This window comes from Lentimonas sp. CC4 (assembly GCF_902728235.1).
Lineage (GTDB): Bacteria > Verrucomicrobiota > Verrucomicrobiia > Opitutales > Coraliomargaritaceae > Lentimonas.
Genome location: NZ_CACVBO010000001.1, coordinates 980415 through 1038085 on the forward strand (window position 1 = coordinate 980415; position 57671 = coordinate 1038085).

Consider the following 57671-nt stretch of genomic DNA (forward strand, 5'->3'; position numbering starts at 1 on the left):
GATACGGCGGCGATTCCCGGCCGTATTACTAAAAGTTGGCCGAGGTTCACCAGTGCCACCAAAATAGTCACCACAAACACATCGATCATCGACCACTTACCAATCAACTCAGTGATTCGATACGCCACAGTCAATTGCTTGGGTGTCGCCGCACGGCCCTTGTGCATCGTCCAGCACAAGTAAAACATCATAAAGATCTTCCCCAAGGGCACCATCACACTTGCAATAAAAATAATCGCCGCAACTGGATACGACTTCATCTGGATCAACAACACCACACCGCCCAAAATCGTGCTCTCCAACGAGCTCCCCAACTGATCCGTAATCATAATCGGATAAATATTCGCAGGGATATACAATAAACTCGCCGTGCACAAAAGCGCCACTGTGCGTGGCAAAGTATTCGGCTTACGCAGGTGCATCGACGACCCACAGCGTGGACAGTGATGCACGTCGCTCGGCGCCAACTTCAAACATAGGTGGCATGAGGACAGACCCTTCGAGGCTGCGGACTGGCGGCTCATGCTTCCAACTCCTCCAAGCGTTTCCATGTTTGATAACGATCCAAACTAGCAATCGTCATTGTAAAGGTAATCGTAAAAATGGCATAGGCCCAAAACGAGATACCGATCACAACCGTGGCCATGTGCACGATCTTCACATAGCTCACGAGCACCCCAATAAAGAAGACCTCCACCATACTCCAGTTCTTCAGGTGAAAAATAATTTTCGCACAGTCCTTTGCCCAGTGATTACGCCAACCACAACCCAGCGATAAACTAACAGCAAAACTCAACACCAACAGCACTGCCGGAATCACTAAAATAAAACATACCACTAATAGCGCCAAGTCTGTCATCCCCTCATCATGTAGCCTTTGAATCGCCTGCGGCAAAGTCATCACACTCTCCAACCCGCTCGCCTTAAACGCCAAAAAAGGAAAACTGCAGGACATGACCATCAAAATGAGCGAACAGAGTGAAAACGCCTGGACTCGCGAAAAGATGTCAGTCCGATGCGCACTCAAAGCCGCATTACAACCGGAGCAATACGCCTTCTCCTCATGCTGCATCTCTGACATATCAAATAGCTGATCGCAGGAAGGGCAGGCCAGCCAGTCGTCGTTATATTTAGGAGCGCACATGCAAGGTTAGGAGAAGTGACGCCAATAAGTAATGAATCTATAAGAAAGGCAAGGATTCGATGGCGTTAGAGAGAACTTCAGAAGTAGAGCCCCAAGGACCAGCTGCTTTCCTGACCTGAGCGTTCCGAAGCATCGCTGACGCCGAAGCCACGCTCACACCCCAGCCAACCGTTTTCCAATTGCCGCCTCTCTCAACACTCGATTCCCTTTCCAAGCATGACAATCTGGGAACAACTCAAAGCGTATTTTATCAAATCGGTTCAAACCGACTACACTTTTAAAGACGAATGGCTCCCCATGCTTGAGGCCAACCTGCCGCTCTACCGCAAGCTCCCCGACGACCTCAAACAGCGCCTGCACCAAAAGATCGGCCAATTTATCGCCACCACTTATTTCGAAGGCTGCGGCGAGCTCGAACTCACCGAAGAAATGATTCTCACCGTCGCCGGCCAAGCCTGCCTGCTCGTCGTCAACCACCAGGGCGCACCTTACCCGCGGCTCAACTCCGTCCTCCTCTACCCCAGCACCTTTAAATCCATCGTCAAAGACACTGGATCCTTCGGCATCACCACCGAGCAAACAATCTCTCGACTCGGAGAGTCGTGGAGCAATGGCACCGTCGTGCTCGCATGGGACTCCGTCAAACACGGCGCGCGTAATATTCATGACGGCCACAACGTCACCCTGCACGAATTTGCCCACCAGCTCGATTCCGAAAGCGGCAGCACCAATGGCACCCCCCGCCTATCCGACCGCGAAGCCTTCCAAACCTGGGCCACCGTGCTTGGCCCCGCCTACGAGACCCTAGTCGACAACGCCGAACACGGGCGTAAAACCGTCCTCGACTACTACGGCGCGACCAACATCGCCGAATATTTTGCCGTCGCCACCGAAGCCTTCTTTGAAAAGCCGCGCCAACTAAAAAAGAAACGCCCCGAACTCTACGCCGAACTACAAAGCTACTATCAAGTCGACCCGCTTGCATGGATGCATCCAAAGCACACAGCGACAACCGACTAAGTATTCAACATGGCGATACAACTCCAAGAATTTGCCAAACAGGTGCTCTTCGGCACCACCATCGAAGAAAAACTCAGCTTCCCACGCGAGGCGATCATCGATACTCAACCAGGCAGCGCATTCACCACGCCTCGCGAACTCACCCGCCCCAAGCACCTCATGTTACGCGACGACGGCGTAAGCGCGAAACACCCCAGCCAAGCCAAACTCGTCGACGAGCGCGAACGCGGCAAACTGCTACATTTCTTCGGTAACCACGAGTTGCTCGCCACCGAGCTCATGGCGCTCGCCATCCTCAAATTCCCCGACGCGCCCGCCAGCTTTCGGCGCGGCTTACTCGAAACCCTAAAAGACGAGCAAATCCACACCCGCCTCTACATGCACCGCATGCAACAGTGCGGTGTCGAATTTGGAGAGTTACCACTTAGTGACTATTTTTGGAAAAGTGTCTCCTCGATGGAAGATCCACTGGACTACGTCACCCGCCTCTCGCTCACCTTCGAGCAGGCCAACCTCGATTACTCCCGTGAATATGCCAAAGTCTTCAACACCGTCGGCGACCTCGCGACCGCCAAGATCCTCGATAAGATCTACCACGACGAAATCGACCACGTCGGCTTCGGCCTCAAATGGTTTCGAAAATGGAAAGCATCCGGCAAGACCGACTGGGAGGCCTATCGCGAGCGCCTCGTATTTCCCCTCTCTCCTGCCCGCGCCAAGGGCAACGACTTCAATAGCACTGGACGCCTCGAAGCGGGGCTAGACTCGGACTTCATTCAAGACCTAGAAATCTTTCAGCAGTCCCGTGGTCGCACCCCCTCTGTCCACTGGTTCAACCCGCAGGCCGAGCAAACCGCCGCCGCAAATGCCTCAACGCACGCCGAGACGCCACTGCAAAGCGACCTCGCCTATCTGCCCGCCTACCTTTCACGCCAAGACGACCTGCTCATCATGTCAGCGCAGCCGACGCCCGAGTTTCTACGTCAAATCCAAAGCTACGGCTTTCACCTACCCGAGATCTTACTCACTCGAAAGAACCACGCGCCCGTCATCACCCGTAAAATCAACGATCTACGCCCCTGGGCCTGGACGCCCGATAGCGTCGCTTTCTTTCAACCACACCTCGATACCGTCACCCAACCCCGTCCAGCCGATGCACTCTGGAACGACGGCATCCGCGAACTTTTTTCCAAGAGCTGGAGTGCCAACTGGGCATCCAAATTCACCGACGACTCGCCAGCCGATTGGCTCGCCCCCTGCGAAGTTTACGGCAAGCCAGCCAACAACCTCGACGAACTGCTCTCCCTGCGCGCTCACTACGCCGCACTCGGCTACGCCAACATCGTCTGCAAAGCCCCCTTTGGCACCGCCGCCAATGGCATCCGTTGCCTACTCGAAGGCGAATCCATCGGTGCTGCCCTAGACAAATGGCTCCACACAATCTGGGCCGAGCAAGGCTCCGTCCTCATCGAGCCATGGCTCGAGCGCGTCTATGATTTCTCCGTGCAATTCGAGCAACGCGACGCCGGGCTCAAACCGCTCGCCTTCACCCGCATGGTCAACAACCGGCGCGGCCAGTTCAGCGGCATCATCACCAACGGCTTCACTAAAGGCCTCGCGCCTGAGCTCACCCGCTTCCTGATGACCCGCGCCGCCAACGGACGTCCCCGCACCTTTGAGCACTACGAAAGCCAAATCGCGCCCGCACTCGCAGCCGAACTCTCAACTAAACAATTCCAAGGCCCGCTCGGAATCGACGCCTTCATCTATCGCGACGCCGAGCAGCAGCTACGACTCAAGCCCGTCGTCGAGATCAACCCACGCACCACCATGGGGCGCATCGCCCACGCACTCGAGCAGCACAACGCCGCAGGCACCGTCGGCTTCTTCCAAATCATCACCCGCGCTCAACTCAAGAAAAGCACTGCCAGCAACTTCGCCGAATGGGCAAAGCAACTCACCGCGACACATCCCATCCAGCTCACCGACGAACCGAAACCGCGCATTCGCAGCGGCTCCTTCCCGCTGACCGACCCACTGCAGGCCAAACAATTCCTTGCAGTCTATCACGTGCGTGAATCCGTTGATCGCCTGCCGCTGTAGAGGAATACTTGGCTATGGACCACGTTAGGCCAGAGCCCTACAACATGGAGCGTGGGCGTCTCGCCCAACGCAGCGGACCGAAGCCCCGCCCTCCCTACCCCGAGAAGCACGTAGCCATTCACTCCAGCAACGAAGCCCCGACGACGATCGCGGTAAAATTTCAATATTAGTTTGATTTGATCGCCATCTGCACTTACTTCGGCGCGCTTTGAATCACCGGAGATTTCGTGCACCTACCACTTTGGCACCTCCCGTGCTCTGAAAGCGACACCCACATACGATCCAATGACCACACGCACCGTTCGCCCTTCCACGGGCCCAATTCTTGAGAATCCTGACATCGTCTTAATCGGCGGAGGCATCATGAGCGCCACACTCGGCATCATGCTCAAGAAGCTGAACCCAGACTTCACGATTCAAATCGTCGAATCCCTGCCACGTGTCGCACTCGAAAGCTCGCACGCATGGAACAACGCCGGCACCGGACACGCCGCACTCTGCGAGCTCAACTATACGCCACAACGTTCCGATGGCAGCGTCGATGTGTCCAAAGCGATCGAGATCAACGAGCAGTTCGAGCACTCCAAGCACTTCTGGGCTCACCTGGTCGAGCAAGGCGTGATCGCAGACCCGAGCGTCTTCATCAAACGCGTGCCACACATGAGCTTCGTCCACGGCGAAGCCGACATCGAATTCCTACGTAAGCGCTACGAAGCGCTCAGCGCACAGCACTTGTTCGGTGAAATGACTTTCTCCGATGATCCCGCAACCGTGGCAGAGTGGGCACCGCTCCTCGGGCAAGGACGCTCGGCAGACGAGCCCGTCGCCGTCACTCGCGTAGAGTCTGGCACCGACATCAACTTCGGTGCGCTCACTCAGCAACTTATCGACTACCTGATCTCACTTGAGGGCGTGGAACTCGCAATGCAGGCACGCGTCACGGATATTGATCAGAAAACCGACGGTCGCTGGCGCTTAAAAATCGACAGCGAAACCGAAGGCAAGCGGAAGCTTCGTGCCCAATTCGCCTTCATCGGCGCAGGTGGTGGCTCGCTACACCTCTTACAAAAGTCCGGTATTCCCGAGGGCAAAGGCTTCGGTGGCTTCCCCGTCAGTGGACAATTCCTCGTCTGCAAGAATCACGACGTCATCGAGCAGCACGCCGCGAAGATTTACGGCAAAGCCGCCGTTGGCGCACCACCGATGTCCGTGCCACACCTCGACACTCGCGTGATCGATGGCAAAAAGGCACTCCTCTTCGGCCCGTATGCAGGCTTCTCGCCCAAGTTCCTCAAAGAAGGCTCGATGCTCGACCTGATCAAATCTGTGAAGCTCGACAACATCTTGCCACTACTTGCAGTCGGCCGTGATAACATGTCGCTCACTCAGTATTTGATCAACGAATGCCGCAAATCACACAGTGACCGTGTTGAAGGTCTGCGTGAATTCTTCCCCGATGCCAAAGAAGAGGATTGGATGCTAGTCACCGCCGGCCAACGCGTGCAGATAATCAAGAAGAGCGCTGACAGCACCGGTAAGCTAGAATTCGGCACCGAAGTCGTCGCCGCCCAAGACGGCAGCATCGCCGCGCTACTAGGCGCCTCACCTGGGGCCTCCACCTCGGTATCGATCATCGTCGAAGTGCTCAAAAAATGCTTCCCCGATGACATGCAAACTGTCGACTGGCAGAGCAAGCTCACAGAGATGCTACCCGCACATGGTAAATCATTGGCCACATGCGAAGCGACCTACCGCACACTTCGCGAGCGCGCCGACGCCGCACTGGCCATTACAGCGTCACCTAACTGCGAGACATACACAGAATGCACCCCCAAGGACAGACCGCTGCAGCGGCCTGTCCTTGGAGTATAGCTCAAAGTTGCATTAAGTTAACAGCGATAACGCGGTCTCAATGCTACATCTCTAAATCACGATCCGATGGGTGGACGACTCCCTTATAGGCCACTTTGTGCACCCGCATCGTCGATGGCTTCGGAAGATGGCTCAGGCGATGCAATGCTTCAGCTGCGTCGTCAGTCGCATCAACGCTGACTTGAAGAATATTTCGGTCAAAATCTTCAAAACGTTCAGCCTCCAGCGTGACGAATTGCATCTTATTCAAATAATTGAGCAAGATATGATGCGCACTTTCCACAGTCTTATAGTAGAGTTGCTCACGCTCTCGGGTGGCCGCTTCAAGCTTACGAGAGTGCCTTCGAACCAGAACCCAAATCAATGCAGTGGTGGTGGTGATAAAAAAACACCCTTTCAAAGTTTGAAACTGAGTGGCGTGGCTGAGTGTCGGTGCAATGAAATGAACGACTCTGTCAGACAGTGCTACCCAGCACGATCCAACAATAAAATAAATTAGCGGTATTTTTTTGTAAGTGCTCATTTCTTAATGAATTTACGCAAGAAAACATACTATACATTACTTCGCTATTTTTCAACATTCGAGAATACTAATACCGTAGAATAAATCTACATATATATATATATACAAGTTACTTAATCGAATTCAACCACTTCTAACATGACCACTGCTGATGCAGCTCGCGAAAGCAAGGGCACTGAGCGCGAGCACCGCCGAGGCTGGAGTTACGCACTTCTGTCGTTTAGAAGTTCAAGTGATGAATCGCAATATAGAAACTCCGTAAAGGAACCTGCGCTTCGAAGGTTGAATTTCAGACAACAATCCGCTTCTCTGTCCCGCATGGAAGCTTATCCGAACAACCACCGATCACATCTGTGGTCATTGCTTATTGGATTAGCGACTGGCATCAGTGCCTGTTGGGTATGGCAAAAGTGCCAAACGACCGATCAAGAACCGCCAAGCATCAGTCATAACACCACGGAGAGGCCGGATGCTTCCATTCAGTCCACTTATCAGGAGCACATCACTCTCCAAGATGTCGAGCAGGCAAACACTCCACTACAAAGAGGATTATCCATCTTAAAACTCATCGCAAACTGCGAACCCTCAGAGTATCCCGAACTCTGGGACAATGCCAATCAACTGGGAAAATACAGACGACGTGATTTGAGATCAGCACTCCTCCAAGAGTGGGCGAGTCAAACTCCGCATTCAGCACTAGACTTCCTAATGCGCCAGTCGAATGGCTTCAATCCAGAGTCCATGCTCGTTTATCAACTCTACGAAGGATGGGCACTCAAAGATGCCAATGAGGCATTTGAAAACGTATCCAGCCAACTTTCAAAGAGTAACCAGAAAACAGCCTATCAGGCGATTCTAGATATCACAGCACGGCATGACCCTTATCGCGCCGCAGAGCTCTACCAACAATTAGCCAGAGACGATTACAAAGTCATGTGCCAAGTAATCGGCCAAGAAATGGCAGCTCGGTCTCCTTCCGACGCGATTCAATTCGTCGAAGAAATGCCAAACGGGCACCATCGAAATTCAATGCTACTTCGAATCGCTCAAGCCATCAGCATCGATGATCCGAATAAAGCCGTCGACCTTACCAGCCAAATTTCCCACCTAGGCGAACGTAATAAAGCCCTCTCGATCATTCTCGGCCGAGTCGCAGTCAATAACCCTCAACAGGCCTTTCAAGTCTATCAAAACCTCGCCCCGGAACTACAGGATGATAGCCACCTTTACCCGATCATCGGCGAGTGGGCCAAACAAGACATTCACGCAACACTCGATTATTTTGATAATCGCGATTTAAGTTCAGCTGAATGGCTCCTCTTACGACACGCTTACAACACATGGAGCAATACGCGAGGTAGCGACCGCCAGATCATTTTACAATCAGCCCTCGAACTGGGAAACTCTACCAAAGCCATCGACATCCAAGTCAGGTGTATCCATGCGCAAATCGGATCCGACATCAATCAAGCTAAATATCTAATAGAATCTCTAGATCCTGGGCCGCTTCAAGAACAAGCACGTCGCAAACTCATCCTCTACCTACCAAGAAAGCACGGAAACGACGCGACAATCGAATATGCCCAGAGCACTGAAGATCCAACCCTGCTGAAAGATGCCGTGACTGCCATTGCCAATTCCATGATGTATGAGAATCCCGAAGCAGGGGCAGAATATTTTAAAACCAAGGACCTGAACGACCCAAACCTAAATACCCAAGGGCTAACCAGAATCATGGACCACTGGACCAAGGAGGCTCCACAAGCAGCCATTCCATGGATCGCGAATCAAGAGGATCTAGCAAATTACGATGCCATATTGAACCGAAGCCTGCGAGTTAGCTCAGGAATTGATCCACGCTGGACTGCTGAAGTCCTAGAAACACTGAACACCTCCGAAGAAACTGAAAAACTGATCCACGCCCAAATTGCTCATCAATGGGCACTCAACAACCCTCAGGCAGCGCTCGACTGGGCAGTGCAACAAGAGCGCAATCGAGAGGACAGCATACGCGCGATTGCCAGAATATGGTCAGAAAACGATCCAGAAGCTGCAACTGCTGCACTGGAGAAAGCGAATGTTAAACCGTAGCATCTATAGTTGAATTCCACGCAGGAATCCGCTTCTCTGTCCCACATGGAAGCAAATGCGAACAACGCCGTCGTCGGAATCATCATGGGCAGTCACTCAGACTGGTCCACTATGGGTGAGGCTGCCGCCCTACTCAAACAGCTCGAAATTCCTTTCGAAACCAAAATCGTCAGCGCGCACCGCACACCAGGGCTGCTCTACTCCTACGCAGAAACCGCAGAGGCGCGCGGTATTCAAATCATCATCGCAGGTGCAGGCGGCGCAGCGCATCTTCCTGGTATGACTGCGGCCATGACCCACCTGCCCGTGCTCGGCGTGCCGGTGCAATCCAAAGCGCTCAGCGGCCAAGACTCCCTCCTTTCCATCGTGCAAATGCCAGCGGGCATCCCTGTGATGACCCTCGCCATCGGCGTCGCAGGTGCGAAAAACGCGGCACTCTCGGCCGCATCTATCCTTTCGCTCAACGACGCGGACGTCCGCGATCGCCTCAAAGCCTTCCGCGAAAACCAAACCAACACCGTGCTCTCCATGGAGCTCCCAGAAGCTTAATTCAACTTTCCTACGGAAGTGACGGCCTTCGCGTCGTCCGCAACAAACCCGTTACGATGAAACGGACGAGGCAGAGCTCGTCCCTCCTAATTTTTCAAAATGATCACTCCAGGTAGCACTATTGGTATTCTAGGCGGCGGCCAACTCGGCCGTATGCTCATTCTCGCAGGCCGTGCGCTCGGCTATCGCTTCCACGTGTTCGAGCCATCCGGCCCATGCCCGGCTGGCCATGTAGCTGACAAAGAGGTGAATGCGCCCTACTCCGACGAAGCCGCGCTGCGTGCCTTTGCTGAAGGCGTCGACGTCATCACGCTAGAATTCGAAAACATCCCCGCCGAGGTGCTCGACATGCTCAGCGCCATCAAGCCCGTGCTCCCTGGCCGTCAAGTGCTGCACATTTGCCAACACCGTCAGCGCGAAAAGGACTTTCTCAAAGAAAGCGGCTTACCCTGTGTGCCCTTTGAGTATGCCGACTCCGCCGAAAGCCTGAAAGTCGCAATCGACGCCATCGGCTTCCCATGTGTGATCAAAACCGCAGCCTTCGGCTACGACGGCAAGGGGCAGATAAAGCTCAACAACGCCAGCGAAGCCGAAGACACTGAATATCTTTGGAATTTCCTCGAGCGCCCACCACGTGTCGTCGTAGAGAAATGGATCCATCACATCGGTGAGTTCTCCGTGATCTGCGCCCGTCAGGCAGACGGCACTAAAAGCACCTTCCCGATGTCCGAGAACGTGCATGTGAACCATATTTTACACGCGTCTATCGTGCCTGCACGCATCACTGATGCCACCCGCCAAGCGGGTAAAGCCCTCGCTTGCGAAATTGCAGACAAACTCGACGTCGTCGGATTGATCGCAGTGGAGCTCTTTCTACACGAAGACGGCCACCTGATCATCAACGAGATGGCACCACGCCCGCACAATTCTGGACACTACACCATCGACGGCTGCCTGACCTCTCAATTCGAGCAACACATCCGCGCCGTCACCGACCTACCTTTCGGCTCGACCGAGCTACACAACGCCACGGTGATGATCAATCTCCTCGGCGACGTATGGAACAACGGCGAGCCTGATTGGGCAGGACTGCTCAGCGACCCACGAGTGAAACTACACCTTTACGACAAAGGCGAACCACGCCCTGGCCGCAAGATGGGACACTTCACCATCGTCGGCAGCGAGGTCGAAGCGGTCTTAGCCGACGCTGAGGCACACTTTGCGCGCCTTACAGGCGCTTGAACGTCGAACGCTCAACTTCGAACGTTGAACTTCGAATGTTCAGAGCATCATCAAGGACCGGCTGCTTTCCTGACCTGAGCGCGCCGAAGCGTAGCTGCCGCCGAGACTAAGAGCCCTGATCGAACGTAAGGCAGCTAACGACAGCCGGTCCCAAGCAGAGCAAAGCCCATTCAAAAATCCGCACTTCCAAAAGTTAGTCACTGAAAATTTATTCGACGTTCAGCGTTCGAAGTTCAACGTTCGGCGTTCAACGTTTTCCTATCATGAATATCCAACCTTCCAGATCCGTATTCGAAGCCCTCGCTAAGCAAGGAAACACCGTGCCGGTGTATCTTGACCTGACCGCAGACTGCGAGACGCCCTTGGGAGCGTATTCAAAGATCCGCGAAGACGGCCCGGCTTTTTTATTCGAATCCATCGTCGGTGGTGAGCGCATCAGCCGCTTCTCCTTTCTTGGTAGCAATCCGCGCAAAGTCATTCGCGTGTTTGAGGACGAAGTCACCATCACCCACAAAAGCGGCCAAGTCGAAACCCTCCCGACTCCGGAAGATCCACTTAAGATCATCGAAGCCGAGATGGCACGCTATGAGCCAGTGCGCCTGCCCGGAATGCCACCGTTTACCGGTGGAGCCGTCGGATTTGTCGGCCATGAGTATGTCCACTACGTCGAGCCGACGATTCCGAAGCCGGAAGAAAATCCGCTCGAAGTGCCGATCCTTTACTACCTGATCACCGACTCAGTCGTCATCTTCGACCACGTGCGCCAAGTGCTGCGTGTCTGTGTCAATGCCCACATCGAAGGTGATGCCGGTGCTGCTTATGACCAAGCTGTCGCAGAAATTGTGAATATCTGTGAACAACTCGAAAAGCCCCAACCGCTGAGCCACCGCGAGCTCTCAGAACCGGGCGAAATCACCGTGCCTGATGGCAACTTCACAAAAGACCGATTTGAGGCTGCAGTGGACAGCGTCAAAGAATACGTTCGCTCCGGAGATGTCATCCAAACCGTTCTATCTCAAAGATTTAAGAAGGCTTTCAAACCAAGCCCCGTCGACCTCTACCGGGCCCTCCGCACAGTGAACCCTTCTCCCTATATGTTTTTAATGGAAGATCCCGATTTTGCAGTGGTCGGTGCTTCCCCAGAGGTGCATGTTCGCCTCACTGAAGATAAGGTAGAAATCCGCCCGATCGCAGGCACAAGACACCGTGGAAAAGATGAAGCGGAAGATCTAGCGTTAGAAAAAGACCTCCTCGACGACGAAAAGGAACGCGCTGAACACCTGATGTTGGTCGATTTAGCGCGAAATGACATTGGACGCGTCTGTGAATACGGCTCCATCCACGTTCCGGATTACATGACGATCGAACGTTATTCACACGTTATGCACATCGTCTCACAGGTGGTGGGAACTATAGCGAAAGATAAGACTGCATACGATCTCATGCGCGCCACATTTCCAGCAGGCACTCTCAGCGGGGCGCCAAAGGTCAGAGCGCTGCAAATCATCGCCGAACTCGAACAAAGCCAGCGCGGCGTCTATGGCGGTGCACTTGGTTATTTCGGCTACGAAGGTAATCACGACTCCTGCATCGGCATCCGCACCGCCGTGATTAAGGATGGTAACATCTACATCCAGTCTGGCGCTGGGATTGTCGCCGATTCAGTTCCAGAAAGCGAGTTCATGGAGACTGTGAACAAGGCGAAAGGCATGTTGAAAGCCGTCAAAGTAGCCGAAGAGATGCAAAATAATTAGAATAATTGTAATTATTTTGTAAGGCAGTCCGGATAAAACCGATCTTTCTGTTGTAAACGGGGAATAACTCACCCGAGCTCGGCTCTTAACAAAGTCGCGCAGACAGAAATATTAACCTATCCTAACTACCCTACTATGCACAAGAAACTGGTAAAATCGAGCTCTCGTAACCGTTTAACTCAAACCAGCTCACGAGTCCCAAGGGCTCAAACAGAGGAAGTAGAAGCAGTTACCGATGTGCGCGCACTGCCTTCCAATGATCGAAACGTCATGCGCACTTACATGCAGGAGATCGGCAAAACACCGCTCCTGACTGCGAAAGAAGAAGTCACTCTTGCTGGTCGCATTCAAAAAGGCGACAAATCTGCCCGCGATCACATGATCTCGGCAAACCTACGACTCGTCGTAAAAATCGCCCACGACTACAATAATTTTGGCCTGCCACTGCTCGATTTAATCAGCGAAGGCAACATCGGCTTGATCAAGGCAGTCGAACGCTTTGACCCTGCAAAGGGAGGCAAACTCAGCACTTACGCCGCATGGTGGATCAAACAGTCCATCAAACGCGCCCTCGCGAATCAAAGTAAGACCATCCGCCTGCCGGTGCACTTGGTCGACAAGATCGCTAAAATGCGCCGCATCACCGCAGCCTTAGCAGACGAACTCGACCGCGAGCCCTCAGACGAAGAGATCGGCTACGAAATGGGCATGCCAGTCAACAAAGTGGCACACCTGAAGTCAGTCAGCGTCCGCCCCTCCTCGCTCGATGCACCCGTCGGCGAAGACGGCGATACCAGCTTCGGCGAACTCGTAGGCGACGAAAACCAGACGACTCCGCTGGAAAACCTCCAGCAGAAGTCCATTCACAACGACATTCAATCCGTCATCAGCCTACTCGATAAGCGCGAAGGTGAAATCATCCGCCTGCGCTTCGGCCTTGATGGCAACCTCCCGCTCACCCTCGAAGAAGTGGGTGAGGTATTCGACATCACTCGCGAGCGCGTGCGCCAGATTCAGACAATCGCCATCCACAAGATGCGTCGCATCATGACGGAGAATGAACGTCAACGCAGTAAAACTGAAGTGCATCAAGAGCACATCCAGCAAAAGCGTATGGAAGTCCTACAGGAGTTCTTCGCCGAGCAAGCCGCAAGCAACTAGTTTTTTTCAGTTAGGTAAGTTGTTGTTAAATGAAGCCTCTCGGTCCTTTTTCAGCCGAGGGGCTTTTTTGTGGGCGCATGAGCCGAACTTCCGGCGGCAGCTTATCCCAGTGCTAGTAAAGGATCGGCTGCTTTAGCTGCCGTTTTTCTTAAGCAACAATCCAAGCGCCATCGCAGCCAAGACAAATCCACCGCTCAGCGCGACAAACCAATCGCCATGTCGCGTGTAGAAGCTCTGCTGCCGCATCCACTGCTCGTAGTGCACCACTGTATAAGCGCCGCCGCCGCGAAAATAGACGCTATTATTCTCATCAACCAGCACATCGCGGATCGTGCCGAAACAGTCAATCCAACCACTCCAGCCTCCATTGCCACAACGCATCACTGGTCGACGATTCTCCACCGCGCGCAATACAGAGTGCGCCGCATGTTGAGGCGCCCCCCCCTCTTCACCATACCACGCATTATTCGTTGCAACGAAAAATACCTGCGCGCCCGCTTGCGCACTTTCCCGAGCCAACGAAGGAAATACATCTTCATAGCAGACTAATGAGCCTATCTTGACTGTATTCTCACCAAAAGTCATCTCGATCAGCCCAGGCTCAGTGCCTGGCACAAAGCTGCCACCGACTGGCACCACCTTTTGGATAAAGCTCAAATACGACGGCACAAACTCACCAAATGGCACCAGTTCACGCTTCACGTAAAATACATCTGAGAGTCCCGTCTCTGGCTCGACCAAAAACGCCCCATTATACCAGAGCTCGGTCTCGCGATCGACCGCCAGATTCCCCATCAAAATCGGCTTATCTATATCATTTACCAGCGCTTCGACACGCCGTTGTAGGTGAGCATTCCCCATGACTGGCCACGGTGTCGCCGCCTCTGGCCACAGCACTAGATCACTCTCAAGGCTGGCAACAAATTGAGTCTGCCGCTCCAGAATCTCCAGATTCTCAACCTCTCGATCCTCATCCCACTTTAGCTCTGGCGTAATATAAGGCTGCACCACTGCGGCGGTGAATAAAGTAACATCAGAGCCCCGCTGCGGCAGCGACTTGAGAAACACAAAGATACACAAACCCAGCAGCGCCATCGCCACATACAAATCCAGACTAAACCAGCCCGACCACAGCTTACGCTTCTTAACCACCACCCGATTGCGCAAGGTCTGAGCGATGCAGAAATTGAAATAGACTAGCAAAAACGATAGACCATATGCTCCCGTCCATGCTGCGATCTGCAGCACCACCGGACGCTCCCACTGACTGAGCGACAGCGGCGCCCACGGAAATCCCCACAAAAGCCACGTGCGTGACCACTCCAGCACGACCCAAGCGCCCGCCATCCCAGCAAATGCCAAAGCTCGAACCAGGAACGAACGGTCAGCAATCAACGGCAATAGCCAGTGCACCAGCAAGACCCATAGTGTGAAAATAGCAGCAAGAATCGCAGAAAGCCCCACGGTGCCAAAGAACGTAACATGACGCAGCCAAACCAAGATCGCGAACCAAGCCACCCAGCCAGTGCCCATCGCCACCACCACGCACAACCGCCGTGAAGGGTGCGTGTAGAGCCACAAGATCAGCGGGATAAACGCGATATACGCCGCCTCCGCGAATTCAAACGGTGGTATTGAGAGCACCCATAGCACAACGGATAGCAAGCCGGCCAATAGGCCCCAAAGTGGTGAACGCTGAACGACAGGGATCTCATCCAATTCCTCAACGGGGGATTCATCGGTTTGCTCTGGAAATTTAATCATACGGTCTAACCTCAATTATGCGTAACGCCTTGATTGAGCAGGATTCTAAATCTGCCCGAGATGACAACACTCATAAAAAATCACTGTTAGAAAATTGTTTTCAATTCATGCATTCTACGCATCGTTGCAGCTTCATACACTCAACCTCCCCACCCAAAAAAACTCATGATGCGTTTCGTCTCACTCATTCTCTTCTTAGCCACTGCCGCGCTCTGCTTTTTTGCCGGCTATAAATTAGGCAAGGAGTCTCAACCTTCAGCACCTGCAGTGAGCGAAGCCATTGCAGAAGAAGCACCGATCGCCACTCTCTCCGATACCACTAACCCGCCACAAGTCATCGTAGAGCAAGCGCCACAGCCAGAATCAATCGAAGACCCGCTCGCACTGCGCGCGAAGGAGACCGTCCAAACATTTTTCGACAACAATGACCGTAAGCTCGTGGCCGAAGTCCTAGAGGTAAAGGCAGATTCACTAAAAGTCCGGCGCCAAGCAGACGGCGTAGAGCTCAACGTGCCCGTCAGTATGCTCTCGGCAGAGGATCAAGCCTTTGCCGCCTACCTCTATGAGCAGCAGCCAGCTATTAGTGCACCAGCACCAAGCAAAGCGCCTGGAAAAACCAGCGGCTCAATGGAAGACATGGTCTGGGATGAGCTCTTTAAGTAGACTGCACCTGCTCGGGTAGAAGCGCCTTCTAGGCGCTTGCGCAACATCGCTCAAAGCGGCGATACTGCCGCGCATGATAAATTGTGATTGGTGAAATTGAAGAATCTAGCGTAGGGGTGCTGCTTGCCGTTTCGACAGGCTCAAGGCCCAGAGCTTGTCGAAGGGCGGCACCCGCGAAGGCAGCTAAAGTTTTACAACTTCCTATGTGTGTGGCCTTTGCGCGGTCTTCGCAAGCAAAGCCCCTACAGCAAGATAGCGAAATAGCATGAAGGCGCTTTTCACAAATCATGCTGCGCGTGAGTATAGAAGCCGCTTCTACGGCACAACACAGGCTCTCTTCGAGAAGCCCGTGCCACAACACAGTTGGGCTTCGTTCCATCTCAGTGATTCACTGCCCAACGAGTCCGCTCCCGGTCTTCGACGATGAGCCCAAAAAAAGCCACCAAGGTGAAATCACCTCGGTGGCTTTTTGATAAAACAATACGAATACTTCGTGCGCTTACTTCTGCACGAGATCCCAACCGTCGTTGAGGATCATCGCCTCGGCCTTCTTGAATTTCAGCTCCTTCGTCTCGCCGTTCTTACGGATAGTGACGGTGTCATTACGACCAAGCTTTGGCAATTCACGGCGAACCGGCTGCACCTTGGGCAGCTCGACTTGCTTACGCGGCGCGGGTTGAGCGGGTTGAGCGGCCTGTGCTTGTGCAGCAGCGCCTGCGAGTGCACCAACCTGCGGTTGCCCGGTTCCTGGACCCGCGACTTGAGCGGTTTGCGACATACGAGCGAGCATGTTTTGGAACGCATCTTGATTGGTCGCAGTGCGGAACACGGCATTACAAATCTCAGTGCGGACATTATTCATCAACTCTTCGAAGAAGCCATACGCCTCGCTCTTGTATTCGCTTAGCGGATCTTTCTGACCGTAGCTGCGAAGGTTCACACTACGGCGAAGCTCTTCCATCTCGGTCAAGTGATCTTGCCAACGGCGATCCAGCGAACGAATCACAATGTAACGTTCCAGTCCAACAAGCGCTTCCTTCGACTCAAACTCTTCACGTTGCTTATATGCATCTTGGATGCGCTCCAGAATAAATGCCTGCTGCGCTTCTGAGTCCTTGTCCACGATTTCTTCGGCCTTCAATGCGACAGGGAAGTAAGCATTCAACCAAGTCAGGAAGTTCTCAACTGCCTCACCATCCTTATCCCCATCGATCCCTTCTAAGCGAATATCGAGCTCCTCTTCGATCATTTCATAAATGATGTCACGCGGTGTGTCCGACTGAATCGCTTCGTTACGGATACCGTAAATCACTTCACGCTGTGTGTTGAGCACATCGTCGAATTGTAGCAAACGCTTACGCATCGAGAAGTTCTGCTGCTCCACCTTCTTCTGCGCATTCTCAATCGACCAGTTCAAAGCCGGATGCTCCAGCTCTTCGCCTTCGCTCATTGACTTCTCAAGGATACGGGAAATCGGTCCAGCATTTGCAAACAAACGCATGAGATCATCCTCCAGCGACACGAAGCATTTCGACATACCTGGATCACCCTGACGCGCGCAACGGCCACGTAGCTGACGGTCAATACGGCGTGATTCGTGACGCTCGGTGCCAACGACGAACAAGCCGCCAAGCTCCGGCACACCTTCAGCCAGTTTAATATCGGTGCCGCGCCCCGCCATATTTGTAGCGATCGTCACGCCGCCTTTACGACCAGCGTTCGCGACAATCTCAGCCTCCTGCGCGTGAAACTTTGCATTCAACACACTGTGCCCGATGTTTGATCGCTTCAACATACGGCTCAATACTTCAGAGGCTTCAACCGATGCGGTGCCCACAAGGACGGGTTGCCCTTTCTTGTGCGCTGCTTCGACCTCTTTAATTACTGCATTAAACTTCTCACGACGTGTCTTAAAGATCACGTCGTTCATATCGATGCGGATACACGGCTTGTTAGTTGGGATAACCATCACCTTAAGCCCATAAATTTCGTGAAACTCGGAAGCTTCAGTTTCCGCGGTGCCAGTCATACCAGACAACTTCTCATACATACGGAAGTAATTCTGAATTGTGACGGTCGCGTAAGTCTTTGTCTCCTTCTCGATCGTGCAATTTTCCTTCGACTCGATCGCTTGGTGCAGACCATCCGACCAGCGGCGACCTGGCATCACACGGCCTGTGTTTTGGTCGACGATGTTTACCTTACCCTCTTGCACGACGTATTCCTTGTCGCGGTCATAGAGACTGTAAGCACGAAGCAACTGGCTGATGCAATGGATACGCTCGCTAGTTTGCTGGAAGACGGTCTCCGCGGCCAGCTTGGCCTCATGCTTCACCTCTGGTGTCGCCAACTTTTCGTTCTTATCGATTTCGATAAACATCTCTGGAAGATCCGGGAGCATAAAGGCATCTGGATCGTCCGGGCTCATGAGCATACGGCCATTCTCGGTAAGGTCGGCCTGCTGATTCTTCTCGTCGATCACGTAGAAGAGCGCTTCCTTCAGGGCGTAGCGCTCCTTCTTATTGAAATCGCTATTCATCTCGAGGTCGAACTTGTCGATCGCGCGGCGGATCGCGGGCACCTCGTTAAGACGGTGAAACTGCTTGTTCTTCGGCATGCCAAGCTTCACTTGAAAGAGCTTCGCGGTGGCTGCATACTTCGCATCTGCGTCCGCACCTTCGGTTTCGAGGGTCTCTTTTGCTTCGGCGACCAGTTGGTTACAGAACGCCTGCTGCTTCGCGACTAGTTGCTGAATGGTCGGCTTAATTTCACCAAATGGTAGTGGATTATCATCCTGCATCGGCCCGGAAATGATCAACGGCGTGCGAGCTTCATCGACGAGAATCGAGTCAACTTCGTCAATAATACAGAAATAGTGATCACGTTGCACCTGATCTTCCTTGTTGCTGGTCATACCATTGTCACGTAGGTAATCGAAGCCAAACTCCGAGGCGGTGCCATAGGTAATATTGCAGTCATACATCTCGCGACGAACCTGCGGCGGCTGACTATTCTGAATACAACCGACCGTTAACCCCAGCATGCGGAAGAGATGGCCCATCCACTCGGAGTCACGACGAGCAAGGTAGTCATTGACCGTCACCAACTGACAGTTGCGACCTGTGAGTGCATTGAGATACAATGGGCAGGTCGAAACGAGCGTCTTACCCTCACCCGTCGCCATTTCCGCAATATGCTTCTCGTGAATCGCGATGCCGCCAATAAACTGCACATCGTAGTGCACCATATTCCAAGGCAACATGTGATCACACACGTCAAACTCTTTACCAGACATACGGCGCGCCGCATTTTTCACTGTAGCAAAGGCTTCAGGCAACAAATCATCGAGCGACTCACCATCTTGGTGGCGCTTCATGAACTCTGCAGTCTTAGCGCGCAGCTGCTCTTCCGTAAGCGACTGGTATTCAACTTCAAATGCGTTAATACGTTCAATAATTGGCTGACACTTTTTAAGGAACTTCTTATAGTGACGTCCGGAGAACTTTTTGAGAATGGCTGAGATCATGAGATCTAATTATATACGGTTACTGAATGAAAATTTTGGCGACAACAGCTCACAGAGGACACCGAAACCGCGAAAAAGGTCAGAAAATGGTGAAACTCCTGCCCGCTGGCAAGTGTGTTTCCTGCACTATATACACAGGGCCACAAATGTATGAGGGTGAGCAGGCTGAGTCGATCCAGGTCAGAATTGAACGTTGCATAAATTACGTAATGCTAGACAGTCATTGCAGTTACCGCCTCTATGCGAAAAATCCCGTCAAAGTATCGACAATGGCTACTCCAAGAGCTTCCCGCGCTGGAGGACGAAGGCATTCTCTCTACAGACGCACGGCAGCGGCTCGAGAACTACTACAGCACACAGCTCGAAATCCGCACGCACTGGGCAACCATCGCCTTCGCTGTGCTCGGGGCGCTACTGATCGGCGGTGGCATTATTCTACTCTTCGCGCACAACTGGGAGGCTCTATCTCGCCCCACCCGAGCCGTGCTCTCGTTCTGCCCGCTCATCATCGGGGCAGCGCTCAGCGCGCTCGCGCTCCGACGCGGTGGCACTGGGCTACGCGAATCCGCAGGCATCTTTCATAGCTTAGCCGTCGGAGCCTGCATCGCACTGATCGGGCAAACGTATCACCTGCCGAGCAACACTCCGGGGTTTCTACTTGTCTGGGCACTGCTAGTGATGCCACTCATGTTCCTATTGCCCTCCACCGGCGCGTATTTGTTTTATATCGCGCTGATTTGCAGCTGGAGCGGCGTAGCTCAGGACGAATACGGGCACGCTGTCGGATTTTGGCTGCTACTCATTCCTGCGCTGGTGCATGTCGTCCGACTCATTCGCCAACAAGCCCACGACGGTCTGCTCTCACTCTGGGGCTTGATACTCATGCTGCCGATTGCACTAGGAATCGTCCTCGAACGCACCATTCCAGGCATGTGGATCGTAGCTTACGCGTTCTTCCTCAGCCTGTCAGGGCTGCTTGGCCTGCGACTTTTCCCGAGCGAATCTGGCTGGCGCAATCCATTGCTCACCGTCGGACTCGCGGGCATTACCGTGCTGACCTACATCTTCACCTGGCATGACGTCTGGCATGACATCGGTTGGCACTATACGCGCCATTACAGGGGCCACCAAGAGTGGGGCATCTGGTGCGACTCGGCCCTAGTCCTAGGGCTAGCAATCGCATGGGGACTCACCGCAGTCAAAGCCCTCCGCCGCGACTCGTTGCCCATCATAATTCTGTGCTCCTTCCCGCTATTTGCACTAGCTAGCTTCGCCCTCGCAGCATTCAGCGAAGCCGAGCTAATCAACGCCCTGCTCTTCAACGCCTACATGCTGGCACTCGGCCTCGCTTACCTCGTGCAAGGCTGCCGCCACACGCAACTGCGCCTCGTCAACTACGGCATGGCCGTGCTCGGGCTACTACTCATTACACGCTTTTTCGATAGCGACTTCGGCTTTCTCGCCCGCGGCATCGCCTTCATCCTCATGGGCAGCGCCTTCCTCGCCACGAATCTCGTCATGGCTCGCAAAAAGCAGCAACTGAAGGGCACACACCCATGAAGCTTAGAGTCATACTCCTCGGCCTGTTGATTCTGGCTCAGATCGCGGTGCCGTTTCGTATGATTCAGCAACGCGAGACCGTGCTACGCGAAGGTGAACTTTTCCGCTTCAAAACCGAACCCATCGACCCCGCCGATCCGTTTCAAGGTCGCTACGTGTGGTTGGGCATCGAACAAGACTATGTGCGACTAACAGAACAAGAGGCCGACGCGATTGACTACAAAACCCATGGTTATGCGACGGTCAGCATCGACGACCAAGGCTTTGCACAATTCAGCCACTGGTCCGACGACAAACCAAGCGACACCGAAGCCTACCTAAACACCCGCGCGCTTGGGCGATCCATCCGTTGGGAAGAACTAGACGATGATCCAGATAACGAGCGCAAGCGCATCTATAAAGGCCTACGCATCGACATCCCCTTCACACGCTTCTACATGGACGAGGCCAAAGCACCCCGCGCCGAGCGCATCGCCCGCGATGCCTCACGAGCCGACACCTGCTGGGTCGCAGTCCGTATCCTCAACGGCCAAGCCGTGATCGAAGACGTCCTGATCGAAGGCCAGTCGATACGGGATCTAGCGACAGTCGAATAACGTCAAAGCGACTCAGCCCGGTAGTGAGAGCTCGAAAGGGCTTGAGCATGCTAACTACTTGGGTTTTAGCTGCGATGAAATTGGACCTCTCTCGGATTACTTGGATTGACCAGAAGAGAGCAAGAAGCGATGCTGTTACCGTCCTCCAAAATGAATTCTCGTTTCCATCCTTCGCCTTTATTCTCAGGCCAAGTGATTTCTGGAGTGCATTGTATTTCCTCTCCATCGATCTCAAATTTACATAGAGCTCGAAGAGCCCATAAATGAGCGTTTTGAGGCGTTCGCCCAAGTTTAGTTTCGTGATCAATACATGTGGCTTCCACAGTTACCCAACCTTTTTTTTTATTTTGCTGTGCAAAATCGATCCCAATGCCGCCATTATAAACCCGACCACGCATGCTGATAATGGAGTCGTAAAATCAGACACTGATCCTCTTTTAATCATAATGTATCCAAAACCACCGATGAAAAGAAACATGCCAATAAGTGAGATTACTCCCGCTGGATTGTCTATTCCATTGACCATTGGTTTATTCTCTTCCGCATGTGAGATGAAGTTGATTCGCCAGTTCCGATTACTTGACCAGTCTTGAACCTCACGCAGTTTGCTCTGAATGTTCATTTTTTTAATTCGCACGCAAAAACAGGAACTCACACATTCACCAAAATTCCAGAACCGCCGCGCGGCTCGCCCGTGTTCAGGGTTATCTTGCCCTTGCTCTTCAAAGTCGCCTGCAGATCTAACAGCTCAAACAGCACCTCAGCGACTTCCTGATTCTGACGAATTTCAGACAAAGCTTCGCCGACAATCTGCGGGCGCACTGCTTGCGCTTTACCTAAGCGGCGCGAGGCCTCCTTTTCGGCATTCGACCGAATAATGGCGACACGATTCTCCCCTTCTTGGCGCATGGAAGCCGTCACCTGTCGTAGTCGATTCACGACCTTGCGCTCAATCTCCTTAATCATGCCCTCGTCGCGAAACGCCACTTTACGAATATAAGTCGAACCCAACGTAAAGCCCCATTGCTGCGAGGTCGGTGAGACTTCTGCCCGCACTTTACGTGAAAGCGCATCGCGATCTTCCAATAGAACATCGAGGTTCAAGTTCGACAGCTGCTTGATCACTGCGGTCGACACATTGGCTGAAAGCGAACGCACCGGCTCCGAATTTTCAAACAGATAGGCCGTCGGATTACTCACGTAACATTCATACCAGATACCAACGCCCATCGGTGCGCCCTCCTCGGAGTTCACCAATTGATTACGTAAATAATACTGATGAATGCTAGTTGAAACGGTATAGACCTTGCCGAAATACGGCACCAACAAGCTGCGTGGCCCGAACTTTCGAATTGGAAAGTTCACACCGGCTTCTTCCATCGTGCCGATGACTTTCCCAAACAAAGTATACACCAATACCGTCTTCTCTGGGACGATTCGCCACAACTGCAACCCTCCCCCAATTCGATAGACAGAAGGCACTGCAATCAGCGCAATGAAGAAACCGGCAATAAGATAAGCAATAATTTCCATCAGATTATGAGTTGGTTGAATTTAATGTGACAATGGTTTGGGACGCCTTTTCGCGTAGCGGTAAGGACGCATTTCTGAGATACGAATCGAGTGCCTCGCGACCCCCGTTCGCATACATGCCTGTCAGTGTTTCTGACAATTCCAGCAATGGCGCGGCTTCGGCATTCGCCTGATTTTCAGCAATCTGCACTGCCTGCTCTGCCATCTTGAGCGTCTGATCCGCCTCCGCTTTTGCCTGAGAAATTTCGGCTGCCACGTTGTTGCTCGTCGTGTTGATCGAAGCCAATGCTTCATCCACCTCCGATGGCGGATCAATCGTGGTAATTAATGCCGCATCCAGCTCAATCCCATAACGCACTGCAGTTTTCACGCAGCTTTCCTCCATGTATTGGTTGATGCTCGATAGGTTCTTACGCAGATCATTGATCGAAATCCCCTCAGCCACTTCAACGCCCACAGCGATTTCACTCTCGTTGCTAAAGGTCGCAATACGATCTCTCAGCACCGAAATAAAGTAGCCCATAATATGCGCCCGTGGAGCGCGCACCCCAAAGACATACGCATATAAATTACGCTCACAGGGGCGCCAACGAATCTGCCCAGAGATTTCAACCGTTAGATTGTCCTTGGTCACCGAATCAATCGCATCCTGATCAATATCTGGATCCCAAATGATGTCCGTGGTTTGAATCGTCATGTCGACCTTCGTCAGCTTTTGCCAAGGCCATTTAAAATAGGGCCCACCCGGCTTGATCACACGCACAACCGGCCAATCATAGCGTTTCTTCTCCTCCTCAGTCAGTAACGGCCCTAACTCAGGATCATCACCGATCCGCTCATTGCCGATGCGCTGTGCACGCCCAAAAGACGTCAACACAGCACGCTCAGTCGGACCGACCGTATATACGCCCAAGGCCAGCACTAAAGCCGCCGCGAGCGCAATTCCTACCACTATCATCACAATTTCCATAAAAAGTCCTAGGGTTAAGGTTCAGCCAGCACCCTGACAACAAATACAATAATGTCAAAACAAACGTTAAATTGAACATACAAAAAGGCAGCACAGCCACAGCGCATTCGTCACTCAGAATCGAGATCGATCGACTCCGTGCCACCGCGAACAAGCGTCTCGACGATAGAAAGCGGCAAGTAAACCACTTCCACATATCCATTCATTTGGTTCTTCAGCTGCCCTCTTGCATTCGTCCGAATATCAAACCCACGATCAACCTCCCTGACGCGCAATCGTTCTTCTTTCAAAAGATACTCTGTCATCACAAGGCACTTTCGCTCTCTGACAATCCCGTATCCTAAGACATAACAGGCAGCCACTAAGCACGAAATCGCGATGAGCCTCTTTTTCATATCAAAGAAAACAGAGCCTCACTTCAGCCAAGCAATCGTCGCGCCCCAGCCGCCCTCATTACCGCCAGCAAGTTCGAAGCGCTCCACTCGCGGATCGCGCTCCAAGAGCTTATGCACCGTCGTGCGTAAAGTGCCAATGCCCTTACCATGAATGATGCGCACACGCTTAAACCCTTTCTCCAGAGCCAGCTCAATGTAGTCCGGCACCAAGTCTCCCACATCCGAAGGGCGGAAAGTATGCAAATCGAGCTCATCATTGATCTCGAATTCAACTGGATCTGGTTCGTTGTTGGGCACGCAATCAGTCCAGTTTGAGCCGAGTATAAGTCAAGCCACGAACTAGACTTACAATGATCGGCTCTCCCCCAAGCCTGCGTGCTCATTACGCACGATGTGAATCATTACAAAAGGTTCATTTTACCACCTACTCTGCTGTCATCTTCATATGCATAATTGAATACATCAACATGCATGCCTAGCAGCAAAACGTTACTAAAATAAAACCCAATAATCCAATGGTCATTCCCCCGAGCAGCACCCGCGTCCTCTTACTTTATGATGAACTCGAATCCGGTGTCTATGCCACCGAGTTCTTCGACCACATTACGCAAATTATACACCAGGAAATTCCACTAAAATTCGATATATGGAATTTCGAATCCATTCACCTCAAAATGTTAAGCGATTCTGTATATCATTCTGCTCTCGGTGCAGACATCATCGCTTTCGCCATCAAGGAGGGGCACCCCATCGCAGACTGGATACTAGAATGGTGCCACACCTAGCTGCCACTAAAGGAAGCCCATTCCTGCGCCGTTGTCGGCATACTCGTCAACGAGAATGACTGGCCAACGATCACCGCCGACAGCTCGAACCTAAAGCAACTGCGTGATCTCGCGGAAGACGCTCAACTCGACTTCTTCACTCACAAAACATTCCTCACCGATCCAATCGCGATCTAGAGCCACGAACGCCATCGTTCAAGCGCCCCAGCTGCACCCCCAAAAACAGTGAATCAAAAAGAGATCATCATGACAAAACGAATACTCATCCTCCCCCTACTCGCCTTGCTCACGCTCTCTGCCTGTAAAGGCACGAAGCCATCAAAGGGGCGCGGTAAAGGCAAGCACCTCACTGCTGCAGAATTTATGACGACACTAGACAAAGACGGAGATGGTCGTGTCTCCAAAGAAGAGTTCGACGGACCAGACCAACATTTCGCTCAGAGCGATACTAACCAGGACGGCTACATCAGCGTCGACGAAGTCCCTTCTGGCCCACCACCACGCAGATAAGATCGGCGTCGCACTCCGCCATCACCCCCCAACCACAACCTAGACACCGGATAAAAATATGAGACAGAAAACAGCATTAAGCACCTCAGCCAAGAATGACTCACAGAAACCCTTTGCAGCGAGAGCTTGGATCGTAACAGGCATCGCCTGCGCAAGCCTTACTTCAGCTACCTACGCAGAACTGACTTACCCGATTGTCGACACGAACCAAGGTCTCACCTACGACAACATTCAACGAATGAGGCCACCCGCCGAAGAGGAAGCGTTCTATGGCCAGGATGCCCAATACACTGGCAACCTACCAAGTTACACCGACAACCGTGACGGCACGATCACGGACAACGTCACTGGCCTCACATGGGCTCGAGACTTATCCACTTCCGACCATTCGTGGTCAGATGCCGCGACCTACTGCGAAGATCTAGAACTTGGCGGCTATGATGACTGGCGCTTGCCAACCGTTAAAGAATTATGGTCGATTCGTGATTTTTCACAAGGTTGGCCCTGGGTCGACACACACTACTTTAAGTTGGTAGGCAATGGTTCCGACAAACGTCAGCACCACTCATGGACGAGCAACCGCTATCTAGTCGAAAGCGAATATCAGAACCAGCAGATCCAAGGCGATCCATCTTTTATCGTGAACGATTGGACCGGCCATATCAAAGCGATGGATGGCAACCGATTCGTGCGTGCGGTTCGCGGCAATACATCTTACGGCATCAACGACTTCGTCGACAACGGCGACCGCACGATAACCGATAACGCGACTGGCTTGATGTGGAGCCAGAATGACAATGGTGAAGCCATCAGCTGGGAGGCAGCACTGGCCTATGCCGAAGCAGCCACCACTGCGGATTACGATGACTGGCGTTTACCCAATGCTAAGGAATTACAAAGTATTGCCGATTACTCAGGCACCTTCCCCGCCATGGACACCACGATGTTTCAGCTAACTCAGCTCACCAATATAAGAGATCAAATAGATTATCCTTTTTACTGGTCGAGCACCTCCAACCCAATTGAAGGCAGTGATGGTGCCGTCGAGATCGGCTCCGTCTATGCGTGGGTTCTGGCGGCAGGCTACAACACTGACCCCGATGGCAACGACCTACATGGAGCAGGATCCGTCGTTTTTGTGCCGAAGTCAGAGGCGTATTTTACAGAGCGGGATCCCGAAATTCACCGCTACAACTATGTGCGCCTAGTGCGTGGCGGTTCTGTCACCGAAACGCCGGATGGTGATCCTAGCTGCATCGACCCACACCGTATCGTCGCGTTCAAGGACGGCGAAACGAGCAGGGGCGGCCCTGGCGGAGGCCGCGGCCCAAGACCCGACTTTGCCGCCGCCGCTGAAAAACTGGGCGTCACAGAAAACGCACTGATGATCGCTCTAGGATCCCCCGATCAAGGCCCACCCGATTTCGCACAAGCCGCAGCCACACTTGGCGTCACTGAAGCCGAGCTTTTAGAGGCTCTGGAAGTTTCAGAAGACGGGAAGCCGCCGAAAGGGTAAGGCTCCGACCAGCAAGGATCCGGGGGCCTAGTCATTTTGAATCCTTCAATAGCAGCTTTAAATAGGACTTATGGATGAACAACTTTTCTCTTCCAACTTTCTCCTCAGAGAGTAGCCCCACATCCACCAATTGCTTTAAATAAGTCGCAGCAGCCTGACGCTTTGCGACCCCCGCATTTACCAAATCGGCGATCCGACAATATGGCTGATGAAACAACACATCCAGCAATTCTGCCGAGTAAATTTTCGGCAACTCAGCCTTCAAACGCGCCTTCGTAAGCACACGCAAATCACGAATCGCACGAATCTTGCGATTCGTCCAAATCGCAGACTCTTCAACCACTTCCAGTATATAGATGATCCACGATTCCCAATCGTTTTGAAACGTCACACCACGCAGGTTTTCATAATACTCTGACTTTCGTCTCATAATACCACGGCTGTGATAAAGAATCGGAGTCGAAAGCAAACCTGCCTGCGCTAGATACAATAAATTGAGCACACGCCCCGTTCGACCATTGCCATCCGTAAACGGATGAATCGCTTCGAACTGATAGTGAGCCACCGCCATCACCACCAAAGGATCTAAATCTGTAGGCAGATTAACAAAATGCTCCCAATTGCTCAATTTATCTCGAATCACATCCTCACCCACTGGGGGTGTATAGACAATCGTGCCAGTCGCATCATTGCCGAGCGCCGTGCCCGGTAACTTACGCACCGCCATTTCCTTGCCTTTGATTACCGAGCAAACCAACTCAGCAGTTGCAGTGCACAGTGGTCGTGACGCCAAACTCTGAAATCCCTCGTATAAGGACTGACGATAATTTAGAGCCTCCTTCGTTGCAGAATCAGTCGCTTGCTCAAGCAAAGAACCACGAAACAATTGGTCCGTCGTCGTCACGATGTTCTCGATCTCAGAACTAGCTCGCGCCTCCAACAAAGGCATTATGTTGATCAACAAAGCCTTATTAGGCAAAAAGTCGCCAGCCTGCTCCAACTCAGCCAGCACAGCACGCGAACGTATACACTGCTTCAGCACACGCGTCGTTTCCAACTCCAGAGCGGGCGGAAGCGGCGGCAAATCATTAAAGGGAACATTAGGATCACAAGACATGATTATAAAATAGAATTACATCGACACGTCTAAAACATGTGTCGATGCAAACGACACGTCAACCCGATATGCTTATGTTTTACAGTTTCATAAACACATCAAACTAATCAGTCGCTGAAACAGTATATAAGTGACACAACAATATGGTTGTATTGTTGTTGAGAAGCGAGAGATGACGGGGATCAACGCTTCTCCCCATGATCCGTCCACTATTCGTCAACCGGTGCCACTTCCTTCGGCAACGCTGGCAACTTCTCGATACCTTTCACTTCCGGCAGTGCATCTGCCGACGCACTATCCAGCGCCTCAAACTTCTTCGCGGTCACCAACAGGCGACTTTCCACGGAGTTGACCGCCTTGTTGTAGTGGTCGACTGACTGCCCGAGGCTTTTACCTACCTTAGCAAAATGCCCCGCCACCACGCCGATGCGCTCATAGAGCTCTTTGCCGAGCGCAGCGATCTCCTTGGCCTCACGAGCCACGGCCTCTTGTTGCCAGCCGTAGGCGATGGCTTTGAGCAAGGCGATCAGTGTGGTCGGCGTCGCAAGGATCACCTTGTTCAACACGCCTAGTTCGATCAGCTGCGGGTCTTGCTCTAGAGCGGCGCTAAAGATCGTTTCGTTCGGAATAAACAGCACCACAAACTCGGGCGCGTTGTCGAACTGCGTCCAATACGACTTCGCCGACAGGCCTTTGATATGCTCACGAATGTGACGTGCGTGTGCCACCATTCGCTCTTTCTGAACATCCGGATCTTCCGATTGTAGCGCATCGAGATACGCAGCGAGCGGCACTTTCGAGTCCACCACCACTACGCGCTCGTTGGGCAAGCGAATCAGCATGTCAGGGCGTTGGCGTTGCCCCTCATCGGTCTCAACCGAGGCCTGCTCTTCAAAATCGCAATAGTTGATCATGCCCGCCATCTCGACCGTGCGGCGCAGCTGCATCTCCCCCCACTGCCCACGCACTTGCGGTGCACGCAAGGCCTGCACCAGACTGCCCGTCGTGCGGCTGAGTTGCACCTGCGACTCAGCCAAATGCTTGAGCTGCTGCTGCAAACTCGCATCCGTTTCGGTGCGACGCTGCTCGATCTTCGCCACCCGCTCATTAAATACTTTAAGCGCCTCGCCGACAGGCTCCACCGTTTTGTTGATCGCCTCCTGACGTTTCGCCAAATCACTCTTCGCGCCTTCCTGATATTTCTCAAGTGTGGTCTTAGCCAAATTCAGAAAGGATTCGTTGTTTTTAGAAAGCGCCTCCGAAGAGAGCGCCTTGAAACTATCTTGCAGATTCGCCTTCGCCTCTTCCAAAAGAGCCAGCTTTTCAGCCGCCGCCTTAAGTTCAGCGTCATACTGAGCCTCCGTTCGAGCAAGCGCTTCCCGAACGGACGAGCATTCCGCACGCAAAGCCTGTAACTCGTCCTGTGCGGCATCCGCGGCCGACTCCGAACGCTGAAAACCACTCCGCAACAATACAAATACTAGACCTGCGCCCACTAAAACTCCAACCACAAGTGCAACCATCAATTCCATGCCCACAAATTCACGCCAGTTCTGCCGCGCTGGCAACGGCGGAATGCACAGAAAGCCGTCCCGACTTCAACGCTGACAGTTCAGCCATACTGCCGCTCATCGAGAATTGTGATTTCTAGCTCAATCCATTGGGGAGGGACGAGCTCCGCCTCGTCTTGCGGTGTGCTGGTGCTTTGGTTGAGTGCTTTGGTTCTGTGCTGAGGCTCGGCTGACGGCAGCGTAGAACGCGGCAAACGCGGAGGCCGTCCCTCCCCGAGTAACCCCCACATACAACAGGTTCGTATGAGGCATGTCACTTTTCACAAAATATGATGCGCGCGACCGCCAAACCTCCCTGTAAGGTCAAAGCAGCAAACACAGATATTTTAGTATGAAAATACTCCTCGCTCTCTGCATCTGCCTACTACCACTCCACATTATGTCCGCCTACGAAAGCGCCTTCGACAAAACGCCTGTCGGCACCATCGAAGTCAAAACACTCCCTGCTGCTCGACTCATTGCCACGCACGGCGAAGGCAATTACTTCCAAGAAAACAACGGCCTGTTTCGCCCGCTCTTTCGCTATATTCAAGACAACGACATCGCGATGACGATCCCCGTCGAAGCCGAAATCGAGCCCGGCATTATGTATTTCTACCTCGGAGCAGACTACAATGACAGCGAACTCTCTGATACAGAGCGCGTGCAAGTCACCGAACTGCCCGAACGCACCGTGCTCAGCCTCGGAGTGCGCGGTAGTTACAGCGCAAAGAATTTCGAAGCAGCCAAAGCCGAATTACTCACGTGGCTATCCGAGCAAGACCAATGGATCGCAACAGGTGCTGCACGCGGGATCTACTGGAACGGCCCCTTTACCATAGGATTCCTGAAACGCGCCGAAGTGCACATTCCTGTTGAAGCGGCTAAAGTAACGAACACCACACCTAGCTCCGAGGAATCAGAACGATAAAAGTTCGATGTTCAGAGTTGGAAGTTTGAAGTTCGACGTTCAAGCTCCGCGCCATGACTGACCAAGATCTCGGACCCACAGGCGAAATTTGCTTCGACCTGCCCTCTCCTTTCGAAGCCCACCCCTGCGGGCTACTTCACTTGCCGCGCTTCATCGCCAAGTGCCGCAAACACCTCGCTGGCGAATTGCCAAAGTCCTATCAGAAAAACTTCTGCCGTGGCTTTGACCGCTTCCTTTCTATGCACCTCGGCATCGACCCGAAGCAAGTGCTTGCTGCCGTCGAAGCCGCTGGCGAGGACGAGATCGAACTCGACCGACTGCTCGGTGAATTCTTCCCCGAAAATCTCAACGCTGTGGAGTGGAACCGCGAAGTCACCCACAAGGGACAAACTGAAATGGGCCGCGAATTCTTAGCCGAATCGCTCACCAATATGGGACATCCCGAAATGATCGGCGTCGTCGACAGCGTCATGGACATGATCGACTTCGACGAAGGCCGCATTGCCGGCTTCTCTGATGAACGCCGTAAGGCGTGGGAAGCGGAGCAGGCGTAATAGCGGGAGGGACGATCCTCGTCCGCTCAGTGTGCAAGTGCTCATTATCGGTGCTAAGGCTCGGCTGACGGCAGCGTAGAACGCAGCAGGCAGCGGAGGCCATCCCTCCCAACTTAACACAGTAGTCGCGGCATCCTGCCGCGTTGCATACCCAAAGGCAAAACGGCTAGAAGCCGTAGCTACTGTCAGCCGTAGCGCGGTGCTTTAGCCCGCGTGCCGAGCCTCAGCAAAGAACTGCGGCTAAAGCACACAGCTACGGTCCGAAACCTTCAACTCATCGGCCTGATACCAACATGCGACTAAAACTGGTAAAAAGGTTTAACCGCAGAGATCGCTGAGTGCGCCGAGGAGATGGGGAGGGCTGCGTGAAATGCTCTGCGTCAGCTCTCAGCGTGCTCTGCGATCTCTAGCGTAGCGGGCGGTTAACAAATACAGCTGAAAAGTATTCACAGTCGTCTTCCCTTCGATGGCTACATACTACCAGAAAATGTCAAAGGATAGTATTACCCCACCCAATAAACACAGACACAACACTGCGACTCTAAGTTTTCCTTAGCAAACCCGTTGACAGAATCAATCGACTCCATACTCAAAAGTCGTGCGCACACACTTCCAGCAAAACAGACAAACCCCAGCAGGATACCGCTACCAAGCGATTTCAGCTGCGTTGGCGATGCTGGTATTGCTACTCTCATTCGCCAGTGCGAGCCCGACGTTGCACAGCTGGTTACACGCAGACGCCGGATGCGAACATCATCACGATGACCACGACCATGCCCCTGAGCATTCGAAGTCATCCGAAGAGTCCGGTGACCATTACTGCGCCGTTACGCTCCTCCACTCCGGAGCCACGCTTTCCATACCAGTCGAACTACCACAGCTCGGCGATTCACTGCTTGCCGTCCTATCGATCCATCAGGAATCCATCCGGTATGAGCACCCCAGCCTCCCTTACTCTGCACGAGGCCCCCCGACTCTAATCGTTGTTTAAAACCACTCTGTCACCGCTCGATGCGGTGACGCGTAACAACTTTTACAGTCCAATTAATGAATCACTTTTTTATCAAAAGTGGCGCTTTGCTATGCGCCACAACACTCTTTTACTCGGCGAACGCCGAAGACACTGAAACCACCTACGAACTCGAGGACTATGTCGTCTTCTCCGGTTCAAGTATCAATCCCCTCGAGGACTATGCGGCACCCGTTAGTGTAATCGATGAGCAAACACTGCAACGCGATACTGGCGGCACACTTGCCAGCGCACTCGATTGGCAACCCGGCGTCAGCACCAGCGCATTTAGCAGCGGTGCCAGCCGGCCCATCCTCCGCGGCTTTGACGGCCCGCGCGTGCGTATCCTCAACTCCGGCATCGAATCACTCGATGCCTCCAGCATTAGCCCCGACCACGGCACGACGATCGAGCCACTGCTCACCGACAGTGTCGAAATCCTACGCGGTCCCTCGACCTTACTTTATGGCAGCTCCGCGATTGGCGGCGCAGTCAACGTCATCGGTAAGGAGATGCCACGCGAGCGCTTAGATCCTGACAAGAACATCGAAGGAGCCGTCGAAGCGCGCCACAGCACCGTGTCCGACGGCGACACCTACCTAGGCTACGCCACCGTGGGTGAAGGCGACTGGGCGGTCTCAGTCACCGGTCTCAAGCGTAATGACGACGACTACGAGATCCCCAGCGATGCTCAGGAAGACGGCGAAGGCGACACACTCGACAACAGCTTTTTCGAATCCGAGTCTTATTCAATCGGCGGCAGCTGGTTCTTTGGTGAGACCAGCCGCATCGGCTTTGCCTATTCACACTACGACTCGAAGTATGGCGTGCCTGGGCACGAACACCATGACCACGGAGGAGGAGGACATCACGATGATGATGAGAACGTGCACATCGATCTCGACAGCGATCAATACGATATGGACTTTGAGGTCGCTGAGCCATTCGAAGGTATCGAGGCCCTTCGTGTGCGACTCGGTTACACCGATTATCAGCACAAAGAAATTGAAGGTTCAGAGGTCGGCACAAAATTCGAAAACGAAGGTTGGGAGCTCCGCACCGAAGCAGTGCATAGCCCATGGTCCATCATCGATGAAGGTATGATCGGTATTCAATTATCAGATACCGATTTTTCAGCGAAGGGCGAAGAAGCCTTCACGCCTCCAGCAACCACGAAGACACAGGCCCTCTTCTTCAGTGAGCACATTCATGGCGATGTCATGCGCTACGAATTTGGAGGCCGCGTTGAGCGCTCCGACATTACCGCGAAAGGCGTCCATGATGACTACGACGACCTCGCGCTCAGCGTAGCGATTGCAGCCACTTGGCAGATTAACCCGAGCAATGAACTCTCTTTGGTGTTACAACGCTCTCAGCGCAACCCGAACTCGACAGAGCTCTATGCCGACGGACCACACCTGGCCACTCAGCAATACGAAATCGGCGATACGGATCTTGAACAAGAGACCGCCTATGGAATCGACCTAACCTACTTAACGCGGCAAGATCGATGGAAGGCAGAGTTCTCGGTGTTCTACACCTACTTCGACGATTATATATTTGCGGAAGACCTCGGCTACGAGACCGATCACCTCGACACCTATCAATTCGTTGCCGTCGATGCACAATTCTACGGCTTTGAAACAAGCGTTGACACCACCCTATTTGAATCATCAGAGAGCTCCGTCGTGCTGAGCCTGATGAGTGATTACGTGCGCGCACTCAACGACGATGACGACGATGACCTACCACGCACCCCGCCACTACGTGTCGGCTCTAGACTAGGAATGACTCATGGACTATGGGATGCTGGCATCGAACTACGCTATGCCTTCAAGCAAAACAATGTCGCAGATAATGAAACCGAGACCGACGGCTACACCCAGCTCAACGTCGACCTCAGCCGCCGCGTCGAATTCAAAAACAACATCGCAGCCGTCTTCTTTGTCCGCGGAGAAAACCTGCTCGATGAAGAAATTCGCTACAGCACGTCCTACCTCAAAGACGAGGCACCACTGCCTGGGATCAACTTCACCATGGGCAGCCGCATCGAGTTCTAAGCTGAAACGTAGGAGCGAGGCTTCAGGATATTAATCATTCGCGTAGATTCGTGGGATTCGTAGTTAGAATACATCGGTTCGGTGCAGTTGCTCTGCATTTTTCAACTACGAATCGCGCGAATTTCCGCGAATAGAGGACGCGATTCGTGGATCATTTGATGATCTGGACTACAGAATCGGATCGATCGCATACTTCAGCTCCTCGACCAGTTCCGGATCCATAAACTTGTAGCGGTCTTCAATCTCGAGGACATGCACCTCGCAGCCACGCAACGCTTGCCGATACTCCGCGGCAAGTTGTTGCTTGTGCTTCGATTCCATCACGATCACCAGATCCGCCCACTGTAAATCCTTGAGCGAAACATGCCGACGTGCCTTTGAGCTCGTGCCAGCAGAGCGGACATTCATCAAAGGCACCTTACTGTAGAGCTTTTCCGCAGTCGGACTGCGCCACTGATTCATGGAGCAGACAAAGAGGACATTCATCGTTTCAGATTCCATGTTTAAGCCTCCACTAATTTCCAGACGAGAGCATTGCCTCGCTTCTCTCTACGCTCCAACCCGATCTCAACTTCAAGCCGTGCGATCCACTCCGGACAAGGCTGTTGATAAGACAAATTCAAATCACGCTTTAGCTCTTTCCAAGTCTTGCCAACTGGATCTGCCTTCAAATCAGCTACGATGGCATCTCTAAACTCAGTGTATTTCATGATTAACTCTAATGTGTAGGGGTGCTGCTTGCGGCACCCGCGAGCGTTCGAAACATAACAAACTTCTTACGGTTATGGCCTTTGCGCGGTCTTCGCGAGCAAAGCCCCTACCCTCGCCCAGGATCCTTACTGAATCCGCCCCAACTGTGCCCGAACCAACTCCGCAATCTTCTGCATCGCACCGACGGGTGCTAACTCGCTGAACGGTGCCACGGCATCCGTTGCTTTCGCCAGCTCGCCTTCAAAGGTAGCAACCACTTCGTCAAAAATCGGAAAGTCGTGCAGGCGTGACGTGAAGTCAGCCGACACCGTCTTGTCGCCCGCCTTGAAGCGTGCCATCAAGCTGTCGCGCTCGTCTTCAGGTAATTTCTCAAGCAGCAACAAGAGCGGCAGTGTGAACTTGCCCTTATCGAGGTCGGTGCCGAGCGTCTTGCCGATCATCGATTCGTCGGCATACAGATCTACCAGATCGTCAAAGATTTGATACGCAATGCCCACGTGACGTCCGAACAAGCCGGCAGCTTCGCTGAACGCATCCGAATACCCCGCAATCTTCGCACCCAAACGGCACGACACTTCAAAGAGCTCAGCCGTCTTGAGCTGAATCACACGAAAGTAAAACTCACGACTGTAGTTCACCTCGCCGCGTTGGTAGGTCTGGGCGATTTCACCGGCACACACGCGCGACGTCGCATGTGCAACCGTGCGGCAGACTTCGTTGGTCTCGAACTCAGACGCCAACTTGAGCGCATGCGAAAACAGCACATCCCCGATCAATACCGCAGCCGCTGGGCCGTATTTTTTAGCAGCTGTCTCCTGTCGGTGACGTGTATCTGCTTCATCTAAAATATCGTCGTGCACCAGCGTTGCCAAATGCACGAGCTCGATGACCGAGCCCAGCGTCACCAGATCCGCCGCAGCGTTTTCCGCCGGCCCCTGCCAGCCACTGTAAGCCACGAGCATAGGGCGCAAGCGCTTGCCACTGTGACCGAACACATAGCGCACATGCTCCTGCACTTCCGGCTCGAGCTGCTCCACCTGCGACTGCAGGAAGACATCAAGATCATCCAGGTAAGATTTTACCGGTTGGTAAACTTCGGAAAAACCGGCGGCGGCCACTGCATCGGCCTCGGACTGTGAGCGGGTAGTCATGTTGGTGAGTAAAACGTTGTTCGTTAAAAGTTAGTGGTTGGTAGCTGTAACCAACAACGCGCAACGCGCAACATTCAACGAACAACAATCAACGAACAACGCTCCTACGCCCACTTCTTCAGCGCTTCAATAAAGCCCTGACGGTCGTCGACGTGCACGTTGTGCCCTGCCTTCGGTAGTGTCACGAGCTTCACTTGAGGTAGCCACTGCTTCATTTCTTTGACGTCGCCGTCTTTGATAAAGTCAGACTTTCCACCTGCGATCAGGAGTGTCGGCTTATTGAAATTATCCAGCCCACTGAGCGAGTTCTGGCGGATGATTGGCAAACTACTGTGCAGCACTTCAAGATTACACTGCCACTCGAGGCCAAACTCACCGCGCACGAGGTTGGTCATGATAAACTGGCGTAGCCCCCAGTCCGGAATGTTTTGCTTGAGCACCTCTTCGGCTTCACGGCGATTCGTGAATGCACCGGCAGGCACACGCTTCATCGCACGAAATTCATTGTCGTGATACGGAGGATACGACTTCGCAGCGATATCTACGATGACCAACTTCTTCACCACCGCTGGGTGATCACAGGCAAACTTCATCGCGATCTTGCCGCCGAGGCTATGTCCCATCAGCACCACATCCATCAAATCATTGGCTCGCAAATAAGCGGACAGGTCAGACGTCAGCTCCGACCAGCGCATATTATTTGTGTGTGGCGAACCGCCATGATTACGCAGATCCAAGATGTGCACATCAAAGCGATCTTTCAGCGCCTTACCGATCGTCGTCCAATTGCGCGAGCCGCCCAACAAGCCATGCAAGATGACCAATGCGGGTGCCTTAGGATTTTCGAAACGAAGAGAATTGAGCTTAACTGGTGGCATACAAAGGAACTACAGAATGAATCTGCCCACGAATTGCACGAACAATCAGTGCATCGTAGGGGCTTTGCTTCGCGAAGACCGCGGATAGGCCACAGGCACACGAAGCTCCATAACGTCTCCCAAACCCGATGGAGCCGCAAGGAGAGGTTGCTCAAACACAGATCCTTCCCCATTATCAAAAGTCACAATTCTTGGGGGTAGCAACATAAGCAAGCGGCTGGAAGCACGCTTCTACTTTCCTGCAACTTTCACGGAATTAAGACGTTAACAAGCTTATGACCTTACGAACCCTCTGCACCCTTCTCTGCGCACTACAGACCTTAAATGCCGCAGACAACCTGACTTACCCCATTGTTGATACCGCGCAAAACCGAGCTTACGGCGAACGCAACGAAATCAGCTATCCTACCCTAGGCGATCCATTCTATGGGCAAGACGCACAATATGCTGGAGCCCAACCGTCTTACAAAGACAACGGCGACGGAACAGTCTCGGACAAGGTAACCGGCCTAATGTGGACGCAAGACCCAGGCAAAAAGATGACTTTCACCGCAGCCAGCAAGGGTGCTTCCAAGTGTAAAGTCGGTGGCCACACCGATTGGCGTCTGCCAACCATCAAAGAGCTCTATTCACTGATCCAGCTCAACGGCACCGACCCCGACCCACAGAGTAGCGACACCTCCAACCTCAAGCCGTTCATTGATGACAGCATCTTCAAGTTCACCTACGGAAAAGAAGAAGATGGCGATCGCATCATCGATTCACAATTTGCCACCTCAACGAAATATGTCAGCACCACCATGCGCGGCGCCGAAACCATGTTTGGAGTGAACTTTGCCGACGGACGAATTAAAGGCTATGGCATTGAAGACCCACGCGGCCGAGGGGAGAAAACCTTTTATGTGCTCTACGTGCGCAACAATCCCGACTACGGCGTCAATCAATTCAAAGACAACGGCGACGGCACCATCACCGATAGTGCGACGGGACTCACTTGGATGCAGGCCGACAGCACCACAGGTATGGATTGGCCAACCGCGCTCGAATATGCCGAAGACCTCGAACTCGCAGGTCACTCGGACTGGCGCCTGCCCAACGCTAAGGAACTTCAGAGTATTATCGACTACACCCGATCACCCGACACCACCGACTCGGCGGCGATCGACCCGATCTTTGAGGCGACCGTCATTCAGAATGAAGGCGGAAAAAAAGATTTCGCTCAATACTGGACGAGCACCACCCATATCAGCACGCGCGGTGCCGATACCGCTGTTTACTTTGCCTTCGGCCGCTCACTCGGTTGGATGGCTGATCGTCGCTCCAAATCTGAGAGTAAAACACTACTGGATGTCCACGGCGCAGGCTCACAGCGTAGCGATCCAAAAGTCGGCGACGCTTCGCGCTTCCCCGAAGGACGCGGCCCTCAAGGCGACGTGATCCGTATCGAGAACATGGTGCGCTGTGTGCGCGGAGGAAATGTTGAAATTTCTACAGAGAGTCCAAAGGTCGAGCAACCAAAGGCATCCGCACGCCGACAGTCCCCTAACAACGAACCGAAGCAACAACCGAAGCGGGGTGACAGCTCAAACAAAGGCTTTATGTCACGTGAGGATAAAAATAATGACGGCAAAGTCGCCAAAGATGAATTCCGCGGCCCCGAGCAGCACTTCGACCATCTCGACAAGAACGGCGATGGCTTCATCACCACAGACGAAGCCCCCACAGGTCCACCCTCTAGCCAGCGCAGACAGTAAAACAACCCATTCGGCGACACCACATTTACAAGATTCTTTAGCCACCTTCGGGAACTATGAAAAAAGCACTCGCTCTCATCCTCATTCTCGCAGCTGGTAACCTCTTCGCGCAGACGATCGTCACGGAGGTCAGCCCCGATCAAGCGGATCCTGGCACAACAGGCCTAACCGTGACCTTTACGCTGCCAGACTCGACGCCGCCGACGCCACCGGTGGGTCAAACGCCTACTAGCGTCACTATCGGCACGATCTCCGGAACATCGATCACGCGGGTAAGCTTTGATACGGTGACAGCGGTGTTCGACATTCCAGCCGATGAGACTGAGGGCTCAAAAGATGTGGCCGTTATCTTCTCGGGACCGACACTCACTAAAACCGCTGGGTTTACTGTGGGCGACGCACCCGCCGAGGATGACTCATACCCCAACGGCCCACCATCGTCGGGCTATAATCTCCTGAGCACGCTCAATTCGAAGAGCACCTATCTGATGGATAATGACGAGAATATCGTCAACACATGGACCAGCAGCTACAATCCCGGCAACGCGGTCTATCTACTTGAAGACGGCACACTGATGCGCACGGCCAATACTGGCAGCACCGACTTCGATACCGGCGGCACAGGCGGACGAGTGGAACAATACGACTGGGAGGGCAATTTGATTTGGGAATACGACTACGACACGTCTACTCATCGTCAGCATCACGATGTCGAAGTGCTGCCGAACGGTAATATTTTGATCATTGCATGGGAGCTGAAGACGCAAGTCGAGGCCGTGGCGGCTGGGCGCGACCCGAGCCTGATCAGCGAAGGCGAACTCTGGCCTGACTCGATTATTGAAGTGGCACCGATCGGCAGCACTGGAGGCACCATCGTCTGGGAATGGCACGCGTGGGATCACTTGGTTCAGGATTACGATGCATCTGCGGACAACTACGGCACCGTGGCCGACCATCCAGAGAAGATCGACCTCAACTACACTCTGAATGGCATCGCAGATTGGCACCACATCAACTCCATCGACTACAACGCGGAACTCGATCAGATCCTTCTGAGTGTTCACAACTTCAGCGAAATCTGGATCATCGATCATAACACCACCACCGCAGAGGCTGCCGGTTCGGCGGGCGATTTGCTTTACCGCTGGGGCAACCCTGCGGCCTACGACTCTGGCGACGCAGACGATCAGCAACTCTTCCTGCAGCACGACGCGAAGTGGATTGAAGCTCATTTGCCAGGCGCAGGTAATATTCTGATTTTCAACAACGGCCAGGGACGCAGCGATGGCGATTACTCCTCTGTCGATGAAATCACCCCTCCAGTCGCAGCCGATGGCAGTTATACCGCAGGCCTGCCACTCGCACCGACTTGGAGCTACACGAATGCGGTGCCAACCGATTTTTATGGGGCCAATATTTCCGGTGCGCAGCGCTTGCCAAATGGAAATACGCTCATTTGCGAAGGCCCTGAAAAATATGCCTTCGAAGTCACCTCCGCAGGCGACTTGGTCTGGGACACCACTAGCAGTGGCAGTATGTTTCGCTTCGAGCGCTACACCCCCGACTTTACAGGATTTGAAAGCACCGAGCTCGCACTGCCCACGACGGCCTACACGATCGTCGATACTGGGCAGGATGGATTCTATAATGACAGTGCCGAGATCACAGAGCCCGGCATCGGTGATGAATTTTACGGGCAGGATGCCACCCATGGCGGCAACCAACCAAAATACGAAATCAGCGCCGACGGTCTCACCGTTTATGATTACAACACGGGACTGACCTGGACACGCTCGCACGATATTAACGACGATGGCTTGCTCAACTACGATGACAAGCTGAGCCAAAGCGATTCCGTCGCCTATGCTGCCACCATCAACGCTAGCACCTACGGTGGCTACTCCGACTGGAGACTCCCCTCCATCAAGGAACTCTATTCACTCATGGATTTTCGCGGCAAGGATCCGTCGCCCACGGCAACCGATGCGACCGATCTCTATCCCTTTATTGACACGAATTATTTTGAAATTGGCCCCGGCGACCTCGATGCAGGCGATCGGATCATTGATGGCCAATTCGCCACCACCACAATCTATGTCGATCAAGTGATGGGCAACCAGGAGGCGGTGTTCGGCCTCAATCTCATTGACGGGCGCATCAAAGGTTATCCCACGCAAACAGGTAAACTCTATTACGTCTATTATTGCCGTGGAAACCCCGCCTATGGCACCAATAACTTCGCCGACAACGGTGACGGCACTGTCACAGACCATGCCACGGGACTGATGTGGGCGCAGGCCGACGACGGCAGCGGCATGGATTGGAGCGACGCTCTGAGCTATGCCGAAGCCTCCGAGTTGGCCGAGCACAGCGACTGGAGATTGCCCAATACCAAGGAGCTTCAAAGTCTGCTGGACTACACACGTTCACCCAGCACAACCGCGTCCGCCGCGATCGATCCCGTTTTTTCAGCCACGCAAATCACCAACATGGCCGGTGATGCCGATTACCCGTGGTATTGGACCGGCACGACACACCTGACCTATACCGACGATGCGTCTGCAGGATCGTATGTGTGCTTCGGACGTGGAACAGGAACCATGGACGAAGGCGTCACCATCATCGACGTCCACGGTGCGGGGTGTCAGCGCAGCGATCCTAAAACTGGCGATGCGGCCGATTATCCGAGCTCCGGTCACGGCCCGCAAGGCGATGTTCAACGCGTGTTTAACCACGTCCGCCTCGTCCGCACGGTGCAAGCGCCCGTGGACAGTGTCGGCGACGGGATCAGTGATGCCTGGCGCAGCGAACACTTCGGAGGCGACGGCACCACCACCGATTCCGACTCGGAGGCTAGCGCCGATCCAGACGGAGACAACTGCGACAACTGGTGCGAATACATGGCCGACACCGATCCAAACGACCCGGACTCACGCTTCACCGCCGAAGGTGTCGTTGATGAAACAACTTTCACAGTGTTCTTCGACTCATCCGCAGAACGCATCTATACCCTCTGGCGCTCCACTGACTTGGGTGAGGAATCGTGGGAGACCGTCACCGATCAAATCGATATTTTCGGTAGCGGTGGCCTCGATAATTTAGTCGATTCCTCAGCGCCGGCCGACCGTTGCTTCTATCGAATCGGCGTCGCATTGCCTTAACACAGGGACATTTTGCAACTTCCGAGACTCCCACGCGTTAACAACACCATGAAACGACCCCTCATTTGCTGCCTACTCGCCCTGTTTTCTTATTTAGATGCAGCACAGCCGAACATCGTCTTCGTGCTCATTGACGACATGGGCTGGTCCGGCACCTCAGTGCAAATCGATCCGAACCTGCCCTCCTCGAAGAGTAGCATCTACCAAACACCACAGCTCGAAAAGCTTGCCGATGCCGGCATGCGTTTCACCAACGCCTATGCGCCCGGGCCGATGTGCTCCCCGAGTCGCGCCGGCATCTTGACCGGTAAAACACCTGCCGAAGTTCAAATGACAACGCCCGGAGGTGGTGGACGCACACAAGACTATCAGAAACTGGCCGGCGGCTCAAAAGATAGCTCGCTCTCCACCGATCTCGATACGATCGCCAAGTCACTGAAATCCGCTGGCTACGCCACCGCACATTTAGGCAAATGGCACATCGGACGCACTGGCCCAGAAGCATACGGCTACGATGTGCACGACGGATCGACAGGTAACGAGCCGCCAGACAGCAGCCCTGAAAACCCCAAAGACATCTTCGGAATCAATCAACGCGCCTTCGATTTCATGGAGCAGCAGAGTCAATCAGACACGCCCTTCTATCTACAACTCTCTCACTACGCTGTGCACTCACCCGTCGAAGCCCGTGCATCCAGCAAAGAGCGGTTTAAAGAGGTGCCCTCTCGCGGTAAAAACGACGCCGCCGGACTCGCTGCCATGACCTACGACATCGACGACAGCATTGGTCAGCTCCGCGCCGAGATCGAAGCACTCGGTATCGCCGACAACACCTACCTCATTGTCATGTCCGACAACGGCGGAACCGGCGGCGGCCCACGCCGAGGCTCCGACGGCCCGCTAAATGCTGGCAAAGGCAGCCTCCTCGAAGGCGGCATCCGCATTCCCTTTTTCGCCGAAGGCCCAGGCATCGCAGCAGGCTCGATTTCGCGGGAAAGCATTACTGGTTGCGACCTCTACCCGACCTTCTGCGAGTGGGCAGGCACTACCATTCCGACTGACCTCGAAGGCGTCTCACTCGCCAGCCTACTCGCCGGCAAGCAAAGCACACTCAATGCACGCTCCCACCTCTTTCACTACCCACACTACGGCCAAGGTCCTAAGCAGAAACCACAATCCGCTCTCATCCTTGGCGACTACAAAGTCCTCTACGATTGGGAAAGCCAAAGCATCCAACTCTTTAATTTGAAAGACGACCTAGGCGAAACGAAGGATCTCTCCAAGAGTATGCCCGACAAAACCCAAGAGATGATCAACTTGCTGCACGATCGCCTCAAAGCAATCGACGCCAGCCTGCCGACACCCAATCCCGACTACGATCCAAGCGCCAAAGCGCCGACTGGGCGGCCAAAGAGATAGATCCCCGAAAGCGCAGGCACCCTGCCATGCCACGGAGCATTTCTCTAAACTAACTTGACCTGCACAGTTACACAGTTACTGTGCAACTGTATGAAGAACATCACATTAAAAGTGGACGATGCGACCTATCGGAAAGCTCGCATACGCGCCGCCGAACAAGGCACCTCAGTCAGCGCAATGGTGCGCGACTTTTTAAACAACCAGGCAAGCGCAAACGACAGTCACGAAAATCCCCGAACAGAGGCACTGGAGGCACTCTACACACTTGCCGAATCGCAAGCAGACTATAACGCCAAGCCTGTGACTCCCTTAAAACGCGATGAGATTTACGATGAGCGCATTCGTTGACACCAATGTATTGATCTACGCGGCTGACCGAGCAGCTCCCACTCCACGCAAAACACAAATTGCACGCGAACTCCTACTCCAACCTAAGTTACATATTTCAGTTCAAGTGCTCAATGAGTTCACCGTGAATGCACGGCACCCAAAGAAGCTTAACCTCAGCCTAAAGGATGAAGTTCGTTGGATCGAAGCCTGGCTCCAGCTAACCGTGCATTCGCTGACTATCGACTGCTTCCTCAAAGCACGCCATCTGCAAGGTAATTATATGCTTAGCCACTGGGATAGCATGATCCTCGCAGCCGCAGAGATCGCAGGTTGTCAAACACTCTACTCCGAGGATCTCAACACAGGTCAACAATATGGCGGCGTCAAAGTGGTCAATCCATTCGCCAAATGCTGAACCTAAGCCCACTCAAGAATTGCGATTCAAACATGAGACTCAGAGATACCGCGCATGCCTGAAGCCGCACAGACCAAGCCCGCGCACAGGTCGGAACCGCTTCACGGACTCCGCTACATCAGACATTCCCCCTGCATTCGTAGCGGACTGGCGAATGCCATTTCGACCGCACAACCCAAGCCACCGCACAGATCGAAACCGCTTCGCGGATTCCGCTACAAAACGCCCCTTTCGGACATAGGAGGCATCACGAAACTTCGTGTGCTTCTCGCCTTTGCGCGGTCTTCGCACAGCAAAGCCCCTACGTCAGAAAGCGACAAATACGACGCACGTCACACAAATCATCACAAATTCCGACCTCAGTTGAGAATACGCTTTTGATTCGTGTGAATTCGTGTTCATTCGTGGGTTCAACTCAGAGACCCACCTATGGCAGCCGAAAAACCAAAGAAAATTACCCCAATGATGCAGCAATGGCACGAGATTCGTGGCCAGCTTGCAGATGATACATTACTCATGTTTCGCCTTGGGGATTTCTATGAGATTTTTCTACAAGATGCCGAACGCGGCGCGCAACTCCTCGGCATCACACTGACCCACCGCCACGGCATGCCGATGGCGGGCATCCCTTTTCACGCCTCAGAGACCTACATTCAGAAGCTCCTCGATCAGGGCGTAAAAGTCGCCATCGTCGACCAAGTTGAGACACCGCAACCTGGCAAACTCGTTAAACGTGCGCTCACCCGCATCATCACGCCTGGCACACGACTGGCCGACACGCAGATCGACGCGCAGCGTAATCATTTCCTGTTGGCGCTCTCACTTGAAAAGAAAAAACTCCATGCCTCATGGCTTGATTTGACCACCGGCGAGTTCGTCGTCGCTTCAGAGACACGCCCTGAAAATTTGTTTGCCGCCTTCGAAGGCGTCGACCCACGCGAAATCATCGTGCCAGAAAATGCCTCATCGAACTGGGGCAACCATCCTGACGCCGGGAAATTCAACGAGCTCTTCACCTATCTGTGCGACGGCCGCGCCGTTACCAAGATCCCCGACTACCACTTCGACGCAGTCGCGGGCGCACAGTCCGTGATGGAAACCCTCGGCGTGCTCAACCTCGAAGGCTTCGGCATCGATCGTAATCACGCAGCGCTCGGCACCGCTGGTGCGCTGGTGCACTACGCCACCGAAACACTCTGTGCTAAACCAGAAAACCTGCGTAAGCTCAGCGAATACAGCACCGAGAAAACACTGCTGCTCGACCCCGCAACGCTGCGCAATCTAGAGATTTTTAAATCTGCTGCCAACACACGCCACGGCTCACTGCTCTCCGCAATGGATGGCACCGTCACCGCACCTGGCGCACGCCTACTCGAACGCTGGCTCTGCGCGCCCGAGCTCAACCTCGACGAAGTCAACCGCCGCCAAAACTGCGTGGGCGAGTTTGTCACCGGACCGGGACTTTCAACTGAGTTGCAAAAACACCTCAAGGGTATTCGCGACATCGAGCGCATCCTAGGGCGCCTGCAAAACCGGATGCGCAACCCGCGCGAGCTCGGTGGCGTGCGCGACACACTCGCCGCACTCCCTGCGATTGCAGGCACGCTGCTCGAATTCCCAGACACGCCTGTCGCCACCATCGCTGAGCGCATTCACGACTTTGAGCCACTCTCGGATCTGCTCAACCGCGGCCTCTCCGACGAATTGCCAGGCAAGATCGACGACGGCGGCACCATCCGCGACCACTTTGACGAAGAGCTCGACCGTATCCGCAGCCTCACTCGCGACAGCCAACAATGGCTCGCCGAGTTCGAACAGTCCGAGCAAGAGCGCACCGGCATCAAAAACCTGCGTATTCGTTTCAACGGCGCCTTCGGCTACTTCATCGAAGTCACCAAGGCCAACGTCGCCCTCGTCCCCGACGACTATGTGCGCAAGCAGACGATGAAAAACGCCGAGCGCTACACCACGACAGTGTTGAAAGAGCGCGAGCGCGAGATCCTGCATGCCGAAGAAACCAGCATCACCCGCGAAGAAGCCCTCTTCAACGGCTTGATTCAGGCCATCCTCGAACATGCCGACGCCCTCAAAGAGACCGCCACCGCACTCGCCGAAATCGACGTGCTCGTCGGTTGGGGCGCACTCGCCCGCGAGTGGGACTACTGCCAGCCGAAGCTCGACAAGTCCGACAAGCTCATCATCGACCAAGGCCGCCACCCCGTCGTCGAGCAAATGATGCGCGAAGAGCGCCTCGGACTCGCGGGCACACATGCCTTCGTGCCCAACGACACCAGCCTCTCTAGCTCGGGAGTCAATGCCGACACCCCACAGATCGCACTGATCACCGGCCCCAACATGGCTGGTAAATCGACTTACATTCGCCAAATCGCACTCATCGTGTTGATGGCACAATCCGGTGCATGGGTGCCCGCGAAGAGCTGCCGCATGGGACTCGTCGATCGCATCTTCTCCCGCGTCGGCGCTAGTGACGAACTCGCCCGCGGCAACTCGACCTTCATGGTCGAGATGAACGAGACCGCCAACATTTTGAACAACGCCACACCGCGCAGCCTCGTCATTCTCGACGAAATCGGCCGCGGCACCAGCACCTACGACGGCCTCTCCATTGCTTGGGCAGTGATCGAGCACCTGCACCCCGCAGACGCCAACGGACCACGCACACTCTTTGCCACCCACTATCACGAACTGACCCAGCTCGCCAAAACGCAGGCTCGTTTAGAGAACTACTCAGTAGCCGTGAAAGAGTGGAACGACGAAATCATCTTCGTGCGCCAAGTAATCAAAGGCGCCGCCGACCGTTCTTATGGTATTCAAGTCGCACGCCTAGCGGGCCTACCAACCACAGTCATCGACCGCGCCAAGACGATACTCGAACGCCTCGAAGCCGACGACTCCTCCCACAATCTCCTGCGCAAGCGCATGAAAAAGGAAAAGTCCGGCGAGAATACCAGCCACGAAGACGAACAGTTGGCGTTGTTTTAGGCAAAAGACCTAGCCTAGATACAACTCCCAAAATCGCGGGGTAAACCCGCTCTCTACAGGGAATTTCAGTAATAGTGACTGGCTTTACGCTAGGACAGATCGGTCTATAGGCCGATCTGTTTGAGAATGCGACAAGAAAGAAAAGCGATAAATTCGGATTCCGTAAACATTGCCTAGAAGTCGTAACGATTTCTTAATCAATCCGCTTCCACATCGTGTAGAGCTCTGATCCGGTAGAAGCTGGAACTACTTGAAGGCATGTAATTAATGAACCATGACATTGGGGCTCCATCGGCAGTTTGATCAGTCTCTTCCATGTCGTGCCAGTTGGCAAGCTCGTCACTTTCTTGAAGCCGGTAGATGTTTCCTTTGACGGAGGAATCCAAACGAATATCCAGCTCATTAGTGCTTTTGCTTAGTGCGACATGATGATTTCGCTGAAAGGATTGCCGTATCGCGATTGAACCAGGAATGATATCATCGCCATTGTATGTAATTTCGGGAGAAACAAAGGTTCCAATTCCTGTTTCTGGTTCAATCAAAACGAGTCTATCCCCGCCATAGGATGGGCTGGCTGATGTGTAAAACGCACCGTCGGCGTAGCATAGCCCAGATCCATGATTTACGCCCCTTAAGCCTAAGTAGGACGGGCCTAATTTGCTGGCAATCAAAGTGCCCCAATCGACCCGATACAGAGAAAACCCTCTGTAGGACGACGAGTTCGTAACCACATAGAGGTCTCCCTTATCATCGACTTCGATTCCGGAGGCATTTCCGATGAATAACGAAGAAGTAATGCTGCCTAGATTAGTGAACTCATTCGCTTCCAGATCATATCTCCAAAGGTCATTTCCAGATGTTCCCAAGCCCAAATAGATACTTTTACCATCGGGCGATACTGAAATCCCACCGATCTGTCCTTCTTGCACCGGTAAATCGGCGAGCAATTCCGTTTCGCCGGTGATTGGGTGAGCAAAACGAACTAATTGATCACTGTCTCGGCTGGCCCCGTAGAGCGTCCCATCTGGTGCAAAATCCAAATCCCAATACCCTGGCGGAGAATCCATTTTAGTAGCAACTCCGGTATTCACTTCGAAGGAATAAAAATTGCTATTCCAACACGTATAACCGAGCATCGCCTGTCTCGCAGGTAATATTATAAAACGCGCAGTAGTGCTGTTCGCTACTCCTGAGGAATTTCGCGCGACAACCCGCCAATACCAAACGCCAGCGTCTAGGGAAACCAGTTCGTCAATATAAGCCCAAGTCTTTGAAGTCGTAGTTATGAGCTGAGAGGGCGTTGAGTTCTCCTTTTCCAGGTAAATATCATACTCTTCGGCGTTGGCCGACGCATACCAGCTTAGGCTATCGGGCGCTTCCCAGATAAAGAGTTCAGTTTCATTGACAGGGTTCCAGAGGTTGAAGCTTTCAGGCTCAGAAAGAGATTCTATAACGGTAAAGGACCGCACGGAGCCAGTTGTTACCCCTCCAGGATTCTTCAGTGATACCTTCCAATACCATGTCCCGTGGTCAAGGTCGGATGGTATTGTCCATTGATTATTCAATTGAGTGGCGACGATGTCCGTCGGATCTGTAACATCCCTTGATAAGTAGACTTCATAGACTCCAGAGAGCTCGCTAGTCCATTCAATAGACGCCGACACCTCGGATTCGTTGAACGAGGTTCCGTCAGAAGGGGAAGTATACTGTATCGATCCCGGCGAAGACAGTGTATCGGATCCTTCACTGACTAAAGTTTGGAACGCCATGTCGTTAACCCCGAGCGGGATAGCCGACAGATTGCTGTAGCTATAAAATTGAGTGCCATAGCTGTAGGGATCTTGATTGCTCATCCCATATTCATTGTATCCGTTCGATCCACCACCACTCGTTTCGAGGATAGTGAATGCTAGGCATTCGCCAGCAGCTTGATCATAGGGCAGGTCAAAGTAAATATCTGCTTCAGTCACCGTGTCTAGTATGAGTCCATCGCGATCAATCGAGCCTTGAGCAATCGGGCTTCCAGTGATGATTCCGTCACTAGCTCGATATAGTGAAACGACCATCTCACTACCGTAAGGATAGCTACCAGACCATTTCTTCGCCTTTACAAATAAGCGTATGCCTACTATTTTTGCGTCGGAGGCAGTGATGAAAGTTTGCCCCGAAACCCCACCCGAATTCAGATCATTGGTAAGGGAATACGTTGATTGGTCTATCTCTATTCTTTCACCAAACAAGCAAGCATGGATAAGTAAGAAGCTTAGAATTCTTACGGTAATTTTTTGTAGGGCACTCATAGGAAATTCGAATTCTCCACAGGTTTATCTCTGGATAGTTGGTAAGTCATGGAAGTATAGTTCCATGACTTACGTATTTTTTTCTGCAATACAAATACTAAGGCTGAAAACCGTTTTCATTTCGTTATGTTTACAATTGTCCTAAATTCGGCTGTGTGCGGGGCTATAAATTGAAGAATTCAGTGAGTCAATTTATAGTTTGAGAGCCCCTCGCCACGCCTGAGAGTAACGGTCGAGTGTTTTAAGGTTTGGATCGAGGTTGCTGTCTGCCTTAGCGACAGGGCGCCTACGCGCTTTGCGAAAAAATCACTTCGCCGGTATCCATACCAGCGTAACCAGGAGACAACATCGCACACGCCCGCTCCTTCATTGCTGAAGAGGCTAAGGCTCGAAGCCGACGACTCCTCGCACAATCTCCTGCGCAAGCGCATGAAAAAGGAGAAGTCCGGCGAAAACACGCAGCACGAAGACGAGCAATTGGCGTTGTTCTAGGTTTCAAAACTCACAGTTTAGCCTTGCAAATCAGGAATACATTCCCCAATTTACAAGGCTAGTGATAAGGAGGACGATAATTAAACAACTACACTCACGGCTTGAAGCAGTGCCCGTGGTTGCATTGCTAGGTTCCCGACAAGTGGGTAAAACGACACTTGCCAAACAGCTCCAACTGGGAAAGCACTGCCACTATCTGGATCTAGAACGTCCATCAGACCTCGCGAAACTTTCAGATCCAGAGCTCTACCTTTCAGGGTTTGAAAATCAACTCGTCATACTGGATGAAATCCAACGAATTCCGGAACTGTTCCCCGTCCTACGCAGCTTAGTAGATGAGCGGCGGCAAAAAGGAGAACGATGCTGCCATTTTCTAATTCTAGGTTCCGCCTCCCCTGAGTTGCTACAGCAAAGCTCTGAAACCCTCGCTGGCCGTATCAGCTATTTGGAACTCACACCACTCAACTTACTGGAGCTACCTCAGCAGGATGACGCAAGCGCGACACACTGGTTTCGTGGCGGCTATCCCGATAGCTATTTAAGTGTAGACGACGCCACCGCGATGCAATGGTGCGACGACTTCATATTGAGCTATACCGAACGCTATCTCCCCCAAATGGGAATCAATTCGACGCCGATTCAACTCCGACGTCTATGCAGCATGTTAGCACATCAGCAAGGAGCGACGCTCAACATCAGCCAACTCGCCAACTCACTTGGGATCAGCGCGAAGACCATTCGCCACTATCTGGACTTACTGGAAGGTCTCTTCCTCATCCGCCGGCTTCCAGCATGGAGCCGAAACGCTGGCAAGCGTCTAGTCAAAGCCCCCAAGCTTTACCTGCGCGACACTGGGCTCTTACACAGCTTGGCGGGACTTTCCGACCTAGAGTCTCTCCTCGGCCATCCGCTCTGCGGCCACTCATGGGAAGGCTACTGCATCGAACAAATCCTACAAAAGCTCCCCAAAGGAACAGGTGCGAGCCACTACCGCACACAAGCAGGAGCAGAAATCGACCTCATGTTGGAGGCACGCGACGGAAGCCGGACCGCCATTGAAATCAAGCGCACACTTTCCCCTAAATTAACACGAGCTTTCCGAGAAAGCATAGAGACTGTAAAAGCGGATCGCGGCTTCTACATCATACCCGAAGGCGAGCGTTACCCGATGGCTGACAATGTAGAGGCGATTAGTTTGAGCGATTACCTTGAGCTGCTTTAAACCCTCAGGACTGAGACGGAGACCCGCCGCAGAGCATTTCACCTAGGCTACGTATATTGCCGCGTATCAAGAACTGTGATTTCTAGCTTAACCCATTAGGGAGGGACGAGCTCCGCCTCGTCCTGCGGTGTGCTGGTGCTTTGGTTGAGTGCTTGGGCTCTGCTAACGGCAGCGTAGACGCGGCAAGCGCAGCGGCCGTCCCTCCCCAAGCAACACACATTCATCAGAGTAAAATTATTCTGCCATTATCACATAGCAATAGCGACACAGCTCACACGATCCCCGGTTCCGAGAACCGAGGCTACTCAGCTCACACGCCCCCCCCCCCCGGTTCCGAAAACCGAGGCCACGCAGCTCCCACGATCCCCGGTTCCGAGAACCGAGGCTACGCAGGCTCAAACCGCCGCCATCGACGCTAGCACCAAGCGAATCTTGCCGTAGCTGATTTGCTCGTCGAGCGCTTCGAAGATCGGTTTCAGGCCCGCTTCGTGGCCGATCTCTTCGATGACGGAACGGATTCGTGGTAACTCCCCCTCATCGACTAAGCGACTCACATCCTTCAAGACGCCTGCCTCCAAACAACGGGCGAGGTGGCTCTCAATCGTGCCCTCTGACAAATTACGCACTTCCGCTATTTCGGCCACGGTTTTGCCAGCCTGCAATAAGCTCAAACTCTCACGAATCGTGCCATTGAGCCCGTCAGGATCCTTGGCTTTACGCGGCGATGGCACGTCCACCGATACATCGTCGGCCATACTCGGAAAATCGCGCGGATCGTTTTCCTGCATCCATTCTTCGATCACCTCGATAAAGGGCTCGCCATATTCACGCAGTTTCTGGCGCCCCACTCCTGGGATCGCTAAGAACGCATCCGGATCACGCGGATAACGCCGCGACATGTAGCGCAACGAAACATCGCCGAAGACAACGTAAGGCGGCACGCCCCGTGCATCCGCCATGCGCTTACGCAGGTCGCGGAGCAACTCGAACAAGCCTTCATCGCAGGTAATTTCCCCCGACCGCACGCGCCGCTCAGGCTTTGCCTTCGTGCGTGGTGGCTTCATGTATATTTCCTGACGCTCACGTAACGCTTGCAGCGCAGCAGGCGTTAAATCCACTGTGCTATAGCCATCATTGGACAGCGCCAGATAGTCGCGTTGAATCAACTGCCGCCCGAGCCCCTGCCAATACGCAGTGGCTTGATCTGCACCGATCCCATAAGTGCTCAGCTGGTCGTGCCCGTTACTGCGAACTTTGGCATTTTTTGAGCCACGCAGCACATCCACCGCGTGATTCAGTCCCATCGGATAGCCGCGCTGGTTAATTCGATACACGCAGCTGAGCAATTTTTGGCACGGCTCAGTCACATCCACCTCTTCGCGTTCATCCAGACAATTATCACAGCTCCCACAATTGTCACCAGGTAGTGTCTCGCCGAAGTAGCGCAGCAGTGCACTTCTACGACATTCCGCAAACTCGGCAAAGTCCGCGATCTGTCGCAACTGTTGATCCGCCACGCGGGCAGCGGCCTCGTCTTCCATCTGCTCGATGAAGTGGCGATATTTCATCACGTCGCCCGCCGAAAAAAACAGCACACACTCGGCTGGCAGGCCATCGCGCCCGGCGCGGCCCGTCTCCTGATAGTAACTCTCGATATTTTTCGGTAGATCCGCATGCAGCACGTAGCGCACATTGGGCTTATTGATACCCATACCGAAAGCCACGGTCGCGCAAATGACAGGCACATCATCGCGAATAAACGCCTCCTGATTGCGAATGCGTTCCTCCTGCGGCAGCCCCGCATGATACGGCAGTGCCTTGATCCCGCACTCCTGAAGCAATGCGGCATAGTCCTCCGTGGCACGACGCGATTGGCAGTAAACAATCCCCGAGGCACCTTCGTTGGCCTGCACATAGTCGCGCACCTGCCGACGCGGCTGATCCTTAGCCTCGATCCGATAGCTCAGGTTGGGACGATTAAAACTGGCGATGTGCACCTCTGGTTCTTGCAGACGCAGTTGCGTCGCAATGTCCGCCCGCACTCGCTCCGTAGCGGTCGCTGTAAGCGCCATCACTGGGATGCCGGGCAACAACTCACGCAGGCTCGCCAAGCGCCGATACTCTGGTCGAAAGTCGTGCCCCCACTCACTGATGCAGTGAGCCTCATCGATCGCCAAAGCCGCGACCTGCCAGCCCTTCAGCTTCTCAATAAAGCCTTCCAGAAACAGTCGCTCGGGCGCCAGATAGAGTAATTTAAACGCTCCCTGCTCCAAGCCATCCAATCGGGCACGCGCCTCTGAATGCGCCAGCGATGAGTTTAAAAACGTCGCCGCCACACCCGCCGCCTGCAATTGATCCACCTGATCCTTCATCAATGCGATCAACGGCGATACGACCACAGTCAGCCCCTCGCGCAGCAAAGCCGGTAACTGATAGCAAAGACTCTTACCTCCACCCGTCGGCAAGATCGTCACGACATCGCGTCCGCTCAACGACGCTTCAATGATTTCACGCTGCAACGGACGAAAATGGTCATAGCCAAAGACCTGCTTCAGCCGCGCCTGTAATTCAGAGCCACTCATAACAAAACAAGTTGCACATAATGAACATTTGAGCAACTGTTTTAATGCAAAGAAACACGCTTGCACCCACTAAGCACTTAAACAACAAACTTTAAACACTATGGCATGGCGCATTGCAGACTACGTCGAACACGGCGAAATTGATAACCGTGAAAAAGGCCGCGTGAGCGGTAAGCTCTGGCTGAACGGGCTCGACCAACCGATCGAACTCGAACTCACGGGCAACCCTTACCGCGACCTTGCGGGACAACGCCTGCGCTTTCGCAACCCTGCGCCAAAGCCGATCCCAGAGCATCTGAGCAACATTGCACTGGAGCAAACTGGCGTGGTCGGCGACATCACAGCCGCTCGTCGAGTCAAGGTTCTGGAAATCGAGGACGACGAACTCGAACACTACTACACCAATAAAATTCCGATGCCTTACCACTGGGGCAATTGCCTCTACCTGGAGTGGCACAGTGTGCGCAACGGCCGCGTAGTGATTGAGGCCACCAATTATGAATTGACCGTCGAACCTGAAGCCAGCTGGCAGATGAGCGAAACCGAGGAAAGCGCTCAACTCGAAGCCAACGGCCGGGCTATGCTCAATTTTATGGATCAACTCGTCGAAGCTGCGGAGGCCATCGACAAAGACGACATCGACGAAGATGCACCACAAAGTGAGATCGAAGCGGATGCAGACGCCGAGGCAGCCACGATCGACCTGATTAACCAACGAGCCATCGAACGCCTTAAGAAAAATCCGCAAGCAACTGCCTACGACTATAAGCGTATTTTAGAGGAAGAGCGCGAGCGCCTGCGACGCGAACGCGGCGAGCCCGAATTCACTCACCCAAAGACCAAAGAACAAGAGGAAGACGAAGAAGACGCGAGAATTGAGGCGCAAAATTCCGACTTCGAAGAAGCCATGGCAAAAGAGGGCGAGCCGGGCGTGCTCGCGCCCCATCCACTCTTCGAACTTTGCCAGGAATTGAACCTACGTGTGGAGGAAACCATTGAGACGAATGGCTGGCTACCGGATGGCGCTCAAGAAGAGCACCCGCTCAATGCGCTCCAGCATGGCATCTGGTCTGCCTCGACCAAACTGGCTGGCGCCCTCAATGGACAGAGCGACGACTGGCCACCCGTGCCACTCTTTGCAGGAAACTGCCTCGTGCGACTCAAGAAAGCCCGCACTTATTTGAAAGATGCACTGGCTGCCCTCGAAGCTGCCGTAAGCGAACACCTAGCCGAGCCTGCGTGGTTATCTACCCTGCTCGAAGAAGTGCAAGGCATCCACCAAACCGTCAACAGCTTGATCAACGAAATCCGCGAAGACCTAAAACCAGACGACGATTGCCCATTCTAGGGCTTTTCCGAACGGCCGATCACGCCAACGAAGAAGTAGACCAACGGAATCATCGCAAAGCCGACCATGACGAGCCAGAAGCCCGTCCAACTGCTGAGCTCATCCGTCACTTGATGCTGATAAACCACCTCACAAAAGAACGCGCCGGTGACGCCTGCGACACTGGTCACTAGCAATTGAAACAAAGCTTGAGCCTGCCCGCGCATCGTCCCTGGCACGCGTTTATCCAGAAACATTCTACCAGCCACCATCATGAAGGTATAAATGGGGCCATGCAGCGCGATGCCCAACCAAATGACTGCCAATACACCCAACTCGCCGGCCAAGGCAAACAGTGCAAAACGCGTCACCCCCAACACCAGACCGACGATCACGAACCAGCGAATACGAGCGCGCCCCGCCACGAAGCTAAGAAAAAACATCGCTCCAATTTCAACCGCCTGCCCGAGCGTCATCTGAGCTGTCGGATGCAGGCTACCGAAGTCCTTTAGCATCGTCGGCACGATCATGAAGAAGGAAATGCAAGGGATCGCGAACAGCATCGATGCGATATAAAACACACGTAACTCACGCACCTTCAGTAGCGAAAACGCATTCAGCCCCAAAGTCGCTTTCCACCCCTTGCTCTCGTGATCGGTCGGCGGGGTCGCAGGTAACAAAAAGCAGAGAAAGCCCATTACGAATCGGACATAGGCAGCCAGTTGCCCGGCATGCGCCGATTGATCCAATGCCAGCCAGCTCACGATACAGCCGCCCGACAGCCAGCCGATCGTGCCCCCCATCGAATAAAGCGGAAAACTCTTAGCCGCATTCGATAGATTCACCAGTTTGACCTTGGTCATCAGCGCAAACATTGGCCCTGAGATCAACGCATTACAGCCCTGAAAAAAGAGATACCAGCCTGGATGCCAGCCCCTGTCTAAAGAAGCAAAGCCCAGCCAAAGAAAGAATGCCCCCACAACGCCCAACACGCCGAGCAACTTCTCCGCATTTACTTTACGATCCGACAACGCACCAAACAGCAGCGCCGAGAAAATCGCCATCAGCGGTGTTAAAGCCGATACATACGGCAACACCCAACGCGCCTCGTAGGTTTCCAAAATATTGGGCAATGACGTCACCCACATCCCTGGCGGCATGAACATCAAAAACATGACCAACCACATGATAATACGGCGGTGAGTGGTGGTGAGTGTCATAAGGCATCGAGATCTAATCCGCGCCTTTCAGAGCGCAAGCGACAAAGATAAATTGGGCATTCACATCAAAATCAGAGGTTCCCGATTTCGCCCGCACCGTAGAAGCGACACTCTTATCGCTTTATCCACTCAGCCCGAAAAAGCGACAAGAGTGTCGCTTCTACAAATATTACACTTTCAAATTATAGTGAACATAATTATACATAAACTAAATGAGCCTTCGCTATCTATTCATCGACTTCGATAGCTTCTTCGCCTCGGTGGAGCAGCAATTTCAACCACACCTACGCGGCAAGCCTGTCGGCGTCGTGCCCTCACTAGGCGTGGAAACCACCTGTTGTATCGCCGCCAGCTACGAAGCTAAAGCCCGCGGAGTCAAGACCGGCACGGGGGTGCGCGAAGCGCGGTATCTCTGCCCAGGCATTCAATTTGTGCAGGCCGACCACACCCGCTACATCCTGACGCACAACAAGATCCATAAGATCATCCACGAAATCATTTACGTCGATGCCGTGCTCTCGATCGACGAAATGTTTGGCCGTCTGCCGCCTCACTGGCAACCGCCCGCCGCCGCCCGCGCCAAAGCTCTGGAGATCAAAGCCGCGCTCAAAGCACAAATCGGCCCCTACATCGGCGCGTCCATCGGCCTCGCGCCCAATCGCTTCCTCGCCAAGCTCGCCAGCAAGCTGGAAAAGCCCGACGGGCTCACCACCCTCGACTTCGACGAACTCCCCGAGAAACTCTACCGCTTTGAGCTCGAAGACATCACCGGCATCGGTCGCCGTATGCAAGAGCGCCTGCGCACCGCTCGAATCACCACGATGGAAGAACTCTGCGATGCGCCGCGCCACACGCTGCACCGCATCTGGAAATCCGTCGAAGGTGACCGCATGTGGTATGCCCTACGTGGCATTGAAATGCCCCTCCCCGAAACAACGCGCCAAACCATCGGCCACTCGCACGTGCTGCCACCAAGCCTGCGCAGTGAACACGGCGCCCACGCCACCCTGCATCGCATGCTACAAAAAGCCTGTCGGCGCCTGCGAGCCATGGAATATTTCGCGGGTCACCTCGACGTGCAGGTTAAATTCGGCTTCGATCTAGGCTGGCACGCCGAAGCAAAATGCTTCCCCACACAAGACAATGTCACCATGCTGAGACTCTTAAATCGACTGTGGGACGATCGTCCCCGCGATCTACCCGACCCC

The 57671-nt window shown here is 53.5% G+C and carries 48 protein-coding genes (2 of these 48 cut by a window edge); 28 read left to right on the forward strand and 20 right to left on the reverse strand.

Going from position 1 to position 57671, the window contains the following annotated elements:
* A protein-coding gene (locus GZZ87_RS04305; RefSeq protein ID WP_162026262.1) for a paraquat-inducible protein A crosses the window boundary here: on the reverse strand, positions 1 to 524 show its 5' portion. The gene continues 91 nt to the left of window position 1, outside the view; only the first 524 of its 615 coding nucleotides appear in the window; its start codon is at positions 522 to 524; its stop codon lies off the left edge, out of view.
* A complete protein-coding gene (locus GZZ87_RS04310; RefSeq protein WP_162026261.1) occupies positions 521 to 1144 on the reverse strand; it encodes a paraquat-inducible protein A in 624 nt (207 codons plus the stop codon). The genes GZZ87_RS04305 and GZZ87_RS04310 overlap by 4 nt, the downstream gene beginning before the upstream one ends.
* A 216-nt stretch (positions 1145 to 1360) precedes the next feature.
* On the opposite strand from GZZ87_RS04310, the gene GZZ87_RS04315 reads away from it, so the two are divergent.
* From GZZ87_RS04315 to mqo, 4 genes are all read left to right on the forward strand, one after another.
* On the forward strand, positions 1361 to 2164 hold the full coding sequence (locus GZZ87_RS04315; protein WP_162026260.1) for a M90 family metallopeptidase: 804 nt from the start codon (positions 1361 to 1363) through the stop codon (positions 2162 to 2164).
* Positions 2165 to 2173: 9 nt separating this feature from the next.
* Positions 2174 to 4267, forward strand: a complete 2094-nt coding sequence (locus GZZ87_RS04320; RefSeq protein ID WP_162026259.1) for a DUF455 family protein — start codon at positions 2174 to 2176, stop codon at positions 4265 to 4267.
* 14 nt (positions 4268 to 4281) lie between these two features.
* A complete protein-coding gene (locus GZZ87_RS04325) occupies positions 4282 to 4437 on the forward strand; it encodes a hypothetical protein (protein WP_162026258.1) in 156 nt (51 codons plus the stop codon).
* A gap of 115 nt (positions 4438 to 4552) precedes the next feature.
* Positions 4553 to 6139 carry a malate dehydrogenase (quinone) gene (gene mqo / locus GZZ87_RS04330; RefSeq protein ID WP_162026257.1) on the forward strand — a complete coding sequence of 529 codons (1587 nt, stop codon included), beginning with the start codon at positions 4553 to 4555 and terminating at the stop codon, positions 6137 to 6139.
* 43 nt (positions 6140 to 6182) lie between these two features.
* On the opposite strand, the gene GZZ87_RS04335 is transcribed toward mqo, so the two are convergent.
* Positions 6183 to 6662: a hypothetical protein gene (locus GZZ87_RS04335; protein WP_162026256.1), complete on the reverse strand. Its 480-nt coding sequence runs from the start codon at positions 6660 to 6662 to the stop codon at positions 6183 to 6185.
* 360 nt (positions 6663 to 7022) lie between these two features.
* Between GZZ87_RS04335 and GZZ87_RS04340 the strand changes: the two genes are divergently transcribed.
* The 5 genes from GZZ87_RS04340 to GZZ87_RS04360 all read left to right on the forward strand — a co-directional run bounded on the left by GZZ87_RS04340 (position 7023) and on the right by GZZ87_RS04360 (position 13459).
* A complete protein-coding gene (locus GZZ87_RS04340; protein ID WP_162026255.1) occupies positions 7023 to 8753 on the forward strand; it encodes a hypothetical protein in 1731 nt (576 codons plus the stop codon).
* Positions 8754 to 8798: 45 nt separating this feature from the next.
* Positions 8799 to 9302 (forward strand): 5-(carboxyamino)imidazole ribonucleotide mutase, encoded by a 504-nt coding sequence (purE, locus tag GZZ87_RS04345; protein WP_162026254.1) that lies wholly within the window; start codon positions 8799 to 8801, stop codon positions 9300 to 9302.
* A 99-nt stretch (positions 9303 to 9401) separates the two neighbouring features.
* Positions 9402 to 10544, forward strand: coding sequence for a 5-(carboxyamino)imidazole ribonucleotide synthase (locus GZZ87_RS04350; protein ID WP_162026253.1), 1143 nt, complete (start codon positions 9402 to 9404; stop codon positions 10542 to 10544).
* A 263-nt stretch (positions 10545 to 10807) separates the two neighbouring features.
* Positions 10808 to 12298, forward strand: coding sequence for an anthranilate synthase component I (gene trpE, locus GZZ87_RS04355; RefSeq protein ID WP_162026252.1), 1491 nt, complete (start codon positions 10808 to 10810; stop codon positions 12296 to 12298).
* Between the two features lie 135 nt (positions 12299 to 12433).
* On the forward strand, positions 12434 to 13459 hold the full coding sequence (locus GZZ87_RS04360) for a sigma-70 family RNA polymerase sigma factor (RefSeq protein ID WP_162026251.1): 1026 nt from the start codon (positions 12434 to 12436) through the stop codon (positions 13457 to 13459).
* Between the two features lie 132 nt (positions 13460 to 13591).
* Here GZZ87_RS04360 and lnt read toward each other — a convergent pair whose 3' ends face one another.
* Positions 13592 to 15223, reverse strand: coding sequence for an apolipoprotein N-acyltransferase (lnt, locus tag GZZ87_RS04365; RefSeq protein ID WP_162026250.1), 1632 nt, complete (start codon positions 15221 to 15223; stop codon positions 13592 to 13594).
* Between the two features lie 165 nt (positions 15224 to 15388).
* Here lnt and GZZ87_RS04370 point away from each other — a divergent pair, with 165 nt between their 5' ends.
* Positions 15389 to 15886: a hypothetical protein gene (locus tag GZZ87_RS04370; protein ID WP_162026249.1), complete on the forward strand. Its 498-nt coding sequence runs from the start codon at positions 15389 to 15391 to the stop codon at positions 15884 to 15886.
* 499 nt (positions 15887 to 16385) lie between these two features.
* On the opposite strand, the gene secA is transcribed toward GZZ87_RS04370, so the two are convergent.
* Positions 16386 to 19412, reverse strand: coding sequence for a preprotein translocase subunit SecA (secA, locus tag GZZ87_RS04375; RefSeq protein WP_162026248.1), 3027 nt, complete (start codon positions 19410 to 19412; stop codon positions 16386 to 16388).
* Positions 19413 to 19652: 240 nt separating this feature from the next.
* Between secA and GZZ87_RS04380 the strand changes: the two genes are divergently transcribed.
* Together GZZ87_RS04380 and GZZ87_RS04385 are read left to right on the forward strand one after the other, a co-directional pair.
* A complete protein-coding gene (locus GZZ87_RS04380) occupies positions 19653 to 20972 on the forward strand; it encodes a DUF2157 domain-containing protein (RefSeq protein WP_162026247.1) in 1320 nt (439 codons plus the stop codon).
* Positions 20969 to 21568, forward strand: a complete 600-nt coding sequence (locus GZZ87_RS04385; RefSeq protein WP_162026246.1) for a GDYXXLXY domain-containing protein — start codon at positions 20969 to 20971, stop codon at positions 21566 to 21568. The genes GZZ87_RS04380 and GZZ87_RS04385 overlap by 4 nt, the downstream gene beginning before the upstream one ends.
* Before the next feature lie 325 nt (positions 21569 to 21893).
* Here GZZ87_RS04385 and GZZ87_RS04390 read toward each other — a convergent pair whose 3' ends face one another.
* The 5 genes from GZZ87_RS04390 to GZZ87_RS04410 all read right to left on the reverse strand — a co-directional run bounded on the left by GZZ87_RS04390 (position 21894) and on the right by GZZ87_RS04410 (position 24763).
* Positions 21894 to 22190 carry a hypothetical protein gene (locus GZZ87_RS04390; RefSeq protein WP_162026245.1) on the reverse strand — a complete coding sequence of 99 codons (297 nt, stop codon included), beginning with the start codon at positions 22188 to 22190 and terminating at the stop codon, positions 21894 to 21896.
* Between the two features lie 29 nt (positions 22191 to 22219).
* Positions 22220 to 23101, reverse strand: coding sequence for an SPFH domain-containing protein (locus GZZ87_RS04395; protein WP_162026244.1), 882 nt, complete (start codon positions 23099 to 23101; stop codon positions 22220 to 22222).
* Positions 23102 to 23105: 4 nt separating this feature from the next.
* Positions 23106 to 24071 (reverse strand): SPFH domain-containing protein, encoded by a 966-nt coding sequence (locus GZZ87_RS04400; protein ID WP_162026243.1) that lies wholly within the window; start codon positions 24069 to 24071, stop codon positions 23106 to 23108.
* A 110-nt stretch (positions 24072 to 24181) separates the two neighbouring features.
* Positions 24182 to 24376, reverse strand: a complete 195-nt coding sequence (locus GZZ87_RS04405) for a hypothetical protein (RefSeq protein ID WP_162026242.1) — start codon at positions 24374 to 24376, stop codon at positions 24182 to 24184.
* Positions 24377 to 24484: 108 nt separating this feature from the next.
* Positions 24485 to 24763 (reverse strand): Smr/MutS family protein, encoded by a 279-nt coding sequence (locus GZZ87_RS04410; RefSeq protein WP_162026241.1) that lies wholly within the window; start codon positions 24761 to 24763, stop codon positions 24485 to 24487.
* Positions 24764 to 24981: 218 nt separating this feature from the next.
* Between GZZ87_RS04410 and GZZ87_RS04415 the strand changes: the two genes are divergently transcribed.
* The 3 genes from GZZ87_RS04415 (at position 24982) to GZZ87_RS04425 (ending at position 27277) form a co-directional block, all read left to right on the forward strand.
* A complete protein-coding gene (locus tag GZZ87_RS04415; protein WP_162026240.1) occupies positions 24982 to 25251 on the forward strand; it encodes a hypothetical protein in 270 nt (89 codons plus the stop codon).
* Between the two features lie 246 nt (positions 25252 to 25497).
* Positions 25498 to 25761 carry a hypothetical protein gene (locus tag GZZ87_RS04420; RefSeq protein ID WP_162026325.1) on the forward strand — a complete coding sequence of 88 codons (264 nt, stop codon included), beginning with the start codon at positions 25498 to 25500 and terminating at the stop codon, positions 25759 to 25761.
* 58 nt (positions 25762 to 25819) lie between these two features.
* Positions 25820 to 27277 carry a DUF1566 domain-containing protein gene (locus GZZ87_RS04425; RefSeq protein WP_162026239.1) on the forward strand — a complete coding sequence of 486 codons (1458 nt, stop codon included), beginning with the start codon at positions 25820 to 25822 and terminating at the stop codon, positions 27275 to 27277.
* A gap of 31 nt (positions 27278 to 27308) precedes the next feature.
* Here GZZ87_RS04425 and GZZ87_RS04430 read toward each other — a convergent pair whose 3' ends face one another.
* The 3 genes from GZZ87_RS04430 to GZZ87_RS04440 all read right to left on the reverse strand — a co-directional run bounded on the left by GZZ87_RS04430 (position 27309) and on the right by GZZ87_RS04440 (position 30159).
* Positions 27309 to 28394 carry a Fic/DOC family N-terminal domain-containing protein gene (locus tag GZZ87_RS04430; RefSeq protein ID WP_162026238.1) on the reverse strand — a complete coding sequence of 362 codons (1086 nt, stop codon included), beginning with the start codon at positions 28392 to 28394 and terminating at the stop codon, positions 27309 to 27311.
* A gap of 209 nt (positions 28395 to 28603) precedes the next feature.
* Positions 28604 to 29926: a DNA recombination protein RmuC gene (gene rmuC / locus GZZ87_RS04435; protein WP_162026237.1), complete on the reverse strand. Its 1323-nt coding sequence runs from the start codon at positions 29924 to 29926 to the stop codon at positions 28604 to 28606.
* Positions 29927 to 30006: 80 nt separating this feature from the next.
* Entirely contained in the window at positions 30007 to 30159 is a 153-nt protein-coding gene (locus tag GZZ87_RS04440; protein WP_162051176.1) for a hypothetical protein, read from the reverse strand.
* A gap of 137 nt (positions 30160 to 30296) precedes the next feature.
* Here GZZ87_RS04440 and GZZ87_RS04445 point away from each other — a divergent pair, with 137 nt between their 5' ends.
* From GZZ87_RS04445 to GZZ87_RS04460, 4 genes are all read left to right on the forward strand, one after another.
* Positions 30297 to 30875 (forward strand): heme-binding protein, encoded by a 579-nt coding sequence (locus GZZ87_RS04445; RefSeq protein ID WP_162026235.1) that lies wholly within the window; start codon positions 30297 to 30299, stop codon positions 30873 to 30875.
* Between the two features lie 53 nt (positions 30876 to 30928).
* Complete coding sequence (locus GZZ87_RS04450; protein WP_162026234.1) at positions 30929 to 31429, forward strand: DUF5069 domain-containing protein; 501 nt, start codon at positions 30929 to 30931, stop codon at positions 31427 to 31429.
* Between the two features lie 598 nt (positions 31430 to 32027).
* Entirely contained in the window at positions 32028 to 32420 is a 393-nt protein-coding gene (locus GZZ87_RS04455; RefSeq protein ID WP_162026233.1) for a hypothetical protein, read from the forward strand.
* Between the two features lie 56 nt (positions 32421 to 32476).
* Positions 32477 to 34498 (forward strand): TonB-dependent receptor, encoded by a 2022-nt coding sequence (locus GZZ87_RS04460; RefSeq protein ID WP_162026232.1) that lies wholly within the window; start codon positions 32477 to 32479, stop codon positions 34496 to 34498.
* Between the two features lie 168 nt (positions 34499 to 34666).
* On the opposite strand, the gene GZZ87_RS04465 is transcribed toward GZZ87_RS04460, so the two are convergent.
* The 4 genes from GZZ87_RS04465 to GZZ87_RS04480 all read right to left on the reverse strand — a co-directional run bounded on the left by GZZ87_RS04465 (position 34667) and on the right by GZZ87_RS04480 (position 37238).
* Positions 34667 to 34984, reverse strand: a complete 318-nt coding sequence (locus GZZ87_RS04465) for a phosphotyrosine protein phosphatase (protein WP_162026324.1) — start codon at positions 34982 to 34984, stop codon at positions 34667 to 34669.
* A gap of 17 nt (positions 34985 to 35001) precedes the next feature.
* Positions 35002 to 35208, reverse strand: a complete 207-nt coding sequence (locus GZZ87_RS04470) for a hypothetical protein (protein ID WP_162026231.1) — start codon at positions 35206 to 35208, stop codon at positions 35002 to 35004.
* A gap of 126 nt (positions 35209 to 35334) precedes the next feature.
* Complete coding sequence (locus tag GZZ87_RS04475; protein ID WP_244648133.1) at positions 35335 to 36360, reverse strand: polyprenyl synthetase family protein; 1026 nt, start codon at positions 36358 to 36360, stop codon at positions 35335 to 35337.
* Positions 36361 to 36464: 104 nt separating this feature from the next.
* Positions 36465 to 37238 (reverse strand): alpha/beta fold hydrolase, encoded by a 774-nt coding sequence (locus GZZ87_RS04480; protein WP_162026230.1) that lies wholly within the window; start codon positions 37236 to 37238, stop codon positions 36465 to 36467.
* A gap of 275 nt (positions 37239 to 37513) precedes the next feature.
* Between GZZ87_RS04480 and GZZ87_RS04485 the strand changes: the two genes are divergently transcribed.
* From GZZ87_RS04485 to mutS, 6 genes are all read left to right on the forward strand, one after another.
* On the forward strand, positions 37514 to 38992 hold the full coding sequence (locus GZZ87_RS04485) for a DUF1566 domain-containing protein (RefSeq protein WP_162026229.1): 1479 nt from the start codon (positions 37514 to 37516) through the stop codon (positions 38990 to 38992).
* A gap of 56 nt (positions 38993 to 39048) precedes the next feature.
* Complete coding sequence (locus GZZ87_RS04490; RefSeq protein ID WP_162026228.1) at positions 39049 to 42153, forward strand: DUF1566 domain-containing protein; 3105 nt, start codon at positions 39049 to 39051, stop codon at positions 42151 to 42153.
* Between the two features lie 48 nt (positions 42154 to 42201).
* Complete coding sequence (locus tag GZZ87_RS04495) at positions 42202 to 43572, forward strand: sulfatase (protein ID WP_162026227.1); 1371 nt, start codon at positions 42202 to 42204, stop codon at positions 43570 to 43572.
* A gap of 90 nt (positions 43573 to 43662) precedes the next feature.
* The gene (locus tag GZZ87_RS04500; RefSeq protein ID WP_162026226.1) at positions 43663 to 43920 is read left to right on the forward strand and encodes a DUF6364 family protein; all 258 of its coding nucleotides are present in this window, start codon (positions 43663 to 43665) and stop codon (positions 43918 to 43920) included.
* On the forward strand, positions 43904 to 44317 hold the full coding sequence (locus GZZ87_RS04505; RefSeq protein WP_162026225.1) for a PIN domain-containing protein: 414 nt from the start codon (positions 43904 to 43906) through the stop codon (positions 44315 to 44317). Before GZZ87_RS04500 ends, GZZ87_RS04505 begins: the two co-directional genes overlap by 17 nt.
* Positions 44318 to 44746: 429 nt before the next feature.
* Positions 44747 to 47320 carry a DNA mismatch repair protein MutS gene (gene mutS / locus GZZ87_RS04510; RefSeq protein WP_162026224.1) on the forward strand — a complete coding sequence of 858 codons (2574 nt, stop codon included), beginning with the start codon at positions 44747 to 44749 and terminating at the stop codon, positions 47318 to 47320.
* Between the two features lie 197 nt (positions 47321 to 47517).
* Here mutS and GZZ87_RS04515 read toward each other — a convergent pair whose 3' ends face one another.
* The gene (locus GZZ87_RS04515; RefSeq protein WP_162026223.1) at positions 47518 to 49620 is read right to left on the reverse strand and encodes a hypothetical protein; all 2103 of its coding nucleotides are present in this window, start codon (positions 49618 to 49620) and stop codon (positions 47518 to 47520) included.
* 607 nt (positions 49621 to 50227) lie between these two features.
* On the opposite strand from GZZ87_RS04515, the gene GZZ87_RS04520 reads away from it, so the two are divergent.
* Positions 50228 to 51334, forward strand: a complete 1107-nt coding sequence (locus GZZ87_RS04520) for an ATP-binding protein (protein WP_244652037.1) — start codon at positions 50228 to 50230, stop codon at positions 51332 to 51334.
* 395 nt (positions 51335 to 51729) lie between these two features.
* Here the strand turns inward: GZZ87_RS04520 and recQ are convergent, their stop codons facing one another.
* Positions 51730 to 53916 carry a DNA helicase RecQ gene (gene recQ / locus GZZ87_RS04525; protein ID WP_162026221.1) on the reverse strand — a complete coding sequence of 729 codons (2187 nt, stop codon included), beginning with the start codon at positions 53914 to 53916 and terminating at the stop codon, positions 51730 to 51732.
* Between the two features lie 100 nt (positions 53917 to 54016).
* Here recQ and GZZ87_RS04530 point away from each other — a divergent pair, with 100 nt between their 5' ends.
* Entirely contained in the window at positions 54017 to 55264 is a 1248-nt protein-coding gene (locus GZZ87_RS04530) for a hypothetical protein (protein WP_162026220.1), read from the forward strand.
* Here the strand turns inward: GZZ87_RS04530 and GZZ87_RS04535 are convergent.
* Positions 55261 to 56463, reverse strand: a complete 1203-nt coding sequence (locus tag GZZ87_RS04535; RefSeq protein WP_162026219.1) for an MFS transporter — start codon at positions 56461 to 56463, stop codon at positions 55261 to 55263. The two genes, GZZ87_RS04530 and GZZ87_RS04535, sit on opposite strands and share 4 nt — an antisense overlap.
* A 212-nt stretch (positions 56464 to 56675) precedes the next feature.
* Between GZZ87_RS04535 and GZZ87_RS04540 the strand changes: the two genes are divergently transcribed.
* Positions 56676 to 57671 carry the 5' portion of a DNA polymerase gene (locus GZZ87_RS04540; RefSeq protein WP_162026218.1) on the forward strand. Its footprint extends 243 nt past the window's final position, so 996 of the gene's 1239 nt are visible here — the first part of the coding sequence; its start codon is at positions 56676 to 56678; its stop codon lies beyond the right edge, outside the window.

Excerpts from the sequence above, each read along its gene's own strand:
- GZZ87_RS04310 (WP_162026261.1), bottom strand. The coding sequence starts at position 1,144 with ATGTGCGCTCCTAAATATAACGACGACTGGCTGGCCTGCCCTTCCTGC.
- GZZ87_RS04315 (WP_162026260.1), top strand. The coding sequence starts at position 1,361 with ATGACAATCTGGGAACAACTCAAAGCGTATTTTATCAAATCGGTTCAA.
- GZZ87_RS04320 (WP_162026259.1), top strand. The coding sequence starts at position 2,174 with ATGGCGATACAACTCCAAGAATTTGCCAAACAGGTGCTCTTCGGCACC.
- GZZ87_RS04325 (WP_162026258.1), top strand. The coding sequence starts at position 4,282 with ATGGACCACGTTAGGCCAGAGCCCTACAACATGGAGCGTGGGCGTCTC.
- mqo (WP_162026257.1), top strand. The coding sequence starts at position 4,553 with ATGACCACACGCACCGTTCGCCCTTCCACGGGCCCAATTCTTGAGAAT.
- GZZ87_RS04335 (WP_162026256.1), bottom strand. The coding sequence starts at position 6,662 with ATGAGCACTTACAAAAAAATACCGCTAATTTATTTTATTGTTGGATCG.
- purE (WP_162026254.1), top strand. The coding sequence starts at position 8,799 with ATGGAAGCAAATGCGAACAACGCCGTCGTCGGAATCATCATGGGCAGT.
- GZZ87_RS04350 (WP_162026253.1), top strand. The coding sequence starts at position 9,402 with ATGATCACTCCAGGTAGCACTATTGGTATTCTAGGCGGCGGCCAACTC.
- trpE (WP_162026252.1), top strand. The coding sequence starts at position 10,808 with ATGAATATCCAACCTTCCAGATCCGTATTCGAAGCCCTCGCTAAGCAA.
- GZZ87_RS04360 (WP_162026251.1), top strand. The coding sequence starts at position 12,434 with ATGCACAAGAAACTGGTAAAATCGAGCTCTCGTAACCGTTTAACTCAA.
- lnt (WP_162026250.1), bottom strand. The coding sequence starts at position 15,223 with ATGATTAAATTTCCAGAGCAAACCGATGAATCCCCCGTTGAGGAATTG.
- GZZ87_RS04370 (WP_162026249.1), top strand. The coding sequence starts at position 15,389 with ATGATGCGTTTCGTCTCACTCATTCTCTTCTTAGCCACTGCCGCGCTC.
- secA (WP_162026248.1), bottom strand. The coding sequence starts at position 19,412 with ATGATCTCAGCCATTCTCAAAAAGTTCTCCGGACGTCACTATAAGAAG.
- GZZ87_RS04380 (WP_162026247.1), top strand. The coding sequence starts at position 19,653 with ATGCGAAAAATCCCGTCAAAGTATCGACAATGGCTACTCCAAGAGCTT.
- GZZ87_RS04385 (WP_162026246.1), top strand. The coding sequence starts at position 20,969 with ATGAAGCTTAGAGTCATACTCCTCGGCCTGTTGATTCTGGCTCAGATC.
- GZZ87_RS04390 (WP_162026245.1), bottom strand. The coding sequence starts at position 22,190 with ATGAACATTCAGAGCAAACTGCGTGAGGTTCAAGACTGGTCAAGTAAT.
- GZZ87_RS04395 (WP_162026244.1), bottom strand. The coding sequence starts at position 23,101 with ATGGAAATTATTGCTTATCTTATTGCCGGTTTCTTCATTGCGCTGATT.
- GZZ87_RS04400 (WP_162026243.1), bottom strand. The coding sequence starts at position 24,071 with ATGGAAATTGTGATGATAGTGGTAGGAATTGCGCTCGCGGCGGCTTTA.
- GZZ87_RS04405 (WP_162026242.1), bottom strand. The coding sequence starts at position 24,376 with ATGACAGAGTATCTTTTGAAAGAAGAACGATTGCGCGTCAGGGAGGTT.
- GZZ87_RS04415 (WP_162026240.1), top strand. The coding sequence starts at position 24,982 with ATGGTCATTCCCCCGAGCAGCACCCGCGTCCTCTTACTTTATGATGAA.
- GZZ87_RS04420 (WP_162026325.1), top strand. The coding sequence starts at position 25,498 with ATGACAAAACGAATACTCATCCTCCCCCTACTCGCCTTGCTCACGCTC.
- GZZ87_RS04425 (WP_162026239.1), top strand. The coding sequence starts at position 25,820 with ATGAGACAGAAAACAGCATTAAGCACCTCAGCCAAGAATGACTCACAG.
- GZZ87_RS04430 (WP_162026238.1), bottom strand. The coding sequence starts at position 28,394 with ATGTCTTGTGATCCTAATGTTCCCTTTAATGATTTGCCGCCGCTTCCG.
- rmuC (WP_162026237.1), bottom strand. The coding sequence starts at position 29,926 with ATGGAATTGATGGTTGCACTTGTGGTTGGAGTTTTAGTGGGCGCAGGT.
- GZZ87_RS04445 (WP_162026235.1), top strand. The coding sequence starts at position 30,297 with ATGAAAATACTCCTCGCTCTCTGCATCTGCCTACTACCACTCCACATT.
- GZZ87_RS04450 (WP_162026234.1), top strand. The coding sequence starts at position 30,929 with ATGACTGACCAAGATCTCGGACCCACAGGCGAAATTTGCTTCGACCTG.
- GZZ87_RS04460 (WP_162026232.1), top strand. The coding sequence starts at position 32,477 with ATGAATCACTTTTTTATCAAAAGTGGCGCTTTGCTATGCGCCACAACA.
- GZZ87_RS04465 (WP_162026324.1), bottom strand. The coding sequence starts at position 34,984 with ATGAATGTCCTCTTTGTCTGCTCCATGAATCAGTGGCGCAGTCCGACT.
- GZZ87_RS04470 (WP_162026231.1), bottom strand. The coding sequence starts at position 35,208 with ATGAAATACACTGAGTTTAGAGATGCCATCGTAGCTGATTTGAAGGCA.
- GZZ87_RS04475 (WP_244648133.1), bottom strand. The coding sequence starts at position 36,360 with ATGACTACCCGCTCACAGTCCGAGGCCGATGCAGTGGCCGCCGCCGGT.
- GZZ87_RS04480 (WP_162026230.1), bottom strand. The coding sequence starts at position 37,238 with ATGCCACCAGTTAAGCTCAATTCTCTTCGTTTCGAAAATCCTAAGGCA.
- GZZ87_RS04485 (WP_162026229.1), top strand. The coding sequence starts at position 37,514 with ATGACCTTACGAACCCTCTGCACCCTTCTCTGCGCACTACAGACCTTA.
- GZZ87_RS04490 (WP_162026228.1), top strand. The coding sequence starts at position 39,049 with ATGAAAAAAGCACTCGCTCTCATCCTCATTCTCGCAGCTGGTAACCTC.
- GZZ87_RS04495 (WP_162026227.1), top strand. The coding sequence starts at position 42,202 with ATGAAACGACCCCTCATTTGCTGCCTACTCGCCCTGTTTTCTTATTTA.
- GZZ87_RS04500 (WP_162026226.1), top strand. The coding sequence starts at position 43,663 with ATGAAGAACATCACATTAAAAGTGGACGATGCGACCTATCGGAAAGCT.
- GZZ87_RS04505 (WP_162026225.1), top strand. The coding sequence starts at position 43,904 with ATGAGCGCATTCGTTGACACCAATGTATTGATCTACGCGGCTGACCGA.
- mutS (WP_162026224.1), top strand. The coding sequence starts at position 44,747 with ATGGCAGCCGAAAAACCAAAGAAAATTACCCCAATGATGCAGCAATGG.
- GZZ87_RS04515 (WP_162026223.1), bottom strand. The coding sequence starts at position 49,620 with ATGAGTGCCCTACAAAAAATTACCGTAAGAATTCTAAGCTTCTTACTT.
- recQ (WP_162026221.1), bottom strand. The coding sequence starts at position 53,916 with ATGAGTGGCTCTGAATTACAGGCGCGGCTGAAGCAGGTCTTTGGCTAT.
- GZZ87_RS04530 (WP_162026220.1), top strand. The coding sequence starts at position 54,017 with ATGGCATGGCGCATTGCAGACTACGTCGAACACGGCGAAATTGATAAC.
- GZZ87_RS04535 (WP_162026219.1), bottom strand. The coding sequence starts at position 56,463 with ATGACACTCACCACCACTCACCGCCGTATTATCATGTGGTTGGTCATG.